The 56,607-nt window shown below is 71.9% G+C and carries 54 protein-coding genes (2 of these 54 cut by a window edge); 25 read left to right on the top strand and 29 right to left on the bottom strand.

The window, feature by feature from the left end; translation table 11 throughout:
* The 3 genes from ACO0E0_RS07765 to ACO0E0_RS07755 form a co-directional block, all read left to right on the top strand.
* Positions 1-2,278, top strand: the 3' portion of a protein-coding gene (locus ACO0E0_RS07765) for an ATP-binding protein (protein WP_422870828.1). Its footprint begins 1,097 nt before the window's first position; 2,278 of the gene's 3,375 nt are visible here — the last part of the coding sequence; its start codon lies beyond the left edge, outside the window; its stop codon occupies positions 2,276-2,278.
* 333 nt (positions 2,279-2,611) lie between these two features.
* Entirely contained in the window at positions 2,612-3,208 is a 597-nt protein-coding gene (locus ACO0E0_RS07760; protein ID WP_422870827.1) for a hypothetical protein, read from the top strand.
* A gap of 84 nt (positions 3,209-3,292) precedes the next feature.
* Positions 3,293-4,681, top strand: a complete 1,389-nt coding sequence (locus ACO0E0_RS07755; RefSeq protein ID WP_422870826.1) for a signal peptidase I — start codon at positions 3,293-3,295, stop codon at positions 4,679-4,681.
* 69 nt (positions 4,682-4,750) lie between these two features.
* On the opposite strand, the gene ACO0E0_RS07750 is transcribed toward ACO0E0_RS07755, so the two are convergent.
* Complete coding sequence (locus ACO0E0_RS07750) at positions 4,751-5,152, bottom strand: GlcG/HbpS family heme-binding protein (RefSeq protein ID WP_422870825.1); 402 nt, start codon at positions 5,150-5,152, stop codon at positions 4,751-4,753.
* A 35-nt stretch (positions 5,153-5,187) separates the two neighbouring features.
* On the bottom strand, positions 5,188-6,672 hold the full coding sequence (locus tag ACO0E0_RS07745; RefSeq protein ID WP_422870824.1) for a peptide MFS transporter: 1,485 nt from the start codon (positions 6,670-6,672) through the stop codon (positions 5,188-5,190).
* Positions 6,673-6,961: 289 nt separating this feature from the next.
* Between ACO0E0_RS07745 and ACO0E0_RS07740 the strand changes: the two genes are divergently transcribed.
* The 3 genes from ACO0E0_RS07740 to ACO0E0_RS07730 all read left to right on the top strand — a co-directional run bounded on the left by ACO0E0_RS07740 (position 6,962) and on the right by ACO0E0_RS07730 (position 10,433).
* A complete protein-coding gene (locus ACO0E0_RS07740; protein ID WP_422870823.1) occupies positions 6,962-9,058 on the top strand; it encodes an acyl-CoA dehydrogenase family protein in 2,097 nt (698 codons plus the stop codon).
* Between the two features lie 62 nt (positions 9,059-9,120).
* Complete coding sequence (locus ACO0E0_RS07735) at positions 9,121-9,846, top strand: DNA-binding protein (protein WP_422870822.1); 726 nt, start codon at positions 9,121-9,123, stop codon at positions 9,844-9,846.
* A 2-nt stretch (positions 9,847-9,848) separates the two neighbouring features.
* The gene (locus ACO0E0_RS07730; protein WP_422870821.1) at positions 9,849-10,433 is read left to right on the top strand and encodes a hypothetical protein; all 585 of its coding nucleotides are present in this window, start codon (positions 9,849-9,851) and stop codon (positions 10,431-10,433) included.
* A gap of 46 nt (positions 10,434-10,479) precedes the next feature.
* Here ACO0E0_RS07730 and csrA read toward each other — a convergent pair whose 3' ends face one another.
* From csrA to ACO0E0_RS07665, 13 genes are all read right to left on the bottom strand, one after another.
* Positions 10,480-10,833, bottom strand: a complete 354-nt coding sequence (gene csrA, locus ACO0E0_RS07725) for a carbon storage regulator CsrA (RefSeq protein ID WP_422870820.1) — start codon at positions 10,831-10,833, stop codon at positions 10,480-10,482.
* 44 nt (positions 10,834-10,877) lie between these two features.
* A complete protein-coding gene (locus tag ACO0E0_RS07720) occupies positions 10,878-12,044 on the bottom strand; it encodes a hypothetical protein (RefSeq protein ID WP_422870819.1) in 1,167 nt (388 codons plus the stop codon).
* Positions 12,019-14,073, bottom strand: coding sequence for a flagellar biosynthesis protein FlhA (locus tag ACO0E0_RS07715; protein WP_422870818.1), 2,055 nt, complete (start codon positions 14,071-14,073; stop codon positions 12,019-12,021). Before ACO0E0_RS07715 ends, ACO0E0_RS07720 begins: the two co-directional genes overlap by 26 nt.
* A complete protein-coding gene (locus ACO0E0_RS07710; protein WP_422870817.1) occupies positions 14,070-15,314 on the bottom strand; it encodes an EscU/YscU/HrcU family type III secretion system export apparatus switch protein in 1,245 nt (414 codons plus the stop codon). Before ACO0E0_RS07710 ends, ACO0E0_RS07715 begins: the two co-directional genes overlap by 4 nt.
* Positions 15,315-15,318: 4 nt before the next feature.
* Entirely contained in the window at positions 15,319-16,077 is a 759-nt protein-coding gene (locus tag ACO0E0_RS07705) for a flagellar biosynthetic protein FliR (RefSeq protein WP_422870816.1), read from the bottom strand.
* Between the two features lie 4 nt (positions 16,078-16,081).
* Positions 16,082-16,354 carry a flagellar biosynthesis protein FliQ gene (gene fliQ, locus ACO0E0_RS07700; protein WP_422870815.1) on the bottom strand — a complete coding sequence of 91 codons (273 nt, stop codon included), beginning with the start codon at positions 16,352-16,354 and terminating at the stop codon, positions 16,082-16,084.
* Entirely contained in the window at positions 16,351-17,127 is a 777-nt protein-coding gene (gene fliP, locus ACO0E0_RS07695; protein ID WP_422870898.1) for a flagellar type III secretion system pore protein FliP, read from the bottom strand. The genes fliQ and fliP overlap by 4 nt, the downstream gene beginning before the upstream one ends.
* A gap of 119 nt (positions 17,128-17,246) precedes the next feature.
* Positions 17,247-17,849: a FliO/MopB family protein gene (locus tag ACO0E0_RS07690; protein WP_422870814.1), complete on the bottom strand. Its 603-nt coding sequence runs from the start codon at positions 17,847-17,849 to the stop codon at positions 17,247-17,249.
* Between the two features lie 5 nt (positions 17,850-17,854).
* A complete protein-coding gene (gene fliN / locus ACO0E0_RS07685; protein WP_422870813.1) occupies positions 17,855-18,568 on the bottom strand; it encodes a flagellar motor switch protein FliN in 714 nt (237 codons plus the stop codon).
* Complete coding sequence (locus ACO0E0_RS07680) at positions 18,565-19,524, bottom strand: flagellar motor switch protein FliM (RefSeq protein WP_422870812.1); 960 nt, start codon at positions 19,522-19,524, stop codon at positions 18,565-18,567. The genes fliN and ACO0E0_RS07680 overlap by 4 nt, the downstream gene beginning before the upstream one ends.
* 97 nt (positions 19,525-19,621) lie before the next feature.
* Positions 19,622-20,638 (bottom strand): OmpA/MotB family protein, encoded by a 1,017-nt coding sequence (locus ACO0E0_RS07675; RefSeq protein ID WP_422870811.1) that lies wholly within the window; start codon positions 20,636-20,638, stop codon positions 19,622-19,624.
* Positions 20,635-21,471, bottom strand: coding sequence for a motility protein A (locus tag ACO0E0_RS07670; RefSeq protein ID WP_422870810.1), 837 nt, complete (start codon positions 21,469-21,471; stop codon positions 20,635-20,637). Before ACO0E0_RS07670 ends, ACO0E0_RS07675 begins: the two co-directional genes overlap by 4 nt.
* A 2-nt stretch (positions 21,472-21,473) precedes the next feature.
* Positions 21,474-21,806 carry a flagellar FlbD family protein gene (locus ACO0E0_RS07665; RefSeq protein WP_422870809.1) on the bottom strand — a complete coding sequence of 111 codons (333 nt, stop codon included), beginning with the start codon at positions 21,804-21,806 and terminating at the stop codon, positions 21,474-21,476.
* A gap of 347 nt (positions 21,807-22,153) precedes the next feature.
* Between ACO0E0_RS07665 and ACO0E0_RS07660 the strand changes: the two genes are divergently transcribed.
* The 4 genes from ACO0E0_RS07660 to ACO0E0_RS07645 are packed head-to-tail and all read left to right on the top strand — an operon-like array spanning position 22,154 to position 27,202.
* Positions 22,154-23,239: an NAD-dependent epimerase/dehydratase family protein gene (locus ACO0E0_RS07660; protein ID WP_422870808.1), complete on the top strand. Its 1,086-nt coding sequence runs from the start codon at positions 22,154-22,156 to the stop codon at positions 23,237-23,239.
* An 11-nt stretch (positions 23,240-23,250) separates the two neighbouring features.
* On the top strand, positions 23,251-24,648 hold the full coding sequence (locus tag ACO0E0_RS07655) for a UDP-glucose dehydrogenase family protein (protein ID WP_422870807.1): 1,398 nt from the start codon (positions 23,251-23,253) through the stop codon (positions 24,646-24,648).
* Positions 24,645-25,763, top strand: a complete 1,119-nt coding sequence (locus tag ACO0E0_RS07650) for an NAD-dependent epimerase/dehydratase family protein (RefSeq protein WP_422870806.1) — start codon at positions 24,645-24,647, stop codon at positions 25,761-25,763. The genes ACO0E0_RS07655 and ACO0E0_RS07650 overlap by 4 nt, the downstream gene beginning before the upstream one ends.
* A complete protein-coding gene (locus ACO0E0_RS07645; RefSeq protein ID WP_422870805.1) occupies positions 25,760-27,202 on the top strand; it encodes a glycosyltransferase family 2 protein in 1,443 nt (480 codons plus the stop codon). Before ACO0E0_RS07650 ends, ACO0E0_RS07645 begins: the two co-directional genes overlap by 4 nt.
* A 61-nt stretch (positions 27,203-27,263) precedes the next feature.
* On the opposite strand, the gene ACO0E0_RS07640 is transcribed toward ACO0E0_RS07645, so the two are convergent.
* From ACO0E0_RS07640 to ACO0E0_RS07630, 3 genes are all read right to left on the bottom strand, one after another.
* Entirely contained in the window at positions 27,264-28,589 is a 1,326-nt protein-coding gene (locus tag ACO0E0_RS07640; RefSeq protein ID WP_422870804.1) for a right-handed parallel beta-helix repeat-containing protein, read from the bottom strand.
* 73 nt (positions 28,590-28,662) lie between these two features.
* On the bottom strand, positions 28,663-29,271 hold the full coding sequence (locus ACO0E0_RS07635) for a hypothetical protein (RefSeq protein ID WP_422870803.1): 609 nt from the start codon (positions 29,269-29,271) through the stop codon (positions 28,663-28,665).
* A gap of 261 nt (positions 29,272-29,532) precedes the next feature.
* Positions 29,533-29,976 carry a COX15/CtaA family protein gene (locus ACO0E0_RS07630; protein ID WP_422870802.1) on the bottom strand — a complete coding sequence of 148 codons (444 nt, stop codon included), beginning with the start codon at positions 29,974-29,976 and terminating at the stop codon, positions 29,533-29,535.
* Positions 29,977-30,096: 120 nt separating this feature from the next.
* Between ACO0E0_RS07630 and ACO0E0_RS07625 the strand changes: the two genes are divergently transcribed.
* The 15 genes from ACO0E0_RS07625 to ACO0E0_RS07555 all read left to right on the top strand — a co-directional run bounded on the left by ACO0E0_RS07625 (position 30,097) and on the right by ACO0E0_RS07555 (position 46,291).
* Positions 30,097-30,798 carry a response regulator transcription factor gene (locus ACO0E0_RS07625; protein ID WP_422870801.1) on the top strand — a complete coding sequence of 234 codons (702 nt, stop codon included), beginning with the start codon at positions 30,097-30,099 and terminating at the stop codon, positions 30,796-30,798.
* Between the two features lie 26 nt (positions 30,799-30,824).
* The gene (locus ACO0E0_RS07620; RefSeq protein WP_422870800.1) at positions 30,825-32,306 is read left to right on the top strand and encodes a sensor histidine kinase; all 1,482 of its coding nucleotides are present in this window, start codon (positions 30,825-30,827) and stop codon (positions 32,304-32,306) included.
* 142 nt (positions 32,307-32,448) lie between these two features.
* On the top strand, positions 32,449-33,906 hold the full coding sequence (locus tag ACO0E0_RS07615; RefSeq protein WP_422870799.1) for a ferredoxin reductase family protein: 1,458 nt from the start codon (positions 32,449-32,451) through the stop codon (positions 33,904-33,906).
* Positions 33,903-34,433 carry an FMN-binding protein gene (locus ACO0E0_RS07610; RefSeq protein WP_422870798.1) on the top strand — a complete coding sequence of 177 codons (531 nt, stop codon included), beginning with the start codon at positions 33,903-33,905 and terminating at the stop codon, positions 34,431-34,433. The genes ACO0E0_RS07615 and ACO0E0_RS07610 overlap by 4 nt, the downstream gene beginning before the upstream one ends.
* Positions 34,430-35,212 carry an FAD:protein FMN transferase gene (locus ACO0E0_RS07605; RefSeq protein ID WP_422870797.1) on the top strand — a complete coding sequence of 261 codons (783 nt, stop codon included), beginning with the start codon at positions 34,430-34,432 and terminating at the stop codon, positions 35,210-35,212. The genes ACO0E0_RS07610 and ACO0E0_RS07605 overlap by 4 nt, the downstream gene beginning before the upstream one ends.
* 48 nt (positions 35,213-35,260) lie before the next feature.
* Positions 35,261-36,676 carry an efflux RND transporter periplasmic adaptor subunit gene (locus ACO0E0_RS07600; protein ID WP_422870796.1) on the top strand — a complete coding sequence of 472 codons (1,416 nt, stop codon included), beginning with the start codon at positions 35,261-35,263 and terminating at the stop codon, positions 36,674-36,676.
* A complete protein-coding gene (locus ACO0E0_RS07595; RefSeq protein ID WP_422870795.1) occupies positions 36,673-37,431 on the top strand; it encodes an ABC transporter ATP-binding protein in 759 nt (252 codons plus the stop codon). The genes ACO0E0_RS07600 and ACO0E0_RS07595 overlap by 4 nt, the downstream gene beginning before the upstream one ends.
* Positions 37,428-38,630, top strand: coding sequence for an ABC transporter permease (locus ACO0E0_RS07590; RefSeq protein WP_422870794.1), 1,203 nt, complete (start codon positions 37,428-37,430; stop codon positions 38,628-38,630). The genes ACO0E0_RS07595 and ACO0E0_RS07590 overlap by 4 nt, the downstream gene beginning before the upstream one ends.
* A gap of 37 nt (positions 38,631-38,667) precedes the next feature.
* Positions 38,668-39,333, top strand: a complete 666-nt coding sequence (locus ACO0E0_RS07585; protein WP_422870793.1) for a DUF5666 domain-containing protein — start codon at positions 38,668-38,670, stop codon at positions 39,331-39,333.
* A 219-nt stretch (positions 39,334-39,552) separates the two neighbouring features.
* On the top strand, positions 39,553-40,545 hold the full coding sequence (locus tag ACO0E0_RS07580) for a carbohydrate ABC transporter permease (protein ID WP_422870792.1): 993 nt from the start codon (positions 39,553-39,555) through the stop codon (positions 40,543-40,545).
* A 2-nt stretch (positions 40,546-40,547) separates the two neighbouring features.
* A complete protein-coding gene (locus ACO0E0_RS07575) occupies positions 40,548-41,477 on the top strand; it encodes a carbohydrate ABC transporter permease (protein WP_422870791.1) in 930 nt (309 codons plus the stop codon).
* Positions 41,474-42,865 (top strand): extracellular solute-binding protein, encoded by a 1,392-nt coding sequence (locus tag ACO0E0_RS07570; RefSeq protein WP_422870790.1) that lies wholly within the window; start codon positions 41,474-41,476, stop codon positions 42,863-42,865. The genes ACO0E0_RS07575 and ACO0E0_RS07570 overlap by 4 nt, the downstream gene beginning before the upstream one ends.
* Before the next feature lie 53 nt (positions 42,866-42,918).
* Positions 42,919-43,938, top strand: a complete 1,020-nt coding sequence (locus ACO0E0_RS07565; RefSeq protein ID WP_422870789.1) for a Gfo/Idh/MocA family protein — start codon at positions 42,919-42,921, stop codon at positions 43,936-43,938.
* A gap of 29 nt (positions 43,939-43,967) precedes the next feature.
* Entirely contained in the window at positions 43,968-44,987 is a 1,020-nt protein-coding gene (locus tag ACO0E0_RS07560; RefSeq protein ID WP_422870788.1) for a Gfo/Idh/MocA family protein, read from the top strand.
* Positions 44,984-46,291: a glycoside hydrolase family 125 protein gene (locus ACO0E0_RS07555; protein ID WP_422870787.1), complete on the top strand. Its 1,308-nt coding sequence runs from the start codon at positions 44,984-44,986 to the stop codon at positions 46,289-46,291. The genes ACO0E0_RS07560 and ACO0E0_RS07555 overlap by 4 nt, the downstream gene beginning before the upstream one ends.
* Before the next feature lie 61 nt (positions 46,292-46,352).
* Here ACO0E0_RS07555 and ACO0E0_RS07550 read toward each other — a convergent pair whose 3' ends face one another.
* From ACO0E0_RS07550 to ACO0E0_RS07500, 11 genes are all read right to left on the bottom strand, one after another.
* Complete coding sequence (locus ACO0E0_RS07550) at positions 46,353-47,528, bottom strand: flagellar hook protein FlgE (RefSeq protein WP_422870786.1); 1,176 nt, start codon at positions 47,526-47,528, stop codon at positions 46,353-46,355.
* Positions 47,529-47,631: 103 nt separating this feature from the next.
* The gene (locus tag ACO0E0_RS07545; RefSeq protein WP_422870785.1) at positions 47,632-48,135 is read right to left on the bottom strand and encodes a flagellar hook assembly protein FlgD; all 504 of its coding nucleotides are present in this window, start codon (positions 48,133-48,135) and stop codon (positions 47,632-47,634) included.
* A 187-nt stretch (positions 48,136-48,322) separates the two neighbouring features.
* Positions 48,323-50,188, bottom strand: coding sequence for a flagellar hook-length control protein FliK (locus ACO0E0_RS07540; RefSeq protein WP_422870784.1), 1,866 nt, complete (start codon positions 50,186-50,188; stop codon positions 48,323-48,325).
* Positions 50,185-51,123: a C40 family peptidase gene (locus ACO0E0_RS07535; protein WP_422870783.1), complete on the bottom strand. Its 939-nt coding sequence runs from the start codon at positions 51,121-51,123 to the stop codon at positions 50,185-50,187. Before ACO0E0_RS07535 ends, ACO0E0_RS07540 begins: the two co-directional genes overlap by 4 nt.
* Positions 51,120-51,548: a flagellar export protein FliJ gene (locus tag ACO0E0_RS07530; RefSeq protein WP_422870782.1), complete on the bottom strand. Its 429-nt coding sequence runs from the start codon at positions 51,546-51,548 to the stop codon at positions 51,120-51,122. Before ACO0E0_RS07530 ends, ACO0E0_RS07535 begins: the two co-directional genes overlap by 4 nt.
* Positions 51,548-52,894, bottom strand: a complete 1,347-nt coding sequence (locus ACO0E0_RS07525) for a FliI/YscN family ATPase (RefSeq protein ID WP_422870781.1) — start codon at positions 52,892-52,894, stop codon at positions 51,548-51,550. Before ACO0E0_RS07525 ends, ACO0E0_RS07530 begins: the two co-directional genes overlap by 1 nt.
* Positions 52,891-53,556: a FliH/SctL family protein gene (locus tag ACO0E0_RS07520; RefSeq protein ID WP_422870780.1), complete on the bottom strand. Its 666-nt coding sequence runs from the start codon at positions 53,554-53,556 to the stop codon at positions 52,891-52,893. Before ACO0E0_RS07520 ends, ACO0E0_RS07525 begins: the two co-directional genes overlap by 4 nt.
* Entirely contained in the window at positions 53,549-54,592 is a 1,044-nt protein-coding gene (fliG, locus tag ACO0E0_RS07515) for a flagellar motor switch protein FliG (protein ID WP_422870779.1), read from the bottom strand. Before fliG ends, ACO0E0_RS07520 begins: the two co-directional genes overlap by 8 nt.
* Complete coding sequence (gene fliF / locus ACO0E0_RS07510; RefSeq protein ID WP_422870778.1) at positions 54,589-56,262, bottom strand: flagellar basal-body MS-ring/collar protein FliF; 1,674 nt, start codon at positions 56,260-56,262, stop codon at positions 54,589-54,591. The genes fliG and fliF overlap by 4 nt, the downstream gene beginning before the upstream one ends.
* Complete coding sequence (fliE, locus tag ACO0E0_RS07505; RefSeq protein WP_479723448.1) at positions 56,262-56,600, bottom strand: flagellar hook-basal body complex protein FliE; 339 nt, start codon at positions 56,598-56,600, stop codon at positions 56,262-56,264. The genes fliF and fliE overlap by 1 nt, the downstream gene beginning before the upstream one ends.
* Positions 56,597-56,607, bottom strand: the 3' portion of a protein-coding gene (locus ACO0E0_RS07500; RefSeq protein ID WP_422870776.1) for a flagellar basal body rod protein FlgC. It continues 385 nt past the right edge of the window; the window shows 11 of its 396 coding nt (coding positions 386-396); its start codon lies off the right edge, out of view; its stop codon occupies positions 56,597-56,599. Before ACO0E0_RS07500 ends, fliE begins: the two co-directional genes overlap by 4 nt.

The raw sequence follows: 56,607 nt of genomic DNA, 5'->3' as shown, positions 1-56,607 counted from the left end.
CCGCCTCCGCGAGAACGGCGGCAACGCGCTGCACCAGCTCGAGGACCGGATCGCCCGGACCGGCGCGGACGTCAGCGCGGTGCGTCGAGCCCGTGCGGTCTTCGACGAACGGACGGCCGCGCTGGACGCCGTCGGCGGCACGGCCGGCGACGCGACGGCGTTCGCGGAGGCACAGGCATCGAGTGCGGCGTTCCTCGCCGACGTCGACACCATGCGCGACGCCCTCGACGCCCGCCGTGACGCACTGTCCCGGGAGTCGTACCCACTGCTGGACCGCGAGCGCGAACTCCGTCGTGAACGGAACTCGCTCGAGCTCCGGCAGGGTGCGATGCCACTGCCGCTGCACGAGGCGCGGGTCGCCCTCGCGGACGCCGCCGGACTCGACGTGGCGGACGTCCCGTTCGTCGCCGAGCTCCTCGACGTCCTGCCGTCCGAGGACCGATGGCGGTCCGCGATCGAGTCCGTCCTCGCGCCGGTCGCCCGGACCCTGCTCGTCGACGAGGCGCACCTCGACGCGTTCAGCGCCGCGATCGACGACGTCCGCATCCCGGTCCGGATCGCGTTCGAGGGTGTTCCCCTCCGCCCGTTCTCCGACGCCGCGGGCGACCCGTCGATGGTGTCCGGCAAGCTGGCGTTCCGCGACTCGCCGTTCGGCAGCTGGGTCCGCGACCGCGTGCAGTCCGACCGCGTCGACGCGCTGTGCGTCGACACCGCGGACGCGCTCGGTGGCGGCGGCCGACGCGTGACGGTTTCCGGCCAGCTGCGGGACGGTCGACGCGGCCACCACGGCGACCGCCGGCAGCCCGCCGTCATCGGCTTCACGAACGAAGGTCGCCTGGCCGTCGTGGACCGCGAGCTCGCCGAGGTCGGCCGCGACATCGCCGGACTGGAGGCGCGGCGCACCGCGGTCGCGCAGGACCTGTCCGACCTCGACGCGCGCCGGGCGGCGCACCAGCACCGCGTGGACACGGACTGGGCCGCGATCGACGTCGCCGGCGGCGCGGCCGACCTCGCCCGCCTCGAGGAGGAGCAGACGGCGCTCCTCTTCGCCGACGACGGTCTCCGGACCCTCCGAGCCTCGGTCGCGGCGCTCCGGTCCGAGCTCGACCTGTCCGCGGACGCCCGCGCGCTGGCACGGACGGACATCGCCCGGCTCGAGGAGCGACACGGCGTGCTCGTCGACGGGCAGGACGCGGCGGCGGTGGTCCTGGAACGGTTCGACGACCGGTCCGACCTGCGGCCCGACGACGTCCAGGCCGGCATCCTCGAGGAGACGTTCTCGGAGATCGGTGCCCCGGAGGACCTCGAGGGCTTCGACGACGCTGCGAGACGTCTCCGGCGACGGCTCGAAGAGCGCCTCGCCCGTGCCCTCGACGGCGCATCCGCGGCGACCGCGGCGCTCGTGACGACCTTCCAGCGCTACCAGGACGCCTGGCCCGACCCGAACCTCGGGACCGCTCCGGCGTCCTACCCGGACTACGTCGCGATCCTCGAGAAGATCGTCGACACCGGCCTGCACGCCCGTCGCGCGGAGTGGCGCCGTCGGCTCAGCCAGTGGAGCGGCGAGGACCTCGTGCCGCTCGCCGGGGCGTTCGACCGCGCCGTCGTCGAGATCGAGGAGCGGCTCGAACCGGTCAACGAGATCCTCCGCGAGCTGCCGTTCGGAGCGAACCGCGACCGGCTGCGGATCGCACTCCGTCGGGTGTCCCGCGAGGACGTCTCGTCGTTCCGGCGCGAGCTCAAGTCGCTGTCGGCCTCGGTCGGCACGGAGACCTCGGACGACGCGCTCGAGACACGCTTCCGGCGGCTCCGGCGGTTCATGGACGTCATCCGGCCGGACCAGCCCGGCGCCCGCGGTCCCGGGTCGCTGCGGGACGCCGTGCTCGACGTCCGCCGACACATGCAGATCACGGCCGTCCGGTACGACGTCGCGGGGAACGACCTCGGCGTGTACTCGTCACTCGGCGACAAGAGCGGCGGCGAGACCCAGGAGCTCGTCGCGTTCATCGTCGGGGCGGCACTCCGCTACCAGCTCGGTGACGAGACCCGTCCGCGTCCGCGGTTCGCCCCGGTGTTCCTCGACGAGGCGTTCATCAAGGCGGACTCCGAGTTCGCCGGGCGCGCGGTGGCGGCGTGGCTCCGGCTCGGCTTCCAGCTCGTGGTCAGTGCACCGCTCGACAAGGTCACCGCCCTGGAACCGAGCATGGAGCGGCTCCTCGCGATGCGGAAGCACCCGGTCACCGGCCATTCGTCGGTGACGGAGATCGTCCGCGCCTGAGCGGTCTGCGGTCCGCGGTCTGCGGTCCGCGGCCCGCGACTACTGTTTGCCCTCGTACCCGCCCTTGAGCATGGCGCCGAAGGCCATGCAGGTCCCGACGCCGCCGATGACGCCGATGCCGATGATGACCACTGCGATGACTGTGAGCACGGGAGCCCTCCGTTCGGAACGAGTCCCCCAATGCTACCGGGGTGTCTTGCCTCGGCCCTGACACGCGTCGAGCGTGCGACGCCCGGGCCGACCCCCGCCGCGATCGCATCGCATGCGCTTGGCTTTTCGTATTTCACATGTCATACTCGAAGAGTCCACCTCCACGACTCCGATGAGGAACCCATGACCCCGACCCTGTCCCCCCGCCAGCGCCGCATCGCCCGGTGGTCCGCCCTGCCCGTCGCGGTCATCGCGAGCGGCATCATCGTCTCGACCGCCTCCTACGCCGCCTTCACCTCCACCACCGAGAACGACGGCAACTCCTGGACCGCCGGCTCGATCGCCCTCGCGGACGACGACCAGGGCACCGCCATGTTCGACGCGAGCGACCTCCAGCCCGGTTCCGCGGGCGAACGGTGCATCACGGTCACGTCCGCCGGGTCGCTGACGAACACCGTCCGCCTGTACACCCAGAACGCCACGACCACCGCAGCACTCGCCGATCACCTCGCCGTCACCGTCGACCACGGGACGGGAGGCGGGTTCGCGGACTGCACCGGCTTCGTCGAGGACGGCACCGCGTTCACCGGGAGCCTCAGCGACCTGACGGAGCAGGCGACGGACCACGCGTCCGGCATCGGTCAGTGGACCGTGCCCGCCGGTGGTGACGAGCGGACGTACCGCATCCGGTACGCGCTGTCCGAGGACGCGCCGAACACCGCGCAGGGCGGCTCCGCGGCGGTCGACCTCGTGTGGGAGGGCCAGACCAGGGCCTCCTGAACCGCTGACCGGCCGACCCGCATGACCGCGGGTCGGCCGACCGACCGACCGCACCCGAGAACACGCTGACGAGACAGGACCGTCATGACCCGAACAGCCCGCCTGCGACGACGGACCGGCCCCGCCGCGGTGGTCGCACTGGTCGTCCTCCTCCGAGCCACCGCGCTCACCGTCGCGTGCCTGGCCCTCTGGGCGGCCGTCCCCGCCGTCGTCGGATGGATCCCGACCACCGTCGTCACCGGATCGATGTCCCCCCGGATCCAGGTGGGTGACGTGGTCGTGTCCATGCCGGTCGACGGCGACGACGCCCGCACGGGCCAGGTCGTGCTCGTGGACCACCCCGTCCACGCCGACACGCTGCTCCTGCACCGCGTGCACGAGGTCACCGACGACGGACTCCGCCTCAAGGGGGACGCGAACCCGCGACCAGACGGTCGGATCGTCAGGACCGCCTCGGTCCACGGTGTGGGCGTCCTCCGAGTGCCGCTCGTCGGTCTGCCCACCGTCTGGGTGCACGAACACCGCTGGGGCGCTGTCGGGCTCGGCGTGCTGGCCGCCACCGGACTCGTCGCCGGCATCGCCCTCACGCGCCGGCTCGTCGGCCCGGAATCGGACCCCGCAGCACGGACCGGGCACCTCACGTCGCGGCGTCCGCGGAGCCTGCGTCGTGCTGCGGCGATGGTCGGCATCGTCGTGACGGGCGCACTCGTCGTCTCGTCCGTCAGCACCCTCGCCGGCGCGACCGTCGTGTGGGCCGGATCGACCTCGTCCGACGGCAACCGCCTCGGGACCGACCGGTTCGACTGCATGGCGCACCCACTCGGCGAACCGTGGTTCCATGCCGGGTTCGGCGAGGCGAGCGGCTCGGAGCTCCGGAACGACGGGATCGGTGCCATGACGGCGTTCCTCGGCGGTGGCGCGGTGCGGGTCGACGGCTCCTGCGTCGCGAACCCGTACGGATCGTTCAACGGCACGAACGCACTCGTCACGACCTGGGAGGACCCCGGATCCCACCCGGCGCCGGACACGTTCACGATCGAGACCTGGTTCCGGACGACCTCCGCCCAGGGCAAGCTCGTCGGCTACGGCGAGGGGCAGACCCGGCCGTCCCGGAGCTACGACCGCCACCTGTACATCGGCGGCGACGGCCACCTCCGCTTCGGTGTCTTCAACGGCGTCCAGCGCATCATCTCCTCACCCCAGCCCGTGACCGACGGTCGTTGGCACCACGTCGCGGCGACGATCGCGGCGGGCGAGGGGATGCGGATGTACCTGGACGGCGACCTCGTCGGCACCGACCCGAACGACCGCGGCCAGGTCCTGGACGGCTGGTGGCGGATCGGGTACGACACCGTCAACGGCTGGGGCGGGGCGAGCGGACCGTACTTCCGCGGGGACCTCGACGACGTCGCGATCCACCTGCGGTCGATCACCGCCGCCGAGGTGACGGCGCACGCCGCCGCCGGGCGCTGAGCCCCCACGGTCGACCGGGCCGGTCGACACCGCAGGTGCCGGCACCCATCGATGCCAGAGGGGCGTCGATCAGCCGAGCGCGGCCGCTCCGGCCAACGCGCACGATCGGTCGTCCTCGACCGTGCTGCCGCTGACCCCGACGGCGCCCACCGTCTCGCCGTCGACCGCGAGCAGCACGCCGCCCGGGAAGCTGATCAGGCCGCCGTTCGAGACCTCGATGTTGAACAGCGGTCCGCCTGGCTGCGACAGCGCGCCGATGTCGCCGGACTCCATGTCGAACAGCCGGGCCGTCCGGGCCTTCTTCACCGCGATGTCGATGCTGCCGAGCCACGCGCCGTCCTCACGGCCGAACGCCTTGAGGTTGCCACCGGCGTCGACGACCGCGACGTTCATGGCGGTGCCGATATCGGCGGACTTCGCGAGGGCCGCGGCGACGACCTGCTGCGCCTGGGTGAGGGTGATGTCGTTCATGGTCCGCACGGTACGCGGCTGTCCCGGACGACGTGTCAGCGTACGCCGCGCATCAGTCGGAGCACGGGCCGCGCGAACACGAGCAGCGCGACACCGACCGCGACCGCGACGAGCCCGAGCACCGAGAAGTACGGACCTTCGTGACTCGGGTCGTAGTACTTGGAGAGCTGGCCGGTGGCCGCGGTGCCGAGCGCCACCGACAGGTAGAACAGCGCGACCATCTGGGTCTGGAACCGACGCGGCGCGAGCTTCGTCGCGACCGACAGGCCGACCGGCGAGAGCAGGAGCTCCGCGATGGTGAACGCGAGCAGGATGCCGACGACGGCGAGGAGCGGCGTGCCGTTCCGCCCGGTGCCGATGAACGGGAGGAACAGCAGGAACGCGACACCCATGATACCCGTGCCGAGCGCGAACTTGGTGGGGGTGGACGGCTGCCGGTCGCCGAGACGGGTCCAGAGGGCCGCGAACACCCCGGACAGCACGATGATCATGATCGGGTTGATGGACTGGACCCAGGACACCGGCATCTCCCACCCGAAGAGGCTCCGGTCCAGCCGCTCGTCGGAGTACACGGTGAGCACGGTGAACTGCTGCTGGTACAGCGACCAGAACACCGCGCTCGCGATGAACAGCGGGATGAACGCGACGATCCGCGATCGATCGACCGGCGACAGGCCGCTCGTGAGGATGACGACGAAGTAGGCGACCGTCGCGACGATCGTCACGACGATGACGACGAGCGGCAGGGTCGCGACGGAGAGGAGTCCGGAGAGCACCGCGACGAGGACGACGACGAGTCCGGCGACGGCGATGCCCCCGACGAGCGGCCAACGCCGTCGCTCGAGCGGGTTCGGCACGACCTTGGCCGCGGCGGGGAGCTTGCGGCGACGGACGGCGTACTGCACGAGCCCCGCCGCCATGCCGACCGCGGCGATGCCGAAGCCGTAGTGGAACCCGAGCGAGCTCTGCAGCAGACCGGTGAGGATCGGACCGGCGAACGCCCCGAGGTTGACGCCGAGGTAGTAGAGCGAGAACCCGGCGTCCCGGCGGGTGTCGTGCTCGGAGTACAGCGTCCCGACGACACTCGTCGCCGTGGCCTTGAGGCCGCCCGAGCCGAGGGCGATGAGGACGAGGCCGACGCCGACACCGGCCACGCCGGGGACGAGCGCGAGCGCGATGTGGCCGCACATCACGATCACCGCACTCCCGAGCAGGGTCCGGTCGGCCCCGAGGAGCCGGTCCGCGAGCCATGCTCCGAGGATCGTGAACAGGTACACCGACCCGCCGTAGGCACCGCCGATCCCGACGGCGACGCCCTGGTCGATCCCGAGGCCGCCCCGGGTGACCGAGTGGTAGAGGTAGATGAGCAGGATGCCCTGCATGCCGTAGAACGAGAACCGCTCCCACAGCTCGAGGGCGAACGGCGTCGAGAGTTCGAACGGCTGCCCGAAGAACGTCCGTCCCTCCGACGTCTCCTCCGCCGCTGCCGATGGATCCGGACTGCTGGTGGTGCGCGACATGCCCTCCAGGATGCCCGGACCGCGACGGCCGCGCCAATCGACCAGCACCCGACATGCGCGACCCCGCCGAGGTCGACGACGGCCGCGGTTGGAGGTTTCCACCGACGACGGCCACGACGACACCCGGCCGCGTTGTCGGACGCGCACCGCGTCCGTGCACCCGACCACCCGCGTGCCTAGCCTGGCCCGGACAGCGTGCACCGCGCCTCCCGTCCGATCAGGAGCGTCGGCTGCGCGCCCGGGTCGCGCCGACGTCCCGATTCGGACACCGTCGTTCAGGAGACGCAACATGGTCGACACCGCACCCACCCGCCCCGTGGACACCGGGCGCGATCCGCGCTTCCGGGCGGGAGGCCCGGCCAGCGCCCGGAGCACACGTGCCGCCGAGCCGCCGGCCGGGTTCGACGTCGACGCCGTCGCGTCGATGCTGCTCGGGCGCTGGGCCGATGACCGCCGGGCCTCGAGGGCGCTGACGCTCGACCCGGCGTTGCATCGGATCGACGGTCTCACCACGGCGGAACACCGGGCTCGTGCACTCGAGCAGTGCCGGTTGCTCGTCGAGCACGGGGCGATCCAACGGCCGTTCCCGGCGGCGTTCGGGGGGACCGAGAACCACGGCGGGAACCTCGCCGCGTTCGAGGAGCTGACGACCGCCGACCCGTCGCTGCAGATCAAGGCCGGCGTGCAGTGGGGGTTGTTCGGCTCGGCCGTGCTGCACCTCGGCACGACCCCGAACCACGACGAGTTCCTGCCGGGGATCGTCGACTTCTCGGTACCCGGGTGCTTCGCGATGACCGAGACCGGGCACGGGTCCGACGTGCAGAGCATCGCGACGACCGCGACCTACGACCCGACGACCGAGGAGTTCGAGATCCACACGCCCTTCCGCGGTGCGTGGAAGGACTACATCGGCAACGCGGCCGTGCACGGGACCGCCGCGGTCGTCTTCGCGCAGCTCGTGACCGGGGGCGTGGACCACGGGGTGCACGCCTTCTACGTCCCGCTCCGCGACGGCACCGGCGCGTTCCTGCCGGGGGTCGGCGGCGAGGACGACGGGGTCAAGGGCGGCCTCAACGGCGTCGACAACGGCCGGCTCCACTTCGACCACGTCCGGGTGCCGCGCACGAACCTGCTGAACCGCTACGGGTCGGTCGACGCGGACGGGTCGTACTCGTCGCCGATCGCGTCTCCCGGCCGTCGGTTCTTCACCATGCTCGGCACGCTCGTGCAGGGTCGTGTGTCACTCGACGGCGCCGCGATCGTCGCGCAGAAGCTCGCGCTGCAGATCGCACTGACGTACGCCTTGCAGCGTCGGCAGTTCCCGACCGGCGGCGGGGACGAGGGCGTGCTGCTCGACTACGGCCGACACCAGCGTCGACTGATCCCCCGGCTGGCGACCGTGTTCGCGCAGTCGTTCGCGCACGAGCAGCTGCTCCGCACGTTCGACGACGTGTTCAGCGGCCGCGAGGACACCCCGGAACGGCGCCAGGAACTCGAGACGCTCGCCGCCGGGTACAAGGCGTTGTCCACCTGGTCCGCGCTCGACACGCTCCAGGAGGCGCGCGAGGCGTGCGGGGGCGCCGGGTTCCTCGCCGAGAACCGGCTCACCGCGCTCCGGTCCGACCTCGACGTCTACGTGACGTTCGAGGGTGACAACACGGTGCTCCTCCAGCTCGTCGGCAAGCGGCTCCTCACCGACTTCGCGGCTGCGGCACCGCGCGACGCCGCAGCGACCGCCCGGTTCGTCGCCGCGCAGGTCGGGACCCGGATCGCGGACGCCTCCGGTCTCCGGGCGATCGGGCAGACCGTCGCCGACCGCGGCTCGGTCGCGCACGCGGTCCGGGACCTGCGGGACCCGGACACGCAGCACGCACTGCTCGCCGAACGGGTGTCGACGATGGTGTCCGGGATCGGCCTGCGGATCCGCGCGGCCGGCAAGGACCGTGCCGCGGCGGCGCGCATCGCGAACGAGAACCAGCACGAGCTCATCGAGGCCGCCCGGGCGCACACCGAGCTCCTGCAGTGGGAGGCGTTCACCGCTGCGCTCGACGACGCCCCGGACGAGTCGACGCGCACGGTGCTGACGCGGCTCCGGGACCTGTTCGGCCTCGGCCTGGTCGAGGAGCACCTCGCCTGGCACCTCGTGCACGGCCGGCTGTCGATGCAGCGTGGGCAGGCGGTCTCGGCGTCGATCGACCGGCTCGTGCGTCGCCTGCGTCCCCTCGTCCCGGACCTCGTCCGGACGTTCGGCTACGAGCAGGCCCACGTCCGGGCGGCGATCGCGTCCGGCGCGGAGGCCGAGCGACAGGACGAGGCGCGCGCGTGGTTCGACGCGGAGCGTGCTGCGGGGCGGTTGCCGGAGCCGGAGAAGAAGCCGCGTCATTGACAACCCTCGGGGGTTGATATCGGGTTCATCAACCGCGTAGGGTTGATGGACGAGGAGGCCCCGTGTTCGTCATCACCGCCGACCAGATCGACAGTCGCCACGGTCCGGACCTCGTCGAGGCTGCTGTCCGGACCCTCGCCGACGCGCTCGGCGACCGTCTCGCGCTCCCCCCGGACCGCACGGCCGGGGACGAACTCCAGGTGCTCACCGCCGATCCCAGGGCGGCGCTCGACGTCGTCCTGCTCCTCGCCCGTTCCGGAGCATGGAGCATCGGCGTCGGGATCGGCGACGTCGACGGCCCCCTGCCGGCAGCGACCAGGGCCGCGTCCGGCAGTGCGTTCTTCCGGGCGCGTGAGGCCGTCGACGCCGCGAAGGAACGGCCGGACCGGTTCGCGCTGGTCGTCACGCCCGGGCGTCACCGGAGCAGCGCCGACGTCGATCCGCTCGTCGTGCTCGTGCTCCAACAGCGCGCACGCCGGAGTCCGGAGGGCTGGGAGCTGGCCGACCTGCTCGCGGACGGCGGCACGCAGCGGGCGGCGGCGGCGAGGCTCGGCATCTCGCCGCAGGCCGTCAGCAAGCGGGCGATCGCTGCCGGACTCCGTGCCGACGACGCAGCGCGAGCAGCGCTCGTCCGGCTGCTCGAGGACGCCGATCGTCCCGCCGACGCCGATGACCGGGCCACCCCGGACCGCGAGCAGCCCGGGTCGGACGCCGACCAGCCCGCGTCGGACGCCGACCAGCCCGCGTCGTCGGCGGCGTCCGGTAGCGTGCCAGCGGACAGGGGGTGACGATGAGCGGTGCACAGATCGGAGTCTGGGTCGTCGGTCTCGCGGTCGTGCTCGCGACCGCCGCGGTCGCGATCGTGGCCGCCAGACGGCCGAACGTCGTGACGGGACTCCTCGGGCTCGTGCCGATCGCGCTCGGCGGCCTCGCGGTCGCGTTCGACGTCGGGATCCCGGCGCCGTCGGCCGCGTGGGCGACGTCGATGGCGCTCGCGGTGGCACTGCTCGGGGTCGTCGGCGGCGGTCCCGCGACGACGGTCGTCCTGCGCCTGGCGACCCAACGCGACGTCCGCCCCGGCGAGCACGGGGGCATCCTCATCCTCGCCGCGCCGACGACCGGGACGAACGAGCTCGGCGTCCGGCACGAGGTCCTCCGGGGCGGTGCGGCGATCGGGTACCTGGAACGGCTGGCCGTCGTCGCCGCGATCGTCCTGGGGCACCTGTCGATCGTCGCCGCCGTGATCGCGGTCAAGGGACTCGGGCGGTTCTCCGAGCTCGACAGCGCGGAGGCACGCGAACGGTTCATCATCGGCACGCTCGCGAGCCTGCTCTGGGCCGGCGCGTGCGGTGCCCTGGTCGTGCTCACGCGCTAGGGCAGCTGCGGCGCACCAACCCGCCGGTCGACGGGACGGCGAAGCGTCAGGACTGGTGCGACCCCGGCTCGGCAGCGGCCCCGGCCCCAGACCCGCCAGCCTCGGACCCATCAGCCCTGGACCCATCAGCCCCAGGCCCATCAGCCCCGGACCGGTCAGCCCCAGACCCGCCAGCGAGACCGAGCGCGGCCCGGAGGCGGGACTCGGCGTCCTCGGAGGGCTTCGCCGCCTTGGCGTTCTCCTCGGCCACGGCCCGGACGACTTCCTCACGCTGGATCTTGACCCCGCGCGGAGCGTCGATGCCGATGCGCACGCCGTCGCCCCGGGAATCGAGCACGGTGATGACGATGTCGTCACCGACGAGGATCCGCTCGCCGACCTTCCGCGTGAGCACCAGCATCCCGCCAGCCTAGTGGGGAGGATGCGTCCGACACGCCGCCCGCGCTAACCGAGCACGAGGACCGGCAGGCCAGTCATGTGGACCGTCTCCGGGGACGACGTCTCGTCCATGCCCACGGCGACCAGGCCCGCGATCGCCACGGCTCCCGCGATCGCCCGGATCTCCCGTGCGGTGTCGTCGTGCTTCCGTCCGGCGTCGACGACGACCCAGACCTGGTCCGCTCCGATGCCGGCGAGCCGCTCCCCCGCGTCCGGCGTCCACTCGAAGCCGGTCGCGACCGCGTGCGCCCCCTGGACGCCCGCGGCGCGCGCCAGGATCGCCGCGCGCCGATCCGGTGCGTCGACGAGCATCACGCCGTTCGCACCCGCGAGTGAGGCCAGTGCCGGTCCGACGAGCGGGGCCCGGCCGACGACGATCACCAGGTCGCCGTCGGCTCGGAGCACCGCGGGCGGGACCGGGAGGCCGGCCGCACCGGGAGGTGAGCCGGCCCCCGCGACCGGTGCCGCGCCTCCCGTCCGGACGGGCGCCGACGGCGCGGCCAGCGCCTCGAAGACCGCGCGTGGATCGGCGTCGGCCGCACCGGACGGGAGGCCCGTGGCCGGGTCGAGCACGCCCCGCGCGTCCGCCGCACCCCGCGCGTCCGCCGCACCCCGAGGGGTCGCGCCGGTGACGGGACCCGGGCCGCCGGCCAGCGCCTCGCCGAGCGGCACGTCCGGAGCGAGCCCGTTGAAGGTGAAGTCGTCCATGATCGACGCGAACGCGTCCGAGCGCGAGGCGAGCACCGGGTCCTCGTCCGGACCGCCCGGCGCGGCGGTCGGTCCGCCCGTCCCGGCCGCGAGGCCCGGGCCGGCCGATCCCGCCGATCCGGCCGGTCCCGCGGGGTCGGCGGCACGTCGGGCCCGATGTGCCGCGCGGGTGCTCGGCACGTCGGTCATCGTCGCCTCCCGCCCCTCGGCGTCCTCGAGCAGGGCGAGGATCCCGACGCGTGTCGGGACGTCCGACGCGATCGCGATCCGCGCGAGCGGGACCTCGCCGGGCGACGGGACCTCGACGGTCGCCTCGTAGTGGTGCTTGCGGAACAGACCGCCGAGTCCGCCGGTCGTCACCTTCTCGGCTGCGACGATGCGGGCCGCCGGGCCGAACTCCTCCCGGATCGACGCTCGGAGGTCGTCGAGGGAGGAACCCTCACGCTGCAATCGGGTCGGCGGCACGGACCACTCCCACGGTCTCGATGGTGGAGCCCGCGGCGGTGGCCTCCTGGTAGGAGAGCACCGGCAGGCCGTTGGACTGGGCGGACACCATCCGGTGGATGGCGGGGCGGAGCTGCGGCGCGCAGACGAGCACGGCCGAGAGACCCTGGTCCTCGACGGCGGCGACCGCGTCCCGGAGCGACCCGAGCACCTGCTCCACGCGGTGCGCGTCGAGCAGGATCTGGCTGCCCTGCTCGCTCGGCCGGAGCCCCTCGAGCATCGACTGCTCGAGGCCCGGGTCCACCATGATGACACGCAGCACACCGTCGTCGAGGTGGCGGGCGGCGAGCGCGGGGCCGAGCGACGCGCGCGCCGTCTCGATGAGGCCCTCGGGGTCGGTCGAGACCTTCGCACGGAGCGTCAGCGCCTCGCAGATCCGGCCGAGGTCGTTGATCGGGACCCGTTCGGCGAGCAGCCCCTGCAGCACGCGCTGGAGCTCGGCCATCGAGAGCATGCCGGGGACGAGCTCCTCGATCGCCGCGGGATTGACCTGTTTGACCCCCTCGGTGAGCACCTTGACGTCCTCGCGGGTGAGCAGGCGGGCGGCGTTGTCGCCGATGATCGCCTGCAGGTGCGTGACGAGCACCGACACCCGGTCGATCACGGTCGCGCCGGTCATCTCTGCGGAGTGCCGGAGCTCCGCCGGGACCCACTTGCCGGCGAGGCCGAACACCGGCTCGGTGGTGGAGTCCCCCGGCAGCCCGTCGAGCTGGTCACCGAGTGCCAGGACGCTCCGCGCCGGGGCGGTGCCGCGGCCGGCCTCGACACCGGCGATCCGGATCGAGTACGTCGACGGGGGCAGGTCGACGCTGTCCCGCGTGCGGACCGGCGGGACGACGATGCCCATGTCGATCGCGATCTTGCGGCGGAGGGCCCGGACCCGGCCGAGCAGGTCGTCGGACGCGCCGGACACCATGTCGACGAGGTCCGGGGCGAGCAGGATCTCCAGGGCGTGCACCCGCATCTGCTCGATGAGGTCCTCCGGGGCGTCCGAGGACGGTGCCGCCTTCGCCGCGAGCTCCGCCCGTGCCGCTGCGGCAGCGTCCGCCTTCGCGCTGAGGCCGAGCCGGTAGCCGGTGAACAGCAGCGCCCCGCCGACGAGCAGGAACGGGATGATCGGCATGCCGGGGATGAACGCCATCCCGCAGGCGGCGACACCCGCGATGAGGACCGCGTTCCGCGACTGCGTCAGCTGTCCGGCCGCAGACGACCCCATGTCGGAGTCGGCGTTCGAGCGGGTCACGATCATGCCGGTCGACACGGCCATGAGCAACGCCGGGATCTGCGTGACGAGACCGTCACCGATCGTCAGGATGCCGTACTTCGACAGTGCGTCGGTGATCGAGAGCCCGTTCTGGAGCATCCCGATCGTGATCCCGCCGACGAGGTTGATGACGAGGATCAGGATGCCGGCGATCGCGTCGCCCTTGACGAACTTCGACGCACCGTCCATCGCGCCGTAGAAGTCGGCCTCGGCGGACACGTCCGCGCGCCGCTGCTTCGCGACGACGTCGGTGATGAGCCCCGCGTTGAGGTCGGCGTCGATCGCCATCTGCTTGCCGGGCATCGCGTCGAGCGTGAACCGCGCCCCGACCTCGGCGACGCGCTCGGCGCCCTTGGTCACGACGACGAACTGGATCACGACGAGGATCAGGAAGATCACCGAGCCGATGATGATGGACCCGGAGACCGCGACGTGCCCGAACGCCTGGATGACGTCGCCGGCGAACCCCTTCCCGAGCACCAGGCGGGTCGAGGCCACGTTGAGGCCGAGCCGGAACAGCGTCGCGACGAGCAGCAGCGACGGGAACACCGAGAAGTCGAGCGGCTTCTTGACGAACAGCGTCGTGAGGAGGATCACGAGCGCCAGCAGGATGTTGCAGATGATCAGGAAGTCGAGCAGGAAGCTCGGCACCGGCATGATCAGCAGCAGGATGATGCCGACGATGCCGATCGGGACGGCGAGCTTGGGCAGGTCCTTGCGGTTCATGCGAGGGCTCCTTCAGGGGCGGCGGCGCGGCGGCCGTGGGGCTTGACGACGGCGGTCGCGTCCGCCACGGGGTCGGCATCCGGCCGGGAGGCGCGGATGCGGCGGGGCAGGGAGTCGCCGGTCAGTTGGTCTGCCGCGATCACCGCGGCGACCTCGTCGGCGGTGGTCGGCTTCGGCGCGGTGTGGGTCCCGGACGCGGCACCGCGGGTGCGGAGCGCCATCACGAACGACAGGACCCGGGCGACGGGCGTGTAGAGGTCGACGGGGATCTCGCTGCCGATGTCGCACGCGGCGTGCAGGGCGCGGGTGAGTGGGACGTCACGGACCATCGGCACGCGGGCCTCCTCGGCCTTCGCGCGGATGACGTCCGCGACGGCTCCGGCACCCTTCGCGACCACCTTCGGCGCGGACTTGCCCGGCTCGTACCGGAGCGCGACGGCGAAGTGCGTCGGGTTCGTCAGGACGACGTCGGCGGTGGCGATCGCCCCGATCATCCGGTTGCGGCTCATCGCGAGCTGGCGGGAGCGCCGCTGGCCCTTGACGTGCGGGTCGCCGTCGGAGGCCTTGTTCTCGTCCTTGACCTCCTTCTTCGTCATCCGCGTCTTCTTGCGGTTGCGGCGCATCACGACGAACACGTCGGCGGCCGCGAGGACGAGTCCGGCGGCGATCGCGGCGCGGAGCAGGGTCCCGGCACCGTTCCCGGCCTCGGTCAGGAGCGCGGTCAACGGCAGCGACCCGCTCGTCATGAGGAACGGGACGAGCGCCTGCACCGAGAACCAGAGCACGAGTCCGACGACGCCGGTCTTCAGCAGCGCCTTCACGCCGCCCCAGAGCGCCTGCATGCCGAACACCCGGGTGACGCCCTTGAGCACGTTGAACTGCTCGTAGTTCCCGGTCATCCGCTTGACGTGCACACCGCCTTGCGCTGCGGCGGCGGCGAGGACCACGACGGCGACGACGCCGAGCATCGGACCGATGGTCGCGCCGACGGACCCCAGTCCGGACCCCATCACCTCGCGCATCGTGCCGATCGTCGGGTCCGCGATGATCCGCGGGATGGTCTGCATCTGCGTCTGTCCGGCCGCGGCGGCGTTCGCGACGGTCGGCGGGACCATGATCGCGGCGGCACCGATGCCGAGCCACGCGGACAGGTCGGTGGATCGGGACAGCTGCCCCTTCGAGCGGACCTCCTTCATCCGCTTCTGAGTCGCCTGCTCGGTGCGTTCCCCGGTGTCGGTCATCGGGTCACCCCCTGCCCATCAGCATGTCGATGGCGTTGCCGGTCAGCGAGTCGACGACGGACGGCAGCGCCATGAACAGCGCTCCGGCGAACGTGACGGTCAGCGCGATCTTGATCGGGTACCCCATCTGGAACGCGTTGAGCGCCGGCGCCACACGGGTGAGGAGCCCGAGGCCGACGTCGGCGAGGAACAGCACGACGACGAGCGGCCCGGCGATCTGCAGGGACGACAGGAACATCTGCCCGACGCCGCCGACCATCATCGCGACGGGGGCGTGCAGGTCGAACGCCCCGACGAGCGGGATCGCGTCGAACGAACGGGTCAGTCCGCCGATGATGAGCTGGTAGCCGCCGGACGCGAACAGCAGCGCGAGGGCGGTCATCTGGAACAGCCGGGTGAACTGCGCACCGTTCACCTGGGACTGCGGGTCGTACGCCTGCGCGAGCGTGAACCCGCCGAACAGGTCGATGAGCGCGCCGGCGGACTGCACGGCGGCGAACACGAGGTACACGAGGAACCCGAGCGCCAGTCCGACGACCAGCTCCACGACGAGCGCCATCACGAACGGGCCGGTCGCGAGCGCGTGGTAGCCGGTGGTGACGTGCGGTCCGACCGCGAGGGCCAGACCCATCGCGAGCATCGCCTTGGTCGTCGCCGGGAACGCCTTGTACGAGAACGGCGGCGCGACGACGAGGAACGCCACCATCCTGACCCCGGCGAGCATGGTGCCCTCCAGCCAGTCGAAGTCGATCGACAGGTCCATCCGGTCAGCCCCCCAGCAACGTGGGGATCTTGTCGAACACGAAGTGCGTGAACCCGACCATCTCGTCGATCATCCAGCTGCCGCACACGACGAGCGCGAGCGCGACCGCGACCGCCTTCGGCACGAACGAGAGGGTGACCTCCTGGATCTGCGTGATCGACTGGAGCAGCGAGATCGCGAACCCGACGACGAGCGACGTGATGAGCACGGGTGCGGCGAGCTTGCCGGCGACGATGAGCGCCTGCATGGTGATGTCGAGGACGGCTGCCTGGTTCATGAGATCGAGTAACTTTCGATGAGCGACTTGATGATGAGTCCCCAGCCGTCGACGAGCACGAACAGCAGGATCTTGAAGGGCAGCGAGATCATCACCGGCGGCAGCATCATCATGCCCATCGACATGAGCGCGGCGGAGACGACGAGGTCGATGACGAGGAACGGGATGAAGATGACGAACCCGATGATGAACGCGCTGCGGAGCTCGGAGATCATGAACGCGGGGATGAGCGTCGTCATCGCGACGTCGGCGTGGTCCTTCGGGTTCGGCAGCTTCGCCGCCCGGGTCATCAGGGCCAGGTCCTCCTGCCGCGTCTGGTGCAGCATGAACTTCCGGAGCGGAGCCGACCCGATCTCGACGGCCTGGTCGAAGTCGATGTGCCCGGCGAGGTAGGGCTGCAGGGCGTCGTCGTTGATGTGTCCGATGATCGGCCCCATGATGAACAGCGACAGGAACAGCGCCAGTCCCGCGATGACCTGGTTCGGCGGGATCGACTGGAGCGACAGGGCGTTCCGGGTCATCGCGAGGACCACGAAGATCTTCGTGAACGACGTCATCATGAGCAGCAGCGCCGGGGCGACGCTCAGCAGCGTGATCCCGATGAGCGTCACGACGGCGGACGACGGCGTGCCGTCCGGGCCGTTCAGCTGGACGTTCAGGCCACCGTTCGTCGACGGGGTCGCGGCGTCGGTCGGCGCCGCGGGAGCGGTCGGGGCGGTGACGGCATGGGCACCGTTCGCGACGAGCATCAGGAAGCCGGCGACGGTGACCATCGCGAGCAGCACCAGGACCCCGACCCGTGCGACGCGACGCCAGTCGACGGACGCACCCGGTGCCCTCCCGCCGATCCGGAGGATGCCCGTCAGCGCGACGGTCGGCGACGCGCCGCGGCTCATCCCGCGCGCCGGGCGCGGACCGCTGCGGCGGCCTGCTTCCAGGTGTCGGCGGACAGGATCGAGCCCTGGAGCTGCTGCGCGGTCGGGAGGACGCGCGCCGTCGGCGCGGCGGCCCGACGGCCCCGGTCTCGCGGGCGCATCGGGAGCGGCTGGGCGGCCGCCGGGTCGGCGATGCCGGCCGGGAGGCGCGGCGCGGGCTGGTCCTGTGCCGCCAGGACGGCGGAGAACGGGTCGTGCGGCGCGGCCGTGGCGGCCGACGGGAGCACGATGGTCCCGGTCGGGGTCGGCACCGTCGACTCGGGTGCGATCGACGTCACCAGCTCGAGCGTCGGGGCGGGCGTCTCGCCGGAGGACAGCACGTTCACCTGGGACTCCGTGACCCCGAGCACCAGACGCTCGCCCTCGACGTCGACGACGACGACGCTCGCCTTGCCGCCGATGCCCTGACGGGCCACGACGGTGACGGTCGCCGCGCGGCGCGCACGGGCGCCGTTCCCCCCGAGCGCGCCCTTCGACAGCTTGCGCTGCAGCACCCAGAGGAGCGCGAGCACGACGCCGAGCGAGAGCGCGACACGGAGTGCGACGACGAGGGTGTCCATCGGGACTAGTTCCCCTCGGCGACGTCGAGGATCTGGGTGATGCGGACCGCGTAGTCCTGGTCGACGACGACGACCTCGCCGTGCGCGATGAGCCGGCCGTTGAGGAGCACGTCGGCGGGGGCGCCGGCGCTGCGGTCGAGCTCGACGACCGCACCGGGCTCGAGACCGAGGACGTCCCGGACCGACATCCGGGTGTGCCCGATCTCGACGGTGAGGGTCATCTCGACGTTGTTGATGCGTCCGAGGTTGCCCGCGATGCTCCCCGGCGCGTAGGTCACGGGACCGCCGGTGATCGCCGCCGCCTCGCGGACGCGGACCGCGAACCAGCCGGCGGGGACCCCACCGGCGGTGAGCTCGAACACGACCGTCGCGGCGTCGAGGAACAGCGAGGCGGCGCTGTCCCGGGTGGCCTCGCCGAGGACGCCCGCGCCGAGCATCGCCGCGGCGGACTCGAGCGCCGGACGGAGCACGTCCGTGACGGAGACGAGGGACGAGTCGGTGCCGCCGGCCGCGGCGACGGACCCGAGGTCGACGAGGACGAGCGCGAGGTCGGCCGAGAGCGCACCGACGAAGGACGCGACGACGGCGTCACCGGCGTGTGCGGCGGCGGTCGTGGCGGCGTCGTGGGCGACGGCGACCGCGTGCAGCGGGGCCGGGGTCGGGAGCTGCCCGACGAGTGCCTCCGCAGCCGCGGTCTGGAGGGTGATGGTGGCGGTCATCGTGACCTCTCGGAGTTCGTGGTGGTGCCGGCGGGGTCGGACGTGACGACGATGCCGGCGAGGCGGGACCCGTTCGCACCGACGGCAGCGGTGCCGATCGGCTCGCCGTCGACGGTGATCGTGAGGGGACGGTGCTGCGGGTGCGGGAGTGCCACGACGTCACCGACGGCGAGGCCGAGCACCGCCGCGGGCAGGACGTCGGCGGGTGCGAGCCGCAGGGAGACGCCGACCGGGACGTTCGCGAGCTGCGCGTCGAGGAGGTCCCGCGCGTGCGCAGCGGAGATCGTCGGCGTGGTCTCACCGAGCTGCGGGAGCAGGACCTCGGCCGGGATCGCCAAGGTGCCGGGCGCGACCCGCTCGCCGACGCGGATCGCGAAGGTCGCGACGATCATCAGGTCGCTCTTCGCCGCGGCCTGCGCGAACTGCGAGTTGTACTGGAACGAGCCCACGCTGATCTGCTGCACGAGGAGCGACCCGAGCGAGTAGCGGAGGTCGTCGAGGGCGTCGTCGACGAGCTTGCGGATCAGGGCCTGCTCGATGACCGTGAAGGTGCGTTCCGGGGTCGGGAGCGGCCGCGGCGCGCCGAGTGCATGGCTGACCCAGGTCAGGGCGGCGTCGAGCGGGAACTGGATGACGGCCTTCGGCACGGCGCCTTCGACGGGCAGCAGGATCATCCCGGTGAGGGGCGGGAGCGACGCGGCGTACTCGTCGTAGGTCAGCATCGCGAGCTGCTCGCAGGTCACCTGGGAGAGCACACGCACCTTCGCGGTGAGCTGCGTGCCCCACTGGCGCGCGAACGTCTCGAAGGCGAGTTCGAGCGCCCGGGAGTGCTCGCGCGCGAGCGTCGTCGGGCGGCGGAAGTCGTAAACCTCGACCGCCCGGGGGTCGTGACGGCGGTCTCCACCCGCGGGGACGACGGACGTCGGGTCGACGCGCGTGGGGAGGAGGTCGGTCACGACGGGCACTATCGGCCCGTGGCGGAGCGCCCGTTAGCCGTGACCCCCCTACTGGGTCCACGGCGGATCCGGATGGATCTCCTCGGTCCTCGCCCGGTCAGTCGCCCGCCGTCCCCGCCGCGCTGCCGACGGCCGTCCCGGTCGTGGACCCGGCCGCGGCCGCCGTCGCCGCGTCCTGGGCCGCGGCGATCTTCGGCATGAGCGCGCTGACGTCCTCGCCGGCCGAGGAGAGCACCACGATGTCCACCCGACGGTTCAGCGCGAGTGCCGCGTCGTCGGTGCCCTGCGACAGCGGACGACTCGACCCGAACCCGACGCTCTGGATGTGGTCCGCCGGCATCCCGCCCCGCTCGACCAGGTCGCGGAGCACGCCGGTCGCCCGGGCCGACGACAGCTCCCAGTTCGTCGCGTACGGGGCGGTCGAGTTCCGCTGGTCGGCGTGGCCCTCGACGCTGACGTCGTGCCCGGAGCCCTGGAGCACCGGTGCGATCGCGTTCATGATCGTCTTGGCGTCGGCGGACAGGTCCGCGCTGTTCGTGCCGAAGTACGTCTCGCTCCCGACCAGCCGGACGGTGAGGCCCCGGGCGTCGAGCTGGAACTGCACGCTCGACGTCTTGCCCTCGGCCGCCAGGTTCTTCGCGATGGCGTCCTGGATCGCGCGCAGTGCGTCGAGTTCCTTCGTGGCCTTCGCGATGTCGGACTTGCTCGCCGCCGGGATCGTGATCGACGTCGGGTCCGACGTCGTCGTGCTCGCCGCGTCGGCACCGTTCGCGTTCGAGTGGGCGGTGCCGTCGGCGGCACTGGAGTGCTCGGCGTCGGTCTTCGACACCGAGTAGCCCTTGCCGTTCTTCTTCGTCACCTGGTCCGGCGGGACGATGGTGCCGCTCGCCGTGTCGACCTTCTGCGACTGCGTCTGCCCGAAGCCGGTCGCGAGGGAGTTCTTCAGTGCGATGAACTTCTGCTGGTCCACCGTCGACATCGCGAAGAGCACGATGAACATGCACATGAGGACGGTGATCATGTCCATGTAGGACGCCATCCACCGCTCGTCCGGGTGCTCGTCCTCGTCGTGGCCGGCCTTCTTCCGGCCGTGGCCGCGTGCGCCGCTCATCATGCGGCCAGCTGCTCGTCGGCGGCGGCGTCCTTCTTCGACTTCTTGCCGCCCTTGGCGGGGGCGCCGTCGGCTCCGGCCTTGCCGAGCGCGGTCGGCGGGACCATCGCGCGGAGCCGCTCGCCGAGCAGTCGCGGCTGCGACCCGGCCTGGACCGCGAGCAGCCCCTCCATGAGGAGCGTCTGGCGCGCCACCTCGAGGTCGCTGAGCTTCTTCAGCCGTGTCCCGATCGGGAGCCACATGAAGTTCGCGCTGAGGAGACCCCAGAGGGTCGCGACGAACGCGCTCGCGATGAGCGGACCGAGCTCGTCGGGCTTCGAGAGGTTCTCGAGCACGTGGGTCAGCGAGACCACGGTGCCGATGATGCCGACGGTCGGAGCGTAGCCGCCGAGGCCCATGAAGAACTTGCTCGCGGTGCGGAGCGTCGAGGCGTTCGACTCGATCTCGTCCTCGAGCAGGATCCGGAGCTCCTCGCCGTCGGTGCCGTCGGCGATGTTCTGCAGCGCCTTCTTCGTGAACGGGTCGTCGTGCTTGTCGGCCTCCTGTTCGAGGGCCAGCAGCCCGTTCGAACGCGCGGTCTCGGCGAGTCCGACGACGTCGTCGATGACCTTCTGCGGGGGTGTGACCTTGCCGGTGAAGGCCGTGGGGAGCGCCTTGAAGTTGGCGATCGCGTCCTTCAGCGTGGTGCCCGCGATGCCGACCGCGAGCGTCGCGCCGAACACCAGGATCATGGGGGCGGGGATGATGAGTCCGCCGATGGAGACGTGCTCCATCGTGATCATCCCGAACAGTGCGCCGAAGGCGAGCAGGATGCCGATGATGGTCGCCGGGTCCATGGTCAGGACCTCCCGTCGGCGGCGTCGCGGGCAGCGTCCCGGACGTCCGAGAGCTCGGCGACGGGTGCGAGGACGGGCTGCGGTCCGGTCATCCCCGGGGCGGCGAAGTGGCCGGCGCCGGACGCCGAGGCGACGTCGGGCTCGCTGTAGGCGAGGGACACGATCCGGGCGCGGTACTGGGCGATGAGGTCGATGACCTCGGCCATGGTCTCGGTCACGATGTACTTCGCGCCGTCGACCATGATCAGCGTGGTGTCCGGGGACTCCTGGATGCGCTCCACGAGGTCCGGGTTGACAGCGAATCTGCTGTCGTTGAGTCGCGTGACGACGATCATCGGCCCGTCCTAGGTCTGGTTCCCCGCCACCATCCGTGGGGCGGGAGCGCCGCTCGTCCTGAGCGGCTACGAGGCACTATCGGCCGGTGACGGGAGGCCGTTAGCACCGGACACCGGATCGTCGCGCCCCGGCCGGGCGAGGCTGCGGATTTCACGCTTGTTACGGTTCGCTGTGCTGTTCCCGAATTCGCCGGGTCCCCCCTTTGGGGGACGGATATCGTCCTGCTACGCGAGCCACTGTCAGTTTCCCCCCGCTCGATCCCGCGAGCTGACCGACACCAGGCCGCTCCTCGGCGTGCCCGTTCCCCGACGGATCCACGCGTTCCCTCTTCCCGAAAAGAGTCTCAATGCACGTTCTCGTGGCCGGCGGTGCCGGCTTCCTCGGCTCGCACCTCTGCGAAGCACTCCTGGCCCGTGGCGACGAGGTCACCTGTGTGGACAACCTCGTCACCGGGCGTCGGGAGAACCTCGCCCAAGCCCTCACACACCCGCGGTTCCACCTCGTCGTGGCCGACGTCATCGACGCGGACGCGCTCGGGACGGCCACGCGCGGGACGCACGTCGACGCAGTGGCGCACCTGGCGAGTGCCGCGTCACCGCCCGACTACCACCGGCTCCCCCTCGAGACCCTCCTCGTCGGGAGCCGCGGGACCGAGAACCTCCTCGAACTCGCCGACCGCGACGGCGCACGCTTCGTCCTCGCGTCGACGAGCGAGATCTACGGCGACCCGCACGTGCACCCGCAGCGCGAGGACTACTGGGGGAACGTCAACCCGAACGGCCCGCGGAGCGTCTACGACGAGGCGAAGCGGTACGCCGAGGCCGTGACGAGCGCCTACCGCCGGACCCGGCACACCAACGCCGGGATCGTCCGCATCTTCAACACCTACGGACCACGGATGCGCGCCGCGGACGGACGGGTGGTCACCTCGTTCATCGCCCAGGCGCTGAACGGCGACGCCCTCACGATCTACGGCGACGGCACCCAGACGCGGAGCTTCTGCTACGTCGACGACCTCATCCGCGGCCTCGTCGCGATGATCGACTCCGACGAGCTCGGCCCGGTCAACATCGGCAACCCGGCCGAACGGACCGTCGCGAGCCTCGCCGAGCTGATCATCGCGCTCTCGGACTCCCGTTCCGAGATCGAGTACTTCCCGCTGCCGGTCGACGACCCCACGCGCCGGCGGCCCGACATCACGCTCGCCGCGAGCCTGTTCGACTGGGCACCGCAGGTCGGCATCCTCGAGGGGCTGAAGCGGACGATCGCGTCCTTCCGGTCCCGCCTCGACGAGGTCCGCGACGCCGCGCCGCAGCTCGTGGGCGGCCAGCCGGACGGGCAGGACACGCCCGCCCTCCGCGCCGACACGCACGCCCGGGAGCCGGAGTCGAACCCGGTCTTCGCCATCCACTCCACCGAGTCCGCGGCCTGAGGGGGACGACCATGAAGATCACCGTCATCGGGACCGGGTACCTCGGCGCCGTCCACGCCGCCGGCATGGCCGCACTCGGGCACGACGTCCTCGGCGTCGACACCGACCCGGAGAAGATCGCCCGTCTGCGCGACGGCGACGCACCCTTCTTCGAGCCGGGACTCCCCGAACTCCTCCGCCGCTCCGTCTCGGCCGGGTCCCTCCGGTTCACGACGTCCCTCGACGAGGCGGCGGCGTTCGGCGAGGTGCACTTCGTCTGCGTCGGCACCCCGCAGCTCGCCGGGTCCGACCGGGCCGACCTGCGCTTCGTCGACGCCGTCGTCGCCGGACTCGCGTCGCGGATGACCGCACCGGGACTCATCGTCGGCAAGTCGACGGTGCCGGTCGGGACCGCGCGACGACTGGCCCAGCTCGTCCGGGACGCCGCCCGACCCGGCGTGGACATCGACCTCGCCTGGAATCCCGAGTTCCTCCGTGAGGGCTTCGCCGTCGAGGACACCCTGCATCCGGACCGACTCGTGTTCGGGACGGACACGGCGGCCGCGGCCGAAGTCCTCCGTCGGGTCTACGAGCCGGTGCTCGAGAGCGGGACGCCCCTGTTCGTCACCGACCTCGAGACCGCCGAGCTCGTCAAGGTCGCCGCCAACTCGTTCCTCGCGATGAAGATCTCCTTCATCAACGCGATGGCCGAGGTCTGCGAGACCGTCGGGGCGGACGTCGCGACGCTGGCGGACGCGATCGGCCACGACGCCCGGATCGGACGTCGCTTCCTGAACGCCGGCGTCGGGTTCGGCGGCGGTTGCCTCGGTAAGGACATCCGCGCGTTCCGCGCCCGCGGCGAGGAGCTCGGCGTCGGCGACGCCCTGACGTTCCTCCGCGAGGCAGACCGCATCAACGACCGCCGTCGGCAGCGTGTGGTCGACCTGGCGGTCGAGGCACTCGGTGGCCGGCTCGACGGTCGTCGCGTGGGCGTCCTCGGTGCCGCCTTCAAGCCGAACAGCGACGACGTCCGCGACTCGCCCGCCCTGCACGTGGCGCGGGAGCTGCACCGTCTCGGCGCCGAGGTCACGGTCCACGACCCGGCTGCGATCGAGAACGCCCGCCGTGCCGCCCCGGAACTGCGGTACTCGCACTCGGTCGCCGACACGGCCGGCGACGCCGACCTCGTCGTGCACCTGACCGAGTGGGCCGAGTACCGCGAGTTCGACCCGGCCCTCCTCGGGACCGCGACCACGGCCTCCCCCACCGCCACCCGGACCGTGATCGACGCCCGGAACGGGCTCGACTCCGCGGTCTGGAACGCGGCCGGGTGGGACGTCCTCACCCTCGGTCGGCCACCGGCTCCCGCCTGGTCCACCACATCCATCGACGAACCGGCCGCCACCCAGGCCGAGAAGGCAGCAGCATGAACATCCTCGTCACCGGCGGAGCCGGCTTCATCGGATCTCACGTCGTCGACATCCTGCTCGAGCAGGGCCACACCGTCCGCGTCTACGACAAGATGGTCGAGCAGGTCCACGGCGGCAACGGCCCGCGGTACGTCTCCGACGACGCCGAGTTCATGTCCGGCGACATGAACGACCGCGCCGGACTCGAACGCGCGCTCGACGGCATCGACCAGGTCGTGCACCTGGCCGCCGAGGTCGGCGTCGGCCAGTCCATGTACGAGATCTCCCGGTACGTCGACGCGAACACGGGCGGGACCGCACTGCTCCTCGACGTGCTCGTGAACGGCGACTTCGCGGTCGAGAAGATCGTCGTCGCGTCGTCGATGTCGATCTACGGCGAAGGCTCCTACGAGTGCGTCGACCACGGGCCGATCGCACCCCGGCTGCGCTCCGAGGCCCAACTCCAGGCGCGCGAGTGGGAGCCCCGGTGCACGGTCTGCGGCAAGGCGCTCGCCCCGGTGCCGACGAGCGAGACCAAGCCGCTGTTCCCGACGTCGGTCTACGCGATCTCGAAGATGGACCAGGAGCTCCTCGTGCTCTCGGTCGGCGCCGCCTACGGCATCGACGTCACGGCGGTGCGGTACTTCAACGCCTACGGACCCCGCCAGGCGCTCTCGAACCCGTACACCGGCGTCGCCGCGATCTTCAGCGGACGGCTGCTGAACGGGCAGCCCCCGATCGTCATGGAGGACGGGAACCAGAAGCGCGACTTCATCCACGTCAAGGACGTGGCGCGGGCCACGGTCCTGGCGCTCACCGCCCCGGACGCCAACGGCAAGGCGATCAACATCGGCATCGGCGACCCGATCAGCATCGCCGAGGTCGCGACGATCCTCGCCGACGCACTCGGCCGACCCGACATCGAACCGATCATCACGGGCGAGTACCGCGCCGGCGACATCCGGCACTGCTGGGCCGACCCGACCCTCGCCAAGGAGGTCCTCGGGTTCGAGCCGGAGTACCGCTTCCGTGAGGACGGGGTGCGCGAGCTCGTCGCGTGGGTGTCGGACCAGACCGCCGAGGACAAGGTCGCCGCAGCGAACGACGAGCTGAAGAAGCGGGGCCTCACGGTATGACGCAGGACCCCCTCGACTGGATCCTGCTCGCGGTCCAGCTCGTCTACCTCGTCGGCATCCTCGTCACGATCTGGTTCTACACGCTCCCGGTGAACCTCGTCGACCGGACCGCGGAGCCGAGGGCGCTCCCGAAGATCGTGCTGTTCTACCCGGTGCTCCGGGAGCTGGAACAGACGATGCGGACCACGTTCACCGGCATGGCGGCCGCGAAGTACCCGCCGGAGCTGCTCCGCGTCATCGCGATCCCCAACGCGAACGACGGCGAGACGATCGAGTCGCTCGATCGGCTCGCGACGGAGTTCCCGTTCCTCGAGGTCCTCGCGGTGCCGCCGACCACCGACGCGTCGTGGGACGCGGTGTGGCGCGCGTGGGACGAGAACCCGAAGGCGTACTGGTGGCACCTCGACAAGCGTCGCGGCGACCGTGCCCTGCCGCCGAAGAAGACCCGGCAGCTCATCTGGGCGATGTACCAGGTCGCCCCCGGGAACGAGGACGCGCTCCTGTCCTACATCGACGCCGACAGCGCGGTCCCGGAGGACTACTGGCGGACGGCCGCGGTGGGCATGGAGTCGTACGACGTCGTGCAGAACACGAACATCACCGGGAACCTCCTCGGGACCTGGCCGGCGTCCTTCTACGGCATGGACCACATCGCGTGGGACTCGTCGCTGTACAAGCACATGTCGGCGGACGGCAAGCACCCGTTCTACGTGCTCGGGAAGGGGCTGTTCTTCCGGTTCAGCGACCTGCTCGAGGTCGGCGGCTTCCACCCGTGGCTGACGATCGAGGACCCCGAGATCGGCATGCGCATGTGGACGAACGGCAGACGTCTCGGCGTCGTCGAGTCGCCCCTGGTCGAGGAGGTGCCCGCGACGTGGGCGCAGGGCGTCACGCAGCGGAAGCGCTGGGTCGCCGGGTTCTTCCAGAGCCTGTCGAAGCCGCTCGTCCGCATGGGGATGACACCCGGGCAACGGTTCCGGGCACGACTCAACTTCGTGCCGTGCCTGTCGCTCGCCTTCAACCCCATCGGGTTCGCGGTGGGCGCATGGGCCATCGTCGACGTGTCGCGAGGCGGGGTGCTCTCCCCGGTGACCGCGATCGTGTCCGCGTTCACGATGCTGCTCGCCCTCGGTCTGCTGCTCCGCGGCATGCGCCAGGCGCTGGTCATGTCCCGCCCGGTCCTGCCAAGGCTCCGCGACCGCGTCGGGTACATGCTCCGGGTCAACCTGGTGTTCATGCTCGGCTACTGGCTCTGGTGGCTGCTGCCGCTCGCCAAGGGGTTCTCCATGTACGTCCGGGACACCGGGCTCGTGTGGGAACGCACCGAGAAGCGGGACGCGAACAACGAGCTCATCCGCGGCGGCGTCACACCCGTCACGACCTCGACGCACACCGCGGCGCACCGGGCGAGCGAGGACGTGGAGGCCACCGCGAGCTGACGCGGACCACCCGCCGGCACCCCGGCACCACCCGAGCAGCGTGCGCCGTCGCGACGCCCCGTCATCGACGCGGGAGCGCCCCGACGGCCACGCTGTTGCCCGTCTGCTGCCCGAGACCGAGGGCCTGGTACCCGGTCTGTCCCGGGACGCGCGCCACGAGCGTCTGGACCGAGGGCTTGAGCGCGCTGAGCGCGGGACCGGCCGCGAGTGCGGTCGCCGACATCCCACCGGAGAACATCCGGACACCGACGGGTCGGAGGCTCTGGTTGCCCGCCGGGACGACGTCCGTGCCGCCCACGACGGTGTTGCCCCGCACCGACTGGGCGGTCCGGTCGAACGCGCGCGCGGTGTTCGTCGGTGCGATGAGGTTGTTCGCGATCACGACACCGTTCTGCGGGTCCCGGGTGTCGAGCTGCAGGTCGACCTCGGTCGAGCCGGTGATCGCCGGGCTCTTGGTCCGGAGGTTGCCGACGAGCGTGTTGTTCACGACGTCGATGTCCTTCGAGTTGAAGACGTGCACGCCACGACCGCCGCAGGCCACGATGACGTTCCCCTCGATGAGGCCGCGCTTCCGGTAGGGGCGGACCGAGGGGTTCAGCGAGTTCGCGACGGCGAGCGAGTCCGGGCTGATGCCGTTCCCGTCGGTGACGAACCCCAGCCCGCCCGGTGTGTAGGGGACCGTGCAGACGACGTCGTAGACGTAGTTCCCGACCGCGCGGTAGCCGTACCGTCCGTCGATCGTCCCGACGCCGAGGTCCTCGCCGCCGTAGAAGCTGATGCCGGACGTGTTGTTCGGCGAGTACCGGGACGTGCCGTGCACGGTGTTGAAGAACACGTCCACGCCGTCCCACCCACCGCCGGGGAGGACCTGCCCCTCGTAGGTGCTCTGCGCCTGCCAGAAGCAGTTGATGCCGCCGCCCGGGAAGTCGTGCACGACGCAGTCCCACACCGAGATCCGCCGCGATCCTCGGAACACCGCGATGCCGGACGGGTTCGTGTCCGGTGACGTCTGCGATCCGCGGACCTCGAAGCCGACGACGGCGACGTACGCCGACTGCTGGACGTCGATCCCGTCGGTCCAGCGGCTCCCTCCCGACGATGCGATCGGGGTCGACACGTCGATGACCGGCCGCGCGCCGACCGCGCCCTCGATGGTGATCCACGCGGTCGGAGTGCCCTGTCGGCCGTAGATCGAGACGTAGCCGTAGGTGCCGCTCGCCACGGAGATCCGGTCCCCGGCACGCGCCGCGTCGACGGCCGACTGGATCGTCCGCTTCGGCGACGACGCGGACGTCCCGCCGTTGCCGTCGGACCCCGTCGGCGACACGTAGAGCGTCCGGGCACCGCTCGGGTGCGCGGCTCGGAAGAGGGCGCGGATGTTCAGCACGGTCGGGTCTCCGATGTCGTGGTACGTCGACGAGGGATGGTCGAGGGCCGCGTCGTCGCGGGGTGTGCTCGCATCATGCCAGGATCTCGATGCGTTCGAGCGACACGTCGTCGAGACCGTCGCGGAGCCCGGCCAGGGCGAACCGGTCGCCGGGACCGGGCGATCCCGTGCCGTGCCGGTGTCCTGTCACCACCGCCCGACCGGAACGGATGCGCGCCGCCCCGACCACGATGGTGCTCCGTCGCCCGCCGGACGTCCGGAAGGTCAGCCGCGCCGGTTCGGAGCCGTCGGCACCGGCTGCGTCGAGCAGGGTCCGGACGAGCACGCCCGGCCCGGAGGACGCCGTGCCCGACCCGGAGAACGCCGCGCCCACTGTGCCCGCCGTGCCCGCTGCCGCGGCTCCCGCGCCCGTGCATGCGCCGCACGGTTCGCACTCGACCACCCCGTCGTCGGCGAACAACGCGAGGTCCGCCACCGTCACGGCGACCGACGTCGTCCCGCGGACGACCTCGAGCCCGTCCTGCGGGAGGCCGACGGTGCTGGCGGTGGTCGCGTCGTCGGACTCGGAGATGACGGACCGCCGGCCGGACACCGTGTACGCGGTCGCACCGGCCCCGGCGAGGACGACCCCGGCTCCGACACCGGCGCGCAGGAGCGATCGTCGTGAGAGCGTCTCGGGCATCGGGCCACACCATCCGGGGCGGGCTCACTGACCGGAGCACCCCGCCCGGATCCATCACCGTCCCGGAGACGACTCTCGCTGCGACCGGGCCGTCCCACCACGACCCAGTTCGAGTGCGACGCGAACGGGGGACCCCCGACGACGCGGTGAGTGAGCAGCAATCGTCGGCCGGCAACACGCCACCCGACGATCGCTCACTCACCGCGCGAACGGCACCCGGGCCGCACCGGAACGGCACCCGGGCCGCGCCGGGACCGCTGCTCAGGCGCGGCGGAGCGCCGCACTCCGCACCGACAGCCACACCGCGAGTCCGTAGATCACGAACGCGAGCACGACGTGGAAGGGGGTGACCCAGTCCATGCCGAGCGTGGTGATCGCGTGCCCGAGCAGCCACTGCACGACCGCACCGACGAACAGCAGACCGGCCATGACCGCCGTGCCGCGCGCGTCGAGACGAGCGAACGCCACGATGGCGGCGAGCAGGGCGAACACCATGATCGGGTAGGCGAGGTACCCGTGCACGTCGGTCCAGACCTCCCGCGCGCCGTTCGGCAGGCCGTCGGTGATGAACTCCCCCGCGGTCAGCGACTGCAGGAAGATGAACAGCACGGTGAGGCCGACGAGGATCGCGAAGGCTCGGCGGGGCCCGCTCGGGGTGGTGGTCGGTCGGCGGTCGTCGGCTCGGGACGGGGTCGATGCGGTCATGCCGCCACGCTATGCGCGCCCTCGTCCGGCGCTCCGGCGTCGATCACTCGAGACCTCACACGAACGCGCCGGGCACCCGGGACGACCGTCGGGGCCACCCCGATGGTGTTGAGTGAGGGCATGGCGCACATCCTGGTCGTCGAGGACGACCACGAGATGGGCTCGCTCGTCGAAGCGGGCCTCGTCGGCGAGGGGCACACCGTCACCCTCGTGCACGACGGCGTCGCCGCGCTCGTCAGTGTCGGCTCCGAGGACTTCGACGCGGCCGCGGTCGACGTCATGCTCCCGGAGATGAGCGGGTTCGAGGTCTGCCGCCGCATCCGTGAGATGGGCGGGACGTTCCCCGTCGTGCTCGTCACGGCGCGGGACGCGGTCGACGACCGGGTGTTCGGCCTCGACTCCGGCGCCGACGACTACCTGACGAAGCCGTTCGCCCTCGCCGAGCTGAACGCACGCATCCGGGCGCACCTCCGCCGGCAGGCGGCGGGTGCGTCGACGATCGTGCAGTCCGGCGCCGTGCGGCTCGACACGATCGCCGTGCGGGCGACGGTGCACGGTCGGGACCTCCCGCTCAGCGTCAAGGAGTTCTCGCTCCTCCGGTTCCTGATCCAGGGCGCCCCCGAGGTCCGCTCGCGCGCCGAGGTCCTCGACGACGTCTGGGGTTCGGCCGCGCACTTCGACCCGACGATCGTCGACCAGTACGTCAGCTACGTGCGGCGGAAGCTCGCCGCCGCGGACGCGGACGTCGCCATCGTCACGGTCCGTGGCATCGGGTACCGCCTGGAGGCCCGGGTGACGCGCCCGGGGACGCCCGGCTCGTGAGGGCGGTGCGGTCGTTGTCGATCCGCATGCGGATCACCCTCGGCAGTCTGCTCGTCGGCGCGTTCGTGCTCGGTGCGGTCGCGGTCGTCCTCCACCTGCAGATCCGGGCCGAGACGCGGGGCACCGAGGTCTCCCTGGCGACGAGCGACATCGCACCGTTCCTCGCCGACCTCCGGGACAACCCCGACGAGCAGCCCGATGCGCCCTCGGCAGGCGTGCTCGTGGCCGTCCAGGCGCCCGACGGATCGCTCCTCGTCGACACGCTCCCCCACGACGTCCGCCGTGGGCTCCCCGGGGCGTCCAGCGCCGACGGGACGGGACCCGGGTCCGGGTCCGGGTCCGGACAGCACGGTCACGAGCCCGGTGACGGCTCCCCGTCGCGGAACCCGCAGGGCTCGCCCGCGGACGGGGTCCCGGTGGGACTGTCCACGACGGACGGCCGGACGATCTACCGGACCCAGGCCGACGGCGCGGTCTTCAGCGTCGTCGGCGAGCGCCTGCGGACCTCGGAGGGCACGTTCGTCGTCTGGGCCGCCCGCAACGGTGCGGCGGGCGAGCTCACCCTGGCGGCCGTCGACCGTTCGCTCTGGATCGGTACCGTCGTCGCGCTGGCGGCGTTCGCCGGCTCGGCCTGGCTCCTGACCTCCCTGGCGCTCCGGCCGGTCGCGCGGATGCGCCGCGCGGCCGAGGACCTCAGCACCGGAGCCGCGGTCGGCGACCTGCCGGTCGGCCGGACCGACGACGAGATCGCCGCCCTCGCGACGACGCTGAACGCGTTCCTGGCACGGCAGCGGGCGAGTGCGGAGCACGAACGGCAGATGATGTCGGACGCGAGTCACGAGCTCAGGACGCCGCTCGCCGTCCTGACGAACCGCCTCGAACTCGCGCACCGGTCGTTCGGCGACGCGGTGGCGCTCGAGCGGGACGTCCGGATCGTCGAGACCGACGTGCACCGCCTCGCCACGCTGACCGCGACCCTCCTCGAGCTCTCCCGCCTCGACGAGACGGCGGTGACGCCCCGGACGACGGAGGGCACGGCGAGCGCCGCGTCGGACCTGGTGTCCGAGCTCATGGGCGCGGTCGACCGCGGTCGTGCGGGCACCGGTGTCGCGGACGTCGGCGTGGACTTCGACGTCGCGGTCCCGGATCCGGAGGTTCGCTACGCGGTGTCGGCCGCGGCGTTCGGCCGGGTCGTCGACAACCTCGTGACGAACGCGACGACGTTCAGTCCCGAGGGCGGCTCCGTCCGGGTCCGTCTCGGGCAGATGGAGGACGAGGTGCTCGTCCTGACGGTCGCGGACGACGGGCCGGGGGTGCCGGAGTCGTTCCTGCCCGTGGCGTTCGACCGGTTCACACGGGCCGACGAGTCGCGGCGTCGGGTCCGCGGCGGCAGCGGCCTCGGACTCTCGCTCGTCCGGGCGATCGCGACGAGCGCGGGTGGCCGCGCCGAGCTCCGCAACTCCCCCGACGGCGGTGCGGTCGCGACCGTGTCGTTCCCTCGCGGCTGATCGGCCGCGGCGCGCGCCGATCGCGTGCGTTCTCGAACAGAACTGCCGCCCGGTTCAGTGCTCGTCCAAAGGACGACTCGGGATGCTGTGACTCCACTGATCGGGAGCCGAGTGCCCCGACCTCGTCCGAGAGGAGCACGCGATGACGGACCAAACGACCCGGCCGCTGCCGCGATCCGCGTCACCGGCTCCGCGCCTCCCGTCCGTGCCGTCGGAGACGCTGGAGCGCGCCGCGGCGCGTCGTCGGCGCGACCACCGGCGTCGCTCGGCCGCGTCCGACGCGCTCGGCGTGCTCGCCTGGGCATCGGCCGCGATGGCGGTCGCGCTCTACCTGGCCTCCCCCGGGTCGCACGCGATCTCGGGCGTCGCCGGCTGGCTGACGGCCGCCGGGATCGTCGCCGGGCTCGTCGCCGCCGACCTGTGCCTCGTGATGATCGTCCTCGCCGCCCGTGTCCCGCTCGTCGACCGGGTGTTCGGCAACGACGTGGCGATCGCCCAGCACCGGGCACTCGGCAAGCCGGTGCTGTACCTGCTGCTCGCGCACGGTGCGCTGCTGACGCTCGGCTACGGGCTGTCGGACCGCTCGAACCCGGTGGCGGAGACGATCTCGCTGTTCAGGAGCGGCTCGGACATGGTGCTGGCGTACGTGTCGCTCGGGCTGTTCCTCGCGGTCGTGGTCACGAGCGTCGTGTCCGTGCGGCGGCACTTCGCCTACGAGGCGTGGCAGGTGGTGCACCTGCTCAGCTACGTCGCGGTCGGCGTCGCCCTGCCGCACATGCTGAGCACCGGGAGCGTCCTCGGCTCCGGGACGTGGCAGCGTGCGTACTGGATCGGGCTGTACTCCGTCTCGCTCGGGCTGATCGCGCTGTTCCGGTTCGTCATGCCCGTCGTCGTCACGCTGCGGCACCGGATCCGGGTGGTCGGTGTCGAGCCGATCGCGCCCGGGGTCGTCTCGATCCACCTCGCGGGCCGTGACCTCGACCGGTTGGGCGTCCGGGGCGGGCAGTACGGCGTCTGGCGGTTCTGGACGACACGGACCTGGTACCACGCGCACCCGGTCTCGTTCTCGGCCGTCCCGACGGACCGGGGCGCGCGGATCACCGTGCGCGACCTCGGTGCGGGGTCGGCCCGGCTCGGCCGCATCCGACCGGGTGCGGCCGTCTCGCTCGAGGGTCCGTACGGGCTCTTCACCACCCGGGCACGGACGGCGCCCTACCTGGCACTCATCGCGTCCGGGATCGGCGTCACCCCGGTGCGGTCCCTGCTCGAGGACACCGACCTCCGTCCCGGCGAGGCGACCGTGCTCCTCCGCGGCTCGGACGCCGACCAGCAGTACCTCTGGCCGGAGGTCGCCGACCTCGCCGAGCGGTCCGGCAGCACGCTGTTCGGGATGGTCGGTCCTCGAGCGCGGAGCCGGGACAGCTGGATGACCGAGGAGGACCTCCGCCGCGGCGTCTCGCTCCACTCGGCGTTCCCGCACCTGCTGCACTCCGACGTCTACGTCTGTGGACCGCGGGCGTGGAGCGACCTCGTGGTCGAGGAGGCCCGTCGCGCCGGCGTCCCGGAGCACCAGATCCACCAGGAGAGGTTCGAGTCGTGAAGCCACGCGTCGTCGTCGGCGGGGTGCTGTCCTCCGTCGCACTGCTCGCCATCGGCTGGCAGCTCGGGGTGCAGCCCGCCGTCGACACACCGTCGGCCGCCGGTTCCGCGGGCGGCGGCAGCGGGACGGGAGGGACGACGAGCGGTTCCGGGACGGGAGGGACGACCAGCGGTTCCGGGACCTCCGGGACCGGGACCTCCGGGACCGGCACCTCCGGGACCGGGACCTCCGGCTCGGCGTCCTCGGGCGTCTCCGGCACCTTCGACGGCGCTGCGACCGAGACGCGCTACGGAGCGGTCCAGGTCGCGATCGTCGTCAAGGACGGCACCATCACGGACGTCACGGCACTCCGACTCACCGACCACGACGGACGCTCCGTCGCGATCAGCAACCAGGCCGCTCCGATACTCCGACAGGAGGCGCTGGCGGCGCAGTCCGCGGACATCCAGGCCGTCTCCGGTGCGACCTACACGAGCGAGGGGTACACGACCTCGCTGCAGTCGGCGATCGACGAGGCCGGACTGTGACGGTCCGCACGTTCGGGACGATGGGCACCGTGGTGAGCCTGCGGTTCCCGGGCGGCTCCCTGACGGACGACGACGTCGCGGAGGTCGAGCGCGTGTTCACGTCCTCCGACCGGACCTACAGCCTCTGGGACGACGCCTCCCCGCTCAGTGCCGTGGCGCGCGGCGAGCTCCGCCTCACCGACACCGACCCCGCGGTCCGCGATGTGTACGCGCTCGCGCTCGCGTGGCGTCGACGCACCGACGGGGCCTTCACACCGCACCGTCCCGACGGGGTCGTCGACCTGTCGGGCGTGGTGAAGGCCCTCGCCATGCGCGATGCCGGTGCGGTCCTCGACCGTCGCGCCGACGACTGGCTCCTGGCGGGCGGCGGCGACGTGCTCGCGCGCGGCGTCCACGAGGGCTCGCCGTGGACGGTCGGGGTCGTCGACCCGGACCGACGCGATGCACTCGCTGCGTGCCTCCCGCTCGGCTCGCCCCGGCGCGCGGTCGCGACGTCCGGGGTCGCCGAACGCGGCGAACACATCTGGACCCGCGGTGCGGTGACGTTCGCGCAGGTGACGGTCGCCGCGGACGACATCGTCACCGCCGACGTCCTCGCGACCGCGATCATGGCGGGCGACCACGCGGACCTCGACCGTCTCGCCGATCGGTTCCCGGTCGACGTCCTGGCGTTCGGGCGCGACGGGTCCGCGGTCGCCACCCCCGGCGCGCGTCCCTGGCTCCGACGGGTGCCGTGCACGCCCCGCTCGACGTTCCCTCAGGCGACTCCTGCCGTTTGATACGAAGTCCCGAGGAGACCGAGAGACCACCGGCACACGCTGTGCCATGTGAACACCAGACAACGCATCATCACGATCGCCGCGATCGGCGGTGCCGTCGTCCTCGCGGGCGGAGCCGTCGCCACCGCGGTCGTCCTCCCGGCCGCGGGCGCCGGCACCGCGGCACAGCTCACCGGGACGATCGAGCAGGGGACGGTGTCCGCGACGGTGAGCACGACCGGGTCGCTCGCCCCCGTGTCCGAGACCGCCGTCGGCTTCGCCGTGCCCGGGACGGTGAGCGCCGTGGACGTGACGCTCGGGCAGACGGTCACCGCGGGTCAGACGATCGCGACGGTCAGCACGACCGCGCTGCAGAAAACCCTCACGGACGACGAGTCGACCCTGTCCGACGACCAGGCCGCCCTGGCAGACGCGGAGTCCGAGCTCGCGACGGCCCAGACGAGCACGACGGCCGTCGCCACGCGGACCGCGTCCGGGTCGTCTGCGACGTCGGGTGCTCCGGGCGCCTCGGGGTCCACGAGCACGCAGAGCGTGGCCGGGGCCCAGTCGACGGTGCTGACGGACGAGGAGCGCGTCACCACCGACGAGACCGCCGTCGCCACCGCGCAGTCCGGAGTCGACGACGCCACCCTGACGGCTCCCACCGCGGGCGAGGTCGTCGCCGTCGGCGCGTCGGTCGGGCAGACCGTGTCGGCGACCGGCACCACCACGGACACCTCGGTCGGCGCCACCACCGCGAGCACCAGCGCGTCGGGCGCATCCGGGTCGGGCGCATCCGGGTCGGGCGGGAGTGGGAGCAGCAGCAGCGGTTCGTCCGCAGCGGGCTCGTCGTCGGTCGTGACGATCGCGGACACCGCCCAGGACGTCGTCACCACCGACGTCCCCGAGGCCGACGTCGCCGCTCTCACGGTCGGCCAGACCGCGGCCGTCACGTTCCCGGCGGCGACCGGGACGACGGCCACCGGCAAGGTGACCGCCATCGCGCCGACCGGCACGACGTCGGACGGCCTCGTGGAGTTCCCGGTCACCGTCACCCTCGCGGCGATCCCGGCCGGCGTGCGCTACGGCGAGACGGCCGACGTGGCCGTCACCACCGCCTCCAGTGCCGCGGACGCCCTGTACGTGCCGGCGGCGGCGATCCACACGACCGCGACCGGGCACGACGTCGAGGTCGTCGCCGCGGACGGGTCGATCCGCGACGTCGCGGTCACCGTCGGCGAGGTCGGCACCGTCGGCACGCAGATCTCCGGGCGCGGCATCCGCGCCGGGGAGCGGATCTCGCTCGGCAGCGTGTCGGCGTCCACCGGCGACACGACCGGCACCGGTACCCGGGGCGGTGGCTTCGGCACCGGGCTCGGTGGGACCGGGGCTGGGCGTGGTGGCTACGGCGGCGGGGCGTCCGGGACGGGCGGGGGCCGGACGTCCGGGGCGTCCGGCAGCGGGGCGTCCGGCGGCGGGCGGTGAACGCTGTGACGGAGGGGCTCGCCGGCAGCGCGCCCCGGACCCCGGCGATCGAGCTCGTCGGCGTCCACCAGGTGTACGGCACGGGGGACGGCACCGTCCATGCGCTCCGCGGGATCGACCTGGTCGTGCAGGACGGCGAGTACGTCGCGGTGATGGGCCCGTCCGGGTCCGGCAAGTCGACGCTCATGAACATCCTCGGCTGCCTCGACGTCCCCACCGACGGCCGGTACCGGCTCGGCGGCACGGACGTCGCCGCGGTGTCGGACGACGCAATCGCGCGGATCCGGAACCGCGAACTCGGCTTCGTGTTCCAGTCGTTCAACCTCGTCCAGCGGATGACCGCCGTCGCGAACGTCGCACTGCCGCTCGCCTACGCCGGTGTCGGCCGCCGCGACCGCACGGAGCGTGCCCTCGCAGCGCTCGACCGGGTGGGACTCGCCGATCGCGCCGACCATCAGCCGCAGGCACTGTCCGGCGGACAGCAGCAGCGTGTCGCGATCGCCCGGGCACTCGTCACCGAGCCGACCCTGGTCCTCGCCGACGAGCCCACCGGCAACCTGGACAGCACCGCGACCGCCGAGGTGCTCGACCTCCTCGATTCCCTCGTCGCCGAGCGCCGGACGATCGTCGTCATCACGCACGAGGACGACGTCGCCGAACGCGCCCACCGGGTGCTCACCCTCGCCGACGGACGGATCACCGCCGACCGGCCGGGCACGACAGGGCGCTCCGCACACCTGGCGGGTGCCCGATGAGGCCGGGCGAGGTCCTGCTGAGCGCGCTGCAGGGCATCACCGCGAACAAGCTCCGTTCCGCGCTCACCATGCTCGGTGTGCTCATCGGCGTCGCAGCGGTCATCCTGCTCCTGGCGATCGGGAACGGTTCGGCGCAGCAGGTCGACGCGTCCATCGACGCCCTCGGGACGAACACGCTCACCGTCCGCCCGGAGACCGCCGGCGCCGGCGGCGGGTCCGCGACCGACGCGACCGCCACCCGGCCGATCACGCTCGCGACGGCGGACCAGCTCGGGCACGCCGGCCTCGGCGACGTCCGCGACGTCGTCCCCGAGGCCACCACCGACCAGACCGTCGCCGCGGGCACCGCGTCCGAGACCGGCATCCAGGTGATCGGGTCCTCGCCCGCCTACCTCTCGGTGAGCACGGCGAAGCTCGCCGAGGGGGTGTCGTTCCCGGCCGGGTCCGCGCACGACGTCGTCATCGGCCCGGAACTCGCCGAGGACCTGTTCGGGACCACGTCACCGATCGGGCGGACCGTCACGGTCGGCGGCTCGACGTTCACCGTGACGGGCGAACTCGCCGAGCAGACCAGCGTCGGGTTCACCGACCCGAACACCGAGGTCGTCGCACCCATCGGGGCGGTGCAGGAGCAGTTCACCGGCTACGGGTCCCTCTCCGGCCTGCTGGTGTCGGCGAGGTCGCCCGAGGTGGTCCCGGCCGCCGAGGGCGAGACGTCGGTCGAGCTCGACCAGCTCACCGGCGCCACCGCCGCGGACGCCCCGTTCACCGTCACCAGTCCGAGCACCCTCCTCCAGACGCGGCAGCAGAGCGCCGAGAGCTTCACCGTCCTGCTCGGAGCGGTCGCGGCGATCAGCCTGCTCGTCGGCGGCATCGGGGTCACGAACGTGATGCTCGTCACGGTCACCGAGCGCACCCGCGAGATCGGGATCCGCAAGGCGATCGGCGCGACGCGGCGCGCCGTCCTCGGTCAGTTCCTCGCCGAGGCGGCATGTCTGACCATCGCCGGCGGGGTCCTCGGCGTGGTCGTCGCCGTGCTCCTCGCGCGGTTCCCGGTGGACGGCACCGACCCGGTCCTCGTCGTGTCGAGCATCCCGCTCGCGCTCGGCGTCTCCGTCGCGATCGGGTTGTTCTTCGGCGTCTACCCAGCGGCCCGCGCCGCGCGCATGCGTCCGATCCAGGCGCTCCGCACCGTCTGACCAGTCACAACCACCCCTCCCCAGGAACGAGTCCCCCATGAGCATGCACGACGACCCCGCATCCACCCCGGCGCCCTCCGGTCCGGCACCCGCACCGACCTCGGGGTCGGCGCCGGCGCCGGGCGGTTGGCCGACCGCGCCGGCGGCATCCGCTCCCGCCTCCGCGCCCGCGCCCGCGCCGGTCGGCTGGCAGACCGCACCGCCCGCACCGAGGTCGCCCGCGCGGTGGCTCGTCCCCGTCGTGGTCGGCGTCCTCGCGCTCGGCGTCGGTCTCGCGGGCGGGATCGTCACCGGGCGTGGCCTGGCCGGGTCCGGGTCTCCGTACGCGCACTCGGCGTCGGGATACGGCGGCGGATCCGGGTCGGGCACCGGCGGGTCGGGCAGCGGCGGCTCCGGCACCGGCGGCTCCGGCACCGGCGGCTCCGGGTTCGGGCGTGCCGGTGGTGCCGGGTTCACGACCGGCACGATCGACTCGGTCTCCGGCTCGACGGTCACCATCACGACGCCCGCGGGCACGAAGGAGACGATCACCGTCCCGTCGTCCGCCACCGTCACGCGGTCCGTGGCGGGCAGCACGTCCGAGCTCAAGGCCGGGCAGCACGTCACGGTCACCGGGACCCCGGACGGGTCCGGCAAGATCACCGCGCGGCACGTCACCGAGGGCGCGACCGGCTTCCGGGGTGGCTCGGGGAGCGGGGCGTGAGCGCCGGCCGGTCCGCCCCGCGTCGGACCGGCCGTGGCCGCACGGGAGGGGGAGAACCGACCGCCGGAACTCCGAGCCGGAGGTTGACCTCGGTCGCGGATCGTCCTTAGCATCGATCACGACGCGATTTCGTCCACCGTTTGGACGGAATGGATCGGTCTGGTGGATCCGCGTCACCCGCGGTCACGACGAGGTGGCCCGGCAACGGAGGGACCACCCGTGACCACCACTGCACGACCCGGGACCGCAGCTCGCCCGTCCCGCAGCGGAACGGCCAAGCTGGTCCGGACGGCCAGCGCCAAACACCCCTGGACACCTGCGGAGCGGCGTCGGCTCCGCATCGGGATCGCCTTCATCTCGCCCTGGATCGTCGGTGTGCTCGTGTTCATCGCCTACCCGCTGATCTACTCGTTCGTCATCAGCCTCACCCGGTACTCCGGGATGGACGCGGCGACCTGGGTCGGGTTCGGCAACTACATCGCCGCGTTCATCGACCCGCTGGTGCACACCGCGGTCGGCAACACGCTGTTCTACGCGGTGATCGCCGTTCCGGTGGGGATCGTGATCGCGATCGTCATCGCCGTCGCGATGAACCAGGACGTCCGCGAGATCAGCTGGTACCGCACCGCGCTCTACATCCCGTCCCTGATCCCCACGTTCGCGCTCGCGTTCATCTTCGTTGTGCTCGTCAACCCGCAGACCGGCATCGTCAACCAGCTGATGAAACTCGTCGGGATCCCCGCGACGAACCTCCTCGGAGACCCCACGACCGCCAAGCTCGTGATCGTCGCCCTCGCGCAGATGGGCGCCGGCAACGCGGCACTCGTGTTCCTCGCCGGCATGCGCGGCATCCCCAAACCGCTCTACGAGGCAGCCCGCGTCGACGGTGCCGGCCGGATGCGGCAGTTCCTGTCGATCACGCTGCCGTTGCTCTCCCCCGCGATCCTGTTCAACCTCATCACCGGGATCAGCAACGGCCTGCAGGTGTTCACCGAGGCGTACGTGATCTCATCCGGGACGGGCGGGCTCGGCTCACCCGACAACGGGACGCTGTTCTACATGCTGTACCTCTACAAGAACGCGTTCAGCTACGCCCAACTCGGGTTCGCGAGTGCGATGGCCGTACTGCTCTTCCTCGCCGGCATGATCCTGTCCGCCCTCGTGTACTGGCTGTCCCGCCGGTTCGTGAACTACGACGTCTCCGGGGAGTGACGATGACCACCACCACCGACCGCAGGTCCACCACCACCGACTCGATCGAGACGGTCCGACCTCCGACACGTCGCGGCGAGCCGTCGCGGAACACCGACGGCTCCGTCCGTTCGGGCTGGTCCACCGTCATCGCCCGGGTCGTGCTCATCGCCGGGAGCGTCCTGTTCCTCATCCCGATCTACTGGATGGTCATCTCGGCACTCAAGGGCAACCAGGAGCTCGGAGCATTCCCGCCGACCTGGTTCCCGCACTGGATCGACTGGTCGAACTTCGGCAAGGCGGTCGCTGCGATGCCGTTCTTCACGTTCTTCCGGAACACCCTCATCATCACGGTCCTCGTGACGCTGTTCTCGATGGCGTCGAACCTCGTGATCGCGTACGGCTTCGCCTGCATCGAGTGGCGCGGCCGCGACCGGATGTTCTACGTCGTGCTCGCGACGCTGTTCATCCCGTTCCCGGTGACCCTCATCCCGATGTTCGACCTGTACGCCCGGCTCGGCTGGATCAACACGTTCTTGCCGCTCGTCGTGCCGAGTCTGTTCGGGTCCGCGTTCTACGTGTTCCTCCTCCGCCAGTTCCTGCTGCAGATCCCGAAGGACCTCCTCGATGCGGCGCGGATGGACGGCGCCTCCGAGTGGCGGATCCTCTGGCGCATCGTGTTCCCGCAGGCCCGTGCGGCACTCGTCACGGTCGGCATCTTCGCGGCGGTCGGAGCGTGGAACGACTTCCTCGGACCACTCATCTACCTGCAGGACGAGAAGGTGCAGACACTGTCGATCGGGTTGCAGAACTTCCGGTTGGCGAACACCGGGAACTTCCAGTTCAACCAGCTCATGGCGGCCTCCGTGCTCATCATCCTCCCGCTCGTCATCCTGTTCTTCTTCTTCCAACGCACATTCCTCAAGGGCATCCAGATCGGGAGCTTCAAGTGAGCGGCGCACTCGACCGACGATCCTTCCTCCGCGGTGCCGCGACCGTCGGCGGTGCCGGTGCCCTCGCCCTGCTCGCAGCTGGTTGCTCGACCGCGGGTGGCTCGAGCGGCGACGCGAACACGGTGTCGATCTGGGGCGTGACGGGGACGTTCGTACCGTTCCAGACCCGGGTGCTCAACCAGTTCAAGCGCCTCCACCCGGAGATCGACGTCCAGGTCAACGTGGTCCCCGGACAGAGCACGGGCGACGCGACGAGCATCATCACCGCCGTCCGTGGCGGGACCGCGCCCGACCTGTGGTTGCTCGACCGCTTCAGCGCTGCGCAGTACGCGGCGATCGGACTCATCGAACCGATCGACGAGCTCATCGAGGAGTTCGAAGCCGAGCCCAAGGAGGAGTTCCTCAAGCAGTGGCTCGGGTTCACGGTCGGGGAGCTCACCTACAAGGACAAGACATACGGGCTGCCCCACGACACGGATGCCCGAGGCATGTTCGTGAACCGGACGATGCTCCGGGACGGCGGTGTCGACCTCGACGAGTTCGACTGGACCAAGAACGGCCCGGTGACGTTCGACCGGGTCGCCGAGGTCGGTGACCGACTCTCCAATAAGTCCGGCGGCGAGTACACGCACGTCGGACTGCTCCCCTGGTACGGCGAGGGGTGGCCGTTCACCTGGGGGCTCGGACTCGGTGCGTCGTACTTCGACAACCAGGCCTGCGGGATGACGATGGACTCGCCGGGCGTCGAGAAGGTCTTCCGGTTCTACGAGGACTGGGCGGAGCGGATCGGGTACCGCGCCGCCGACACCTTCATCGCGACGTACGAGCCGACCGGACACCCTCCCGGGCAGATGGCGTTCATCCAGAACCGGATGGCGTTCATGGTCAGCGTGCCGTCGACCATCCAGACGTTCGACAACTTCGGACCGAAGGACCTCGACTGGACGATGGCCTACCTGCCAACCGAGTCGGCCGGGGACGACAAGTACACCTGGTCGGGTGGCTTCGCGCTCTGCCTGCCGAAGGGGTCCAAGAAGAACCGCGCCGTCTGGGAACTGATGAAGTACTTCACGGGCAAGCGGGGCCAGGAGACCTACATGGTGCCGGCGACCAGCGTGCCGTCGAACATCGCCGCGTTGAAGGACCCGAGGGGCACTGCGAAGTCGATCAAGTTCTTCGTCGAGTCGATGCCCGACTCCACCTGCCGCCCGCCCATCCCGGTCGGTGGCCAGTGGTGGGATGCCCTCGCCGACGCGCGCTCGAGCGTCCTCCTCGGCACGGCCTCCCCGCAGGAGGCGGTCGAGCGAGCCCAGGCGCGCGTCGACCCGATCATGCAGACCTACTGTCCGTTCACACTCCCGAAGGACTACGGCAAGGTCGACATCTGACGCCGCGCCCACCGCGGCACCCGACCCGTCGCGACCACCGATGAGAGGAACTCATGACCGCCCCACCCCTCCGCGTCGCCGTGCTCGGCTTCTGGCACGTCCATGCCGGTGACTATGCGCGCCGTACCGTGGAGCACCCGGCTGCCGAGCTCGTCGCCGTCTGGGACGACGACGCCGCGCGCGGCCGCGCCGGTGCCGAGCAGTTCGGCGTGCCGTTCATCGCGGACCTCGACGCCGTGCTCGCACGCGACGACGTCGACGCCGTGACGGTCACGACGTCGACGGACGTCCACCGCGACGTGATCGTGCGGGCCGCGAACGCCGGCAAGCACGTGTTCACCGAGAAGCTGCTCGCGCCGACGGTCGCGGAGTGCCAGGACGTCGTCGCTGCATGCGACGCGGAGGGCGTCGTGCTGCAGGTCTCCCTGCCACGGCTGTACGACGGGTACACCGCGGCAGTGCTCGACGAGGTCCGCTCGGGGCGTCTCGGCGACGTCACCTCCACCCGGGTGCGGCTCTCGCATGACGGCGCCCTGCCGCGGGACGGCGGACCCGGCTGGCTGCCCGAGCGGTTCTTCGACCCGGAGACCGCGATCGGTGGTGCCCTCACCGACCTCGGGTGCCACCCGGTGTACCTCACGCAGTTGTTCCTCGGCGCGCACCCCGACAGCGTCACGGCGACCTACCGCTCGATGACGGGTCGTGCCGTCGAGGACCACGCCGTGGTCACGGTCGGGTACCCGTCGCACGCCATCGGCGTGATCGAGGCGGGGTTCGTCGCGGATGTGCCGTTCACGATCGAGGTGGTCGGCACCGCCGGCCGGGTCTCCTACGACGACCGGGAGGGACGGGTCACCGCCGCCGGGTCGGCCTACGGAGTCGAGCCGGTCACGATCCCGATCCCCGCCGACTCGCCCGACGCCTACGCACAGTGGGTCGACCACATCGCGACCGGTTCCCGCGCGGACGAGAACGTCGCGCGCGCCGTCGACCTCACCCGCCTCGTCGTCGCGGCGAACGCGGCGGCGAACGCGGCGGCGAGCGCGGCGCCGCCGGCCACCGCCCGCGCCTGACGACCATTCGATCACCCTGGGAGGACCCCATGCCCCACGAACCCATCCGCGTCGGTCTCATCGGCGGCGGCGGCATCGCCGGCGTGCACATCGAGGGGTACGCGCAACACGCCGACCTGATCCGTGTCGCCGCCGTCGCCGACGCCGACGCCGAGACTGCAGCACGACGGGGCGGACAGCTCGATGTCCCGTTCACCACCGACTACGCCGAGATGCTCGCGACGGCCGACATCGACGCGGTGGACATCTGCCTCCCGCACCACCTGCACCGCGACGCGATCGTCGCCGCGGCGCGGGCGGGCAAGCACGTGCTCTGCGAGAAGCCGCTCTGCCTCAGCCCCGACGAGGCCCGTGACGTGCAGGCCGCCGTGTCCGACGCCGGGGTGACCCTGATGTGCGCCCACAACCAACTGTTCCTGCCCGCGGTGGCCCGCGCGAAGGAGCTCATCGAGTCCGGTGTCCTCGGTACGGTCTACGAGGTCCGGACCACCGACAGCTTCCGGAACGAGTTCGACCCGTCGAACATGGGCTGGCGCGCGGATGCCGCGCAGAGTGGTGGCGGTGAGCTGATCGACACCGGCTACCACCCGAGCTACCTGCTCATGCACCTCGCCGGCGGGGTCCCGGTGCAGGCGACGGCGATGCTCTCCACCCACCGCCTGACGTTCATGGAGGGCGAGGACTCGGCGCAGGCCCTGTTCCGCTTCGACAACGGCACGGTCGGGCAGATGGTCACCAGCTGGGCGTACGACCCCGCCCACGGCACCGAGCGGTTCAGTGTCGTCGGCGAACTCGGCGCGCTGACGAGCGACGGCACGACGCTCCGCTGGGACCTCCGCGACGGTACGAGCGAGACCGTCGTGTTCCCCGAGGTGGACACGTTCGCCGCCGAGATCGGCGCGTTCGGTCGCTGCCTCCGTGACGGCGCGCGGCCGATCCACACCGAGCGGGAAGGCATCGCCGTCCTCGGGATGATCCTCGCCGCGTACGAGGGTGCGCGGACCGGGACCATCGCCCCTGTGCTCCAGGCCCTCCCCGTCCGCGGGTGATCGTCGACCCGGCCGTCTCGACCATGCTCCGGGCAGCGGCGGACGCGGTCCGGAGCACCGTCGGGCTCCGAGCCGGGAACATGGTCGAGGACGCCCTCCGGCTGACGCTGACCGACACCGTCACGATCGACGACGACGGATCGGCCTTCGTCATCACGGGCGACATCCGGGCGATGTGGCTCCGGGACTCCACGACGCAGATGCTGCCGTACCTGCGGTTCGCCGCGGCGTGCCCGCCGGTGGCGGAGCTGCTCGCCGCGGTCGTCCGCCGCCAGTTCCGACTCATCGAGCACGACCCGTACGCGAACGCCTTCAACCGCCGTCCGTCCGGGGCGCACCACGACCGGCGCGACCGCTGCGACGACCCCCTGGTCTGGGAGCAGAAGTACGAGCTCGACAGCCTCGCGTACCCGATCCTCCTCGCCCACCGGCTCCGCGGGCGCACCGGTCGGGACGACGTCTTCGACGAACGGTCGCACCGGGTCTGCCGGATCGTCGTCGACCAGTGGACCCTGGAGCAGGACCACGACCGGTCGACCTACCGGTTCGTCAGGGACATCGGGATCCCGACCGAGACGCTCGCCCGCGACGGTCGTGGCCGGCCGGTCGCGGTCACCGGCATGACCTGGTCCGCGTTCCGGCCCTCCGACGACGCGGGCACATTCGGCTACAACGTCCCGGAGAACCTGCACGCCGCGCAGGCGCTCGTCGCCGTCGCGGACGTCGCGCGGGCGGTCTGGCACGACGAAGCGCTCGCGGCCGACGCGGACGCCCTCCGCGACGGGGTCCTCCGGGGCGTCGCGGAGCACGGCATCGTCGAGCGGGACGGCGAACGGGTCTACGCGTACGAGGTCGACGGTCTCGGAGGCGTGGCCGTGATGGACGACGCGAACATGCCGTCCCTGCTGTCGTTGCCGATCGACGCACCCGACGTGATCGACCCGGAGGTGGCGGCCGCGACGCGCCGACACGTCCTCGGTCCGGCGAACCCGTACTGGTTCAGCGGGTCGGCGGCGTCGGGCATCGGCAGCTCCCACACCCGGCCCGGACGCGTGTGGCCGATCGCGCTGGCGGTCGAGGGTCTGACCGGGACGCCGGAACGGCGTCGAGAACTGCTCGACGTGCTCCTCGCGACCGACGCCGGGACGGGCCGCATGCACGAGTCGTTCGACGTCGACGAACCGCGGGTGTTCTCGCGCGCCTGGTTCTCGTGGGCCGACTCGATGTTCTGCGAGCTGGCGCTCACGGTCGTCGACGACGCCCGTGACGCCGCCGGCTCCGGTCCGCTCGGGCACGGCGAGTGAGCACGGATCGTCGACCACCCGGAGGCGACTCGACGATCCGTGCTCACTCGCCGGAGCGCGACTAGCGCTTCAGGTTCGTCAGCTCCTGCAGGACCTCGTCCGAGGTGGTGATGATGCGGGCGTTCGCCTGGAACCCACGCTGCGCGACGATCAGGTTCGTGAACTCCTGCGACAGGTCGACGTTCGACATCTCGAGCGTGCCGGAGGCGAGTGACCCGACGCCCGCGGACCCCGGGATGCCGACGTTCGCGGTGCCCGAGTTCGCCGTGGCGCGGTAGCCGGAGTTGCCGGTCTTCTCGAGCCCGGACGCGTTGGCGAAGGTCGCCAGTGCGATCCGTCCGACCGCCAGGGACGACCCGTTCGAGAACTGGCCGACGAGCGTCCCGTCCTTCGAGAGCGAGAAGCCCTGGAGCGTCCCGGCCTCGTGTCCGTTCTGGCTGACGATCGACGCCGTGTTGAGCGTCGCGAACCCGGTGAGGCTCGTCATGTCGGCGGTGATGTTCCCGACCTTGAGCGTGCCGCCGCTGGCGAGCTTGCCGTCGGCGCCGAAGGTGATCGTGCCCGATGCGGCGTTGCCGGACCCGTCGGTGCCGGTGACGTTCCACCCGGCGTCGGTCTTCGTGTACGCGAGGGTCATGGTGTGCTTCGTGCCGTAGGCGTCGTACACGTCCGAGTCGCGGGTGATCGTCGCACCGGTGGCCGTGTCCGACGGCAGGTTGCCGGCGACCGACGCCGACGTCGTGGCCGTGGCAGGCGCGGCACCGTTCAACGGGAGGGTGACGTCGCCGAGCTGGCCGCCGTCGTTGACGACGCCGTTCGTGGCCGAGTACCCCTGGACGATCTTGCCGTCCGGGGTGACGAGCCGGCCGTTCGCGTCGAAGTCGAAGGACCCGGCGCGCGTGTAGACCGTGTCGTTGCCCTGGCGGGTGACGAAGAACCCGTCGCCGGAGATCATCAGGTCGGTGGCCTTGCCGGTGGCCTGCGCCGAGCCCTGCGAGAAGTTCGTGGAGACACCGGCGACCTGGACGCCGAGGCCGATCTGCGCCGGGTTCGTGCCGCCGATGCCCGTCTGCGGTCCGCCGGCACCCTGCGTCATCTGCGACAGGGTGTCCTGGAACACGGTGGTCGAGGCCTTGAAGCCGGCGGTGTTGACGTTGGCGATGTTGTTGCCCGTGACGTCGAGCATCTCCTGGTGGGAGCGGAGTCCGGAGATCCCGGAGTAGAGCGAGCGGAGCATGGATGCGGCCTTTCGGAGTGTGCAGCTGAGGAGGTCCGCGGCGCATCCGTGCTGTGCGGGAGGAGTGGTGCCGGCCGTCCTGGCCGGAGGAAGCGATGTGCTGTCAGGCGGTGGTGGTCGAGAGCCCGGAGATCACGTCGAGATCGACCTCCTTCCCGTTGACGGTGACGGTCGGGACGCTCGCGGCGTACGAGACCGCCGTCGCGGTCCCGGTGACGGCCTTGCCGCTCGCCGCGTCGGTGTACGAGACCTGCTTGCCGACGAGGTTCGCGGCGGCGATCCGCATCTGCAGCGAGAAGTTCTCGTTCGTCGTCGTGGTCTGGTTCGAGATCTGCTCCATCATCGCCAGCTGCGTCTGCTGCCCGATCATCGCGTTGGTGTCCATCGGGCTCGACGGGTCCTGGTTCTGCAGCTGCGTCACGAGGAGCTTCAGGAACACCTTCGAGTCCATCGTCTGCGACGAGGAGGTCTTGTTCGCGGCGAGGGCCGCGGCCTGGGTGGCCGCGTCCACGGAACCGGTGATGCCGTCGAGTGCCATGCGGTGGTCCTTCGGTCGTGGATTCGGGATGGAGGCGCGGAGCCCGTCGAGCGGACGGGCGTGGGTCATGCGGGTTGGACGGGATGCTGCTCGCGGACGGAGGTCTGCTGTCGGGACTATCGACCGCTGCGTCCGGCCGGTCAGTCCCGCCGCACCCCCGGCTCGGGGGACGCCGACCCGGCACCGCCGTCCGGACGCCGCACCCTCCTCGAGCGCGGTGTCTCGTCGGGACGGCGGTGTCCTCGGTGACGGACGATCATGCGAGCACGTCCAGACCCGGTGACCCGGGCGTCCGCACAGCCGGTGCCGGCGTGGCGGAGCGGTGTCGGGCCTCCCGTCCGGTGTCACCGGGCCGGACCGACGGCGCCTGCCGCGGCAGGTCGTGACGCTCGGCCGAGGGCTGGTTCTGGCTCGACAGGTCGAGGGTCGTGCTGACGCCGGTCTGGCCCATGTCGCGGCGCAGGTCCGGGAGGATCGCGCGGACGGCGTCGCGACCGGCTTCGGACGCGGCGAACATCTCGACGTGCATGCCCTGCGCGGAGACGTGTGCACGGACGGTGACCTGGCCGAGCGACTCCGGGGCGACCGTGACGGTGACGACGTGCTGCCCGTGGCCGGCGGACGCGAGGGTGAAGAGCGGTCGGGCGAGCTGCTGCGCGAGGGGCGGTTGCGGGGTCGGGGTCGGTGCGGCCGTCGGGGTCGACGGGCTCACCGACACCGCGGAGCCGACGGACAGTGGTCCCGGGAGCGTCGCGGGCACGACGGTCGGGCTGTCCGGGCCCTCCTGCACGCCGGGGTCGGTCGGCGCCGGGGCGTCGGTCCGGGGTGCGGTGGCCGTGGTCGGCTCCGCGGTGCGGATCTGTGGGGCCGCCGGTGCCGGGGGCGCCGCGGGGGTCGCCGCCGGTGCCGGTGCCGAGGCCGAGGCCGAGGCCGGTGCCGAGGATGCAGGAACCAGGGGTCCCGATCCCACGGCACTCCGGTTCTGTGCGTTCTCGGCCGGAGCCGCCGAAGGTGCCGGAGCCGCGGAGGGTGCCGGGGCGGCCGGGGCCGGGGCGGCCGGGCCGGCAACCCCTCCCGTCGAGGACGCAGAGAACCCGGGTGTGGCGGAGCTGGCACTCCGGATCGCCGCATTCTCGGAGGGCGTCGGGGCCTGGCCCGGGGCCGAGGCCGCACCGACGGGCGGAGTCAGAGCCGGGCCCGCAGGGGTCGACGGGCCCGTCGGAGCGACCGATCCCGCCATGGACGAGGCACCCGCGGCGACGACCGCACCGGCCGAGCCGACCGCACCCGCCGGGACGTCGGGACCAGCCGCGCCGAGCGGACCCGCCGAGGCGTTCGCAGCAGCCGAGACGTCGGGACCAGCCGAGCCGAGCGGACCAGCCGAGACGCCGGGACTGGCCGCGCCGAGCGGACCCGCGGTGCCGACCGCCGTGCCGCGGGGACCCGCCGCGCTGGCCGGACCCGCCGACCGGACCGGACCGGCCGTGCCGAGCGGGAGGAGCGCACTCGGCATGACGAGCGTGGCGTCTGCACCGACCCCCACGATGCCACCCGTGCGAGATGCTCCATCACCGACGACGAGACCATCGGTTCCGGTGGTACCGGCCGTGCTCACCGTGCTGCCCCCGCCGGTCGTGCTGCCCCCGCCGGTCGTGCTGCCCCCGGTCGTGCTCGCCGTGCCGTCCGCGGTCCCGGTGCCGACCGTGCTTCCGCCGACCGTGCTGTCGGCGCCCGCCGCGTCACCGCCGCCCACGAGGCCGTTCGCGCCGGAGCTCCCCTGCTCGGCGCTCCCCTGCTCGTCGTCCGCCTCCGTCGCGCCGTCCTCGCGGCCGATGGTGTGCCGTGCGCGACCCGACGTCGCCGCAACCGCGTGGTCGTGTCGACCGACGGCGTCCCTCCCGGCTGGACGCCTCGTGCCGAGGTCGTCGCCACGAATGGCTCCCGGACCGTCGTCGCGGCGAGCCTCGTGTCGAGGACCTCGCTCGGAGCCCCGATCCGCGTCGTCGCGGGCGACGGCCGTCATCGCGGCGCCGAAGCCCTCACCACCGTCGGCGGAGGTGGGCGCCTGCACCGAACTCGGGCGTGCGGCGGGCGCGGTCGTGGGAGCGGTGATCATGCTCATGCGAACGAGCCTCCGTTCATGAGCGCCGAGAGCGCTGCGGTCTGCAGGTCGGTGGAGGACGTCGAACCGGAGCCGAGCAGGCCGGCGGCGAGCGAACCCGAGGAACTCGCGGACGCGCCGGACAGGCCCGCGAGCCCGGACGTGCCGGACAGGCCCGACAGCGCCGACAGGCCCGACAGGCCGGGCATGCTCGACAGGCCGGACAGGCTCGAGAGGCCCGCGAGCGACGAGAGCGACGGCCCGGCGGACGGCGACGCGAACACGGACGACGACGCCGACCTGGCCGCACTCGCCGCACTCGCCGCGGCGTCGGCCGCCGAGGGGACGATGCGACGGATCGTCGCGATGTCCGAGTCCTTGTACCAGTTGTCCACGATCCGGACGTCCTTGCCCGGGCGGGGCGCATGCAGCACCTTGCCGTCGCCCGCGTAGATGACGACGTGCCCCTCGCCCTTCGGGATGATGAGGTCGCCCGGCTGCGCGTCCGCGAGCGACGGGACGGAGACGCCCATCTTCGCCTGGTCCGGCACGACGCGCGGCATCGAGACGCCGAGGTCCTTGAACACCGTCTGGACGAGGCCGGAGCAGTCCATGCCCGACCTGGTCGTACCGCCGAACACGTACGGCACGCCGAGGTACTTCTTCGCGTCCGCGAGCACGTCGGCTCCCGTCGCGCCGGAGCCGGTCGCGAGCGTGCCCTTCCCGGCGTCGACCGACGTCCGCGTCGCAGCGCCGGCGGCAGCGGCCCCGCCGGCCCCGGCGGCCGCGGTGTCGCCCGCGGTCGACGGATCCGCGGCCGCGAGCGCGGACGCGAAGGCCGACGACGACGCGGCGCTCGCCGCGGCGGACGAGGACCCGGCCTGAGCGCCGCCCTGGAGCGTCTGGATCTGGCTCTGGATCTCCTGGATGCGGGCCATCACCGCGTCGACGCTCATCGGACCGCCTCGTCGCGACGCACGGCGATCCGTGCGGCGATCTCGTCGAGGACGATCTGCTCACCGCGGAGCTCCTCGGCGGCGGTCCGTGTCACGTGCGCTCCCTCGAGCTTCTCGAGTCCGAGTGCGGCGCGGCGGGCGTCGTTGTAGCGGGCCTGTGCGGCGTCCGCGGCCTGTCGGCGGGTGCGCGCGACGGCGTCGAGCTCCTCGAGCATGCCGCGCGTCGACGCACGCGCCGCGGCGACCGCGCTGAGCATGGCCGCGTCGGTGACGCCGGTCGGCGTGTCCGCGAGCGTCCGACGTGCCGCGATCCGCGCGTCGGCAGCGTCCCGCATCCGGTCGTTCGCGTCCGCGAGGGCGGCACCGGCCTGGTCCTGCTGGGCGTGGCGGAGCCGGAGGAGTCCGGCGAGGGGGAACTTGGCCATCATGCGCCTCCGAGCGTCGAGGGGCCGACGAGTTGCCGTGCGAGTGCTGCCAGCCGCTGCCAGGAGTCCTCCGCCGGGGCGGACTCCCCCATGCCCTGCTGCAGGAACGCGTCGATCGCGCCCTGGTGGTCGACCGCGGCGTCCACGAGCGGGTTCGTGCCGCGCTGGTAGGCACCGACGTCGAGCAGGTCCTGCGCGGCCTTCCGCGCAGCCATCACCGTGCGGAGCGTGCGGGCCGACGCCCGCTGGGTGTCCGTCGTCACCTTCGCAGCGACCCGCGACACCGACCCGAGCGCGTCGACGGACGGGAAGTGCCCGGTCACCGCGAGTCGGCGGTCGAGCACGACGTGGCCGTCGAGGATGCTCCGCGCGGCGTCGGCGATCGGCTCGTTGTGGTCGTCGCCGTCGACGAGCACCGTGTAGAGCCCGGTGATGCTCCCGACCCGGTCGGTCCCGGCCCGCTCGAGCAGCCCGGCGAGCACCGAGAACGTCGACGGCGGGTACCCCCGGGTGGCGGGCGGCTCCCCCACGGAGAGCCCGATCTCGCGCTGCGCCATCGCGACGCGGGTGAGCGAGTCCATCATGAGCACGACGTCCTGCCCGGCGTCGCGGAAGGACTCGGCGATGCGGGTCGCGACGAACGCGGCACGGAGTCGCATCAGCGCGGGCTCGTCGGACGTCGACACGACGACGACGGAGCGGGCGAGACCCTCGGGCCCCAGGTCGTCCTCGAGGAACTCCCGGACCTCGCGGCCACGCTCGCCGACGAGCGCGATGACGTTCACCGCGGCGGAGGACCCTCGCGCGATCATCGACAACAGCGACGACTTGCCGACACCGGACCCGGCGAACAGGCCCATGCGCTGTCCCCGGCCGACGGTGGTGAGGGTGTCGAGCACCCGGACCCCGAGCTGCAGCGGGGCGTCGATGCGCGCACGGTGCATGGCCGACGGGGTGTCGTGGTCGAGCGGCACGGCGCCGTCGGAGTCGAGCGGACCGCGTCCGTCGATCGGCCGGCCGAGCCCGTCGAGCACCCGTCCGAAGAGCCCCGTCCCGGTGGGGACCAGGACGGGTCGCCCGGTGGGCCGTGCCGGCATCCCGGCGGTGATCCCGGCGAGCCGACCGAGTGGCATGCAGCGGATCCCCGAGCCGTCGGTCGCGACCACCTCGACGAGCGCCGAGCCCACCGTGCCGGGCACACCGACCTCGACGACCTCCCCGATCGCGCAGTCGAGCCCGGCGATCGTGACACCGAGTCCCACGGCGCTCGCGACGACGCCGACGCGCTGCGGACGCGCGGCAGCGAGCGCCGACGCGAACGCCGGTGACTCGAGGAGCGCCGTCATGCGACGTCCTCCCCGAGCAGCGCCGTGCGCGCACGCTCCAGTGCGGTCGTGATCCGCGCGTCGAGCAGACCGTTCGGCAGGTCGACCACGGCGTCGCCGTCCTGCAGCGACGCATCGGCGACGACCGGGACCCCGAGGTCGTCGGCCGCGACCGCGGCCGCGTCCGCCGGGCTGAGCCGGAGCGCCGTGACGACCGTGCGGTCGACGGACGCGAGCGCCCGCACGACGGTCGCGTACGCGCCGGACGCAGGCAGCGCCTCCCGGCCGGACAGCGCGACCGGAGACGGACGGGAGGCACGGATCTCGTGTCCGACGACGGCTTCCGCGAGCTGCAGCGCAGCGTCGACCAGGGTCCCCTCGGCCTCGTCGAGGACCGGGGTCGCGCGTGCTGCGAACGCCGCCGCGGCGGCGGCGAGCGTCCGGACCCCGGCGGCGTGCCGCTCCTCGAGCTCTGCCGTGCGCGCGGCGTACTCCGCCTCCGCCTCCGACCGACGCGACGCCGCGACGGCGTCGGCGGCGCGGAGACCGGCCGCGTAGCCCGCGGCGTGCCCTCGTGCCTCGACCCGGGCGGCACGGGCGACCGCCTCCGCGTCCGCGGGGACGCCGACGGCCGGGTAGGCGATCCGGGCGTAGACGGGCGCCTGCAGCTGGGTGTCACTCAACGAAGTCGTCCTCCTCTGCGCGGTGCATCGTGATGACGCCCTGCGCCTCGAGCTCGCGGATGGAGCGGACGACCTCGGCCCGCGCCTCCTCGACCTGGGACATCCGGACCGGACCCATCGTCGAGATCTCGTCGTCGAGCACGTCGCGGTTGCGTTCGGACACGTTCGCGCGGATGGTCTCGGTGACCGACGCGTCCGCGCCCTTCATCGCCGTCGCGAGGATCTTGGAGTCGATGCCGCGGAGCACCTGCTGGATGTCGCGCGCCTCGAGCTTGACGATGTCGGCGAAGGTGAGCATCCGGGACCGGATGTCCTCGGCGAGCTCCGGGTCCCGCTCCTCGAGCTCGTCAAGCAGGGCGCGTTCGGTGGCGACGTCGGACCGGTTGATGATGTCGACGAGCGGTGCGATGCCGCCGACGACCTCGACGGTCGCGCGGGGTGCGACGACCGCACCGGCGCGGACCTTGAGCGTCGTGGCGACGATGCCGACGGCCTCCGGTGTCGCGGTGCCCATCGTCGCGAACGACTGGGCGACGTCGGTGCGGACCTCCTCGTCGATGCCGGCGAGGACCGCGGACGCCTGGGCGGCCTTGAGGTGCGCGAGGACGAGCGCGATGGTCTGCGGGAGTTCACCGTCGAGGAGCGTCACGACCTGTCCCGGTTCGGCCTCGTCGAGGAACTCGAACGACTTGCCGGCCATCGACGACGCGAGCCGGTCCATGACGCCGGCGGCCCGCTCGGAGCCGAACGACGCCTCGAGGAGACCGATCGCGGCGTCACGACCACCGCGCTTCTGGGGGCGGCCCGTCATGCTCATCCGGTGGAACTCGGTCATCGTGCGGTCCGCGACGCTCTGGTCGACGCGACGCATCCGGACGATCTCGGCGGTGATCTCCTCGGCCTCGAACTCGGAGAACTGCTTCATCACCTCGGCGGCGCGGGCGGTCTCCATCTGCATGAGGATGACGGCGACCTTCTGCGCACCGGTCAGCGGCGCGGCGGCGTTCGACCCGGGCCCGGCGACGGCGGCGCTCACACCGACGTCCGGTCGTCGAGCAGGCCGCGGAGGAGGTCGGCGGTCTTCTCGGGGTCGCGCTCCGCGAAGGCGCTGATGTCGGCACGGCGACGCTCGGCCGTGAGGTCCTCGGAGCTCATCGCCTCCGTCGGCAGGTCGCCGTCGGGGAGGACGCCGAGGACCTGGGTCGGCGTCTCGAAGTCGATCGCGGGACGGGCCGCGGCGGCGTCGAGTGCGACCGGCATCGTGAAGCTGTCCCCGAAGGCGTCGAGCTCGCCGAGGTCGACGTCCTCGCGCTCGGCCCGGCGGCTCCGGCGGGCGAGGACGATGAGCCCGGCGATGAGCACGCCCGCGATCCCGGCGACGATCGCCGCGATCTTGATCGTCGACCACATCGAGTCCTGCGCGGCCTGCGCGTCGGCGGCCTTCAGCGCGACCGCGGCCTGCTTCGCGGCGTCGGTGTTGAAGTCGACGATGCCGACCTTCACCTTGTCGCCGCGCTGCTGGTCGACGTTCGCCGCACTCGCGACGAGGTCGTTCACGGTCTGCAGGTTGGCGCCCTTGGCGTACTTGCTGTCGATCGCGACCGAGATGGACTGGTTGTCGAGCGCACCGGACGGGATCGTCGTGGTCTCGGTCGTCTTGTCGACCGCGTTGTTCTTCGTGCTCGACTCGTTCGTGTAGCCGCCGTCGCCGGAGGTGCCGGTCCCGGAGGACGCTGTGCCGTTCGGCACCGCGATGTTGTCCGGTCCGAGCACGCCCGTCGCGGATCCGGACCCGGCCGCGCCCGAGCCGTTGCCGTACTGCTCGGTCGTGCTCGACTCGTTCAAGGCGACCGGTCCGGTGGTGGGCTGCGAGAACGACTCGGTGGTCTTCGTGCCGGAGTTCTGGTTCATCGTCGCAGCGACGATGACCTGCGAGTGCCCCGGCCCGAACATCTTGTCGAGGATCGCCTGGATCTTGCTGCCGGTCGCGCTGTCGTAGTCGGCGGCCTGGTCGGACGCGGACCCCGTGGCCCCGGTGCCGACGGCGGAGAGCACGTTGCCCTTCGCGTCGACCACCGAGACGTCGGTCGGCTGCATGTCCTCGACGGCGGCGCTCGTCAGGTGCACGATCGCCGAGACCTGGTTGTCGGTGAGGGTCTGCCCCGCCTTCGTCTCGACGAACACCGACGCGGTCGGGTCCTTCGTGTCGGCGACGAACACGCTCTTCTCGGGGATCGCGAGCTGGACGGACGCGGTCTGCACGCCGTCCATCGCGCTGATCGTCTTGGCCAGCTCGCCCTCGATCGCCCGCTTGTAGGTGACGTTTTGCTGGAACTCGGACGCCGTGACGCCCATCTTGTCGAGCAGGGAGTACCCGCCCTCGTTCGACGACGGCAGCCCGGCGCTGGCCGCCTTGAGCCGCTCGGCGTACACGGAGCCCTGCGGGACGAGGATCGTCGCCCCACCGTCGGCGAGCTCGTACGGCACGCCGTCGGTGGTCAGTTGGTCGGTGATGCTCGATGCGTCCGCCGCGGCCAGACCGGTGAAGAGCGGGGCGTAGGACGGCTTGCCGAGCCATCCCGCGAGTGCGATGCCGCCGAGCACGACCGCGGCGATGCCGATGATCGCGATGGTGCGCTGGGCGACGGAGAATCCCTTGACGGTCGTGCCGAACCGGCCGAACATGCTGCGGAGTGCGACGGGCATCAGGCCTGCATCCTCATGATCTCGTTGAACGCGTCGACGCCCTTGTTGCGGACGGCGGCGACGAGCTCCAGGGTGACCTGGGCACGGGTGGATGCGATGGTCGCATCGTGGATGTCGTCGAGGTTGCCGGTGACGGCCTTCACGGCGAGCGTCTTCGACGTGCCCTCGAGCTGCTGGAGTCCGTCGACGGCGTTCCCCATGCTCGTGGCGAAGTCACCGGACGTGCCGGTGGTCGCGGTCGTGGCGTCGATGCCCTGCGTCGCGGACGTCGAACCGACCCCGCCCCAGGCGCCGGACAGGGCGTTCGTGCTGAACCCGTTGATCGCGGTGACCATCAGCTCCTCC

This window comes from Curtobacterium phyllosphaerae, from assembly GCF_049341865.1.
Taxonomy (GTDB): Bacteria; Actinomycetota; Actinomycetes; order Actinomycetales; family Microbacteriaceae; genus Curtobacterium; species Curtobacterium phyllosphaerae.
This window is presented reverse-complemented; position numbering and strand designations above follow the sequence as displayed.

What these genes read in the sequence shown, in the direction of transcription:
- ACO0E0_RS07655 (WP_422870807.1), top strand. Translation starts at nt 23,251, where the DNA reads ATGAAGATCACCGTCATCGGGACCGGGTACCTCGGCGCCGTCCACGCC.
- ACO0E0_RS07660 (WP_422870808.1), top strand. Translation starts at nt 22,154, where the DNA reads ATGCACGTTCTCGTGGCCGGCGGTGCCGGCTTCCTCGGCTCGCACCTC.
- ACO0E0_RS07675 (WP_422870811.1), bottom strand. Translation starts at nt 20,638, where the DNA reads ATGATGAGCGGCGCACGCGGCCACGGCCGGAAGAAGGCCGGCCACGAC.
- ACO0E0_RS07565 (WP_422870789.1), top strand. Translation starts at nt 42,919, where the DNA reads ATGACCGCCCCACCCCTCCGCGTCGCCGTGCTCGGCTTCTGGCACGTC.
- ACO0E0_RS07535 (WP_422870783.1), bottom strand. Translation starts at nt 51,123, where the DNA reads ATGAGCGTCGACGCGGTGATGGCCCGCATCCAGGAGATCCAGAGCCAG.
- ACO0E0_RS07590 (WP_422870794.1), top strand. Translation starts at nt 37,428, where the DNA reads ATGAGGCCGGGCGAGGTCCTGCTGAGCGCGCTGCAGGGCATCACCGCG.
- ACO0E0_RS07705 (WP_422870816.1), bottom strand. Translation starts at nt 16,077, where the DNA reads ATGGACCTGTCGATCGACTTCGACTGGCTGGAGGGCACCATGCTCGCC.
- ACO0E0_RS07760 (WP_422870827.1), top strand. Translation starts at nt 2,612, where the DNA reads ATGACCCCGACCCTGTCCCCCCGCCAGCGCCGCATCGCCCGGTGGTCC.
- ACO0E0_RS07625 (WP_422870801.1), top strand. Translation starts at nt 30,097, where the DNA reads ATGGCGCACATCCTGGTCGTCGAGGACGACCACGAGATGGGCTCGCTC.
- fliN (WP_422870813.1), bottom strand. Translation starts at nt 18,568, where the DNA reads ATGACCGCCACCATCACCCTCCAGACCGCGGCTGCGGAGGCACTCGTC.
- csrA (WP_422870820.1), bottom strand. Translation starts at nt 10,833, where the DNA reads ATGCTGGTGCTCACGCGGAAGGTCGGCGAGCGGATCCTCGTCGGTGAC.
- ACO0E0_RS07585 (WP_422870793.1), top strand. Translation starts at nt 38,668, where the DNA reads ATGAGCATGCACGACGACCCCGCATCCACCCCGGCGCCCTCCGGTCCG.
- ACO0E0_RS07730 (WP_422870821.1), top strand. Translation starts at nt 9,849, where the DNA reads ATGAGCGGTGCACAGATCGGAGTCTGGGTCGTCGGTCTCGCGGTCGTG.
- ACO0E0_RS07530 (WP_422870782.1), bottom strand. Translation starts at nt 51,548, where the DNA reads ATGGCCAAGTTCCCCCTCGCCGGACTCCTCCGGCTCCGCCACGCCCAG.
- ACO0E0_RS07665 (WP_422870809.1), bottom strand. Translation starts at nt 21,806, where the DNA reads ATGATCGTCGTCACGCGACTCAACGACAGCAGATTCGCTGTCAACCCG.
- ACO0E0_RS07550 (WP_422870786.1), bottom strand. Translation starts at nt 47,528, where the DNA reads ATGCTCCGCTCGCTCTACTCCGGGATCTCCGGACTCCGCTCCCACCAG.
- ACO0E0_RS07615 (WP_422870799.1), top strand. Translation starts at nt 32,449, where the DNA reads ATGACGGACCAAACGACCCGGCCGCTGCCGCGATCCGCGTCACCGGCT.
- ACO0E0_RS07750 (WP_422870825.1), bottom strand. Translation starts at nt 5,152, where the DNA reads ATGAACGACATCACCCTCACCCAGGCGCAGCAGGTCGTCGCCGCGGCC.
- ACO0E0_RS07670 (WP_422870810.1), bottom strand. Translation starts at nt 21,471, where the DNA reads ATGGACCCGGCGACCATCATCGGCATCCTGCTCGCCTTCGGCGCACTG.
- ACO0E0_RS07715 (WP_422870818.1), bottom strand. Translation starts at nt 14,073, where the DNA reads ATGAACCGCAAGGACCTGCCCAAGCTCGCCGTCCCGATCGGCATCGTC.
- ACO0E0_RS07645 (WP_422870805.1), top strand. Translation starts at nt 25,760, where the DNA reads ATGACGCAGGACCCCCTCGACTGGATCCTGCTCGCGGTCCAGCTCGTC.
- ACO0E0_RS07620 (WP_422870800.1), top strand. Translation starts at nt 30,825, where the DNA reads ATGCGGATCACCCTCGGCAGTCTGCTCGTCGGCGCGTTCGTGCTCGGT.
- ACO0E0_RS07525 (WP_422870781.1), bottom strand. Translation starts at nt 52,894, where the DNA reads ATGACGGCGCTCCTCGAGTCACCGGCGTTCGCGTCGGCGCTCGCTGCC.
- ACO0E0_RS07745 (WP_422870824.1), bottom strand. Translation starts at nt 6,672, where the DNA reads ATGTCGCGCACCACCAGCAGTCCGGATCCATCGGCAGCGGCGGAGGAG.
- ACO0E0_RS07755 (WP_422870826.1), top strand. Translation starts at nt 3,293, where the DNA reads ATGACCCGAACAGCCCGCCTGCGACGACGGACCGGCCCCGCCGCGGTG.
- ACO0E0_RS07630 (WP_422870802.1), bottom strand. Translation starts at nt 29,976, where the DNA reads ATGACCGCATCGACCCCGTCCCGAGCCGACGACCGCCGACCGACCACC.
- fliP (WP_422870898.1), bottom strand. Translation starts at nt 17,127, where the DNA reads ATGGTCACCGTCGCCGGCTTCCTGATGCTCGTCGCGAACGGTGCCCAT.
- ACO0E0_RS07740 (WP_422870823.1), top strand. Translation starts at nt 6,962, where the DNA reads ATGGTCGACACCGCACCCACCCGCCCCGTGGACACCGGGCGCGATCCG.
- ACO0E0_RS07690 (WP_422870814.1), bottom strand. Translation starts at nt 17,849, where the DNA reads ATGGACACCCTCGTCGTCGCACTCCGTGTCGCGCTCTCGCTCGGCGTC.
- ACO0E0_RS07710 (WP_422870817.1), bottom strand. Translation starts at nt 15,314, where the DNA reads ATGACCGACACCGGGGAACGCACCGAGCAGGCGACTCAGAAGCGGATG.
- ACO0E0_RS07650 (WP_422870806.1), top strand. Translation starts at nt 24,645, where the DNA reads ATGAACATCCTCGTCACCGGCGGAGCCGGCTTCATCGGATCTCACGTC.
- fliQ (WP_422870815.1), bottom strand. Translation starts at nt 16,354, where the DNA reads ATGAACCAGGCAGCCGTCCTCGACATCACCATGCAGGCGCTCATCGTC.
- ACO0E0_RS07575 (WP_422870791.1), top strand. Translation starts at nt 40,548, where the DNA reads ATGACCACCACCACCGACCGCAGGTCCACCACCACCGACTCGATCGAG.
- ACO0E0_RS07635 (WP_422870803.1), bottom strand. Translation starts at nt 29,271, where the DNA reads ATGCCCGAGACGCTCTCACGACGATCGCTCCTGCGCGCCGGTGTCGGA.
- ACO0E0_RS07560 (WP_422870788.1), top strand. Translation starts at nt 43,968, where the DNA reads ATGCCCCACGAACCCATCCGCGTCGGTCTCATCGGCGGCGGCGGCATC.
- ACO0E0_RS07545 (WP_422870785.1), bottom strand. Translation starts at nt 48,135, where the DNA reads ATGACCCACGCCCGTCCGCTCGACGGGCTCCGCGCCTCCATCCCGAAT.
- fliF (WP_422870778.1), bottom strand. Translation starts at nt 56,262, where the DNA reads ATGCCCGTCGCACTCCGCAGCATGTTCGGCCGGTTCGGCACGACCGTC.
- ACO0E0_RS07540 (WP_422870784.1), bottom strand. Translation starts at nt 50,188, where the DNA reads ATGAGCATGATCACCGCTCCCACGACCGCGCCCGCCGCACGCCCGAGT.